The 57,671-nt window shown below is 38.9% G+C and carries 52 protein-coding genes and 2 riboswitches (2 of these 54 running past the window's edge); of the genes, 11 read left to right on the top strand and 41 right to left on the bottom strand.

Features of this window, described 5'->3' with window-relative positions:
* The gene (locus tag JOD28_RS04650; RefSeq protein ID WP_105451717.1) for an IS3-like element IS1163 family transposase occupies positions 1–532 on the top strand (it extends 538 nt beyond the left edge of the window). Within the gene, positions 1–532 belong to an annotated coding region that runs on past the window's edge; the region does not span the whole gene.
* Here the strand turns inward: JOD28_RS04650 and JOD28_RS04645 are convergent.
* The 22 genes from JOD28_RS04645 to JOD28_RS04540 form a co-directional block, all read right to left on the bottom strand.
* Positions 516–1,025, bottom strand: coding sequence for a hypothetical protein (locus JOD28_RS04645; protein WP_204769705.1), 510 nt, complete (start codon positions 1,023–1,025; stop codon positions 516–518). The two genes, JOD28_RS04650 and JOD28_RS04645, sit on opposite strands and share 17 nt — an antisense overlap.
* Positions 1,026–1,202: 177 nt before the next feature.
* On the bottom strand, positions 1,203–1,979 hold the full coding sequence (locus tag JOD28_RS04640) for a DUF4422 domain-containing protein (protein ID WP_204769773.1): 777 nt from the start codon (positions 1,977–1,979) through the stop codon (positions 1,203–1,205).
* A 63-nt stretch (positions 1,980–2,042) separates the two neighbouring features.
* Positions 2,043–2,678, bottom strand: coding sequence for a sugar transferase (locus JOD28_RS04635; RefSeq protein WP_204769704.1), 636 nt, complete (start codon positions 2,676–2,678; stop codon positions 2,043–2,045).
* A 15-nt stretch (positions 2,679–2,693) separates the two neighbouring features.
* Complete coding sequence (gene map / locus JOD28_RS04630) at positions 2,694–3,482, bottom strand: type I methionyl aminopeptidase (protein ID WP_204769703.1); 789 nt, start codon at positions 3,480–3,482, stop codon at positions 2,694–2,696.
* A gap of 153 nt (positions 3,483–3,635) precedes the next feature.
* The gene (locus tag JOD28_RS04625) at positions 3,636–4,595 is read right to left on the bottom strand and encodes an ROK family glucokinase (protein WP_204769702.1); all 960 of its coding nucleotides are present in this window, start codon (positions 4,593–4,595) and stop codon (positions 3,636–3,638) included.
* A gap of 135 nt (positions 4,596–4,730) precedes the next feature.
* Positions 4,731–4,937, bottom strand: a complete 207-nt coding sequence (locus JOD28_RS04620; protein WP_204769701.1) for a YqgQ family protein — start codon at positions 4,935–4,937, stop codon at positions 4,731–4,733.
* Positions 4,934–5,623 (bottom strand): rhomboid family intramembrane serine protease, encoded by a 690-nt coding sequence (locus JOD28_RS04615; protein ID WP_204769700.1) that lies wholly within the window; start codon positions 5,621–5,623, stop codon positions 4,934–4,936. Before JOD28_RS04615 ends, JOD28_RS04620 begins: the two co-directional genes overlap by 4 nt.
* A gap of 66 nt (positions 5,624–5,689) precedes the next feature.
* Entirely contained in the window at positions 5,690–9,412 is a 3,723-nt protein-coding gene (addA, locus tag JOD28_RS04610) for a helicase-exonuclease AddAB subunit AddA (RefSeq protein ID WP_204769699.1), read from the bottom strand.
* A complete protein-coding gene (locus JOD28_RS04605) occupies positions 9,390–12,926 on the bottom strand; it encodes a PD-(D/E)XK nuclease family protein (protein WP_204769698.1) in 3,537 nt (1,178 codons plus the stop codon). The genes addA and JOD28_RS04605 overlap by 23 nt, the downstream gene beginning before the upstream one ends.
* Before the next feature lie 120 nt (positions 12,927–13,046).
* Complete coding sequence (gene ntdP / locus JOD28_RS04600; RefSeq protein ID WP_204769697.1) at positions 13,047–13,616, bottom strand: nucleoside tri-diphosphate phosphatase; 570 nt, start codon at positions 13,614–13,616, stop codon at positions 13,047–13,049.
* 68 nt (positions 13,617–13,684) lie between these two features.
* Positions 13,685–13,957 (bottom strand): hypothetical protein, encoded by a 273-nt coding sequence (locus JOD28_RS04595; protein ID WP_204769696.1) that lies wholly within the window; start codon positions 13,955–13,957, stop codon positions 13,685–13,687.
* Positions 13,958–13,959: 2 nt separating this feature from the next.
* Positions 13,960–14,757, bottom strand: a complete 798-nt coding sequence (recX, locus tag JOD28_RS04590; protein WP_204769695.1) for a recombination regulator RecX — start codon at positions 14,755–14,757, stop codon at positions 13,960–13,962.
* Positions 14,758–14,933: 176 nt separating this feature from the next.
* Entirely contained in the window at positions 14,934–20,618 is a 5,685-nt protein-coding gene (locus JOD28_RS04585; RefSeq protein WP_204769694.1) for a MucBP domain-containing protein, read from the bottom strand.
* Positions 20,619–20,867: 249 nt separating this feature from the next.
* Complete coding sequence (gene dapB, locus JOD28_RS04580; RefSeq protein WP_204769693.1) at positions 20,868–21,593, bottom strand: 4-hydroxy-tetrahydrodipicolinate reductase; 726 nt, start codon at positions 21,591–21,593, stop codon at positions 20,868–20,870.
* 3 nt (positions 21,594–21,596) lie between these two features.
* Positions 21,597–22,469, bottom strand: a complete 873-nt coding sequence (gene dapA, locus JOD28_RS04575) for a 4-hydroxy-tetrahydrodipicolinate synthase (RefSeq protein ID WP_204769772.1) — start codon at positions 22,467–22,469, stop codon at positions 21,597–21,599.
* Between the two features lie 34 nt (positions 22,470–22,503).
* Positions 22,504–23,655, bottom strand: a complete 1,152-nt coding sequence (locus JOD28_RS04570) for an N-acetyldiaminopimelate deacetylase (RefSeq protein ID WP_204769692.1) — start codon at positions 23,653–23,655, stop codon at positions 22,504–22,506.
* Positions 23,655–24,362 carry a 2,3,4,5-tetrahydropyridine-2,6-dicarboxylate N-acetyltransferase gene (dapD, locus tag JOD28_RS04565; RefSeq protein ID WP_204769691.1) on the bottom strand — a complete coding sequence of 236 codons (708 nt, stop codon included), beginning with the start codon at positions 24,360–24,362 and terminating at the stop codon, positions 23,655–23,657. Before dapD ends, JOD28_RS04570 begins: the two co-directional genes overlap by 1 nt.
* Positions 24,363–24,448: 86 nt before the next feature.
* Positions 24,449–25,747, bottom strand: a complete 1,299-nt coding sequence (lysA, locus tag JOD28_RS04560) for a diaminopimelate decarboxylase (protein WP_204769690.1) — start codon at positions 25,745–25,747, stop codon at positions 24,449–24,451.
* An 83-nt stretch (positions 25,748–25,830) separates the two neighbouring features.
* Positions 25,831–26,007, bottom strand: a riboswitch (Lysine riboswitch).
* Between the two features lie 57 nt (positions 26,008–26,064).
* A complete protein-coding gene (locus tag JOD28_RS04555) occupies positions 26,065–26,406 on the bottom strand; it encodes a hypothetical protein (RefSeq protein ID WP_204769689.1) in 342 nt (113 codons plus the stop codon).
* Positions 26,407–26,410: 4 nt separating this feature from the next.
* Positions 26,411–27,787: a nicotinate phosphoribosyltransferase gene (locus tag JOD28_RS04550; protein ID WP_204769688.1), complete on the bottom strand. Its 1,377-nt coding sequence runs from the start codon at positions 27,785–27,787 to the stop codon at positions 26,411–26,413.
* The gene (locus tag JOD28_RS04545) at positions 27,784–28,332 is read right to left on the bottom strand and encodes a helix-turn-helix domain-containing protein (protein WP_204769687.1); all 549 of its coding nucleotides are present in this window, start codon (positions 28,330–28,332) and stop codon (positions 27,784–27,786) included. The genes JOD28_RS04550 and JOD28_RS04545 overlap by 4 nt, the downstream gene beginning before the upstream one ends.
* 43 nt (positions 28,333–28,375) lie before the next feature.
* Positions 28,376–29,047, bottom strand: a complete 672-nt coding sequence (locus tag JOD28_RS04540; RefSeq protein WP_204769686.1) for a VTT domain-containing protein — start codon at positions 29,045–29,047, stop codon at positions 28,376–28,378.
* A gap of 235 nt (positions 29,048–29,282) precedes the next feature.
* Here JOD28_RS04540 and JOD28_RS04535 point away from each other — a divergent pair, with 235 nt between their 5' ends.
* From JOD28_RS04535 to JOD28_RS04515, 5 genes are all read left to right on the top strand, one after another.
* On the top strand, positions 29,283–29,819 hold the full coding sequence (locus JOD28_RS04535) for a nucleoside 2-deoxyribosyltransferase (protein ID WP_204769685.1): 537 nt from the start codon (positions 29,283–29,285) through the stop codon (positions 29,817–29,819).
* A 97-nt stretch (positions 29,820–29,916) separates the two neighbouring features.
* A complete protein-coding gene (pnuC, locus tag JOD28_RS04530) occupies positions 29,917–30,732 on the top strand; it encodes a nicotinamide riboside transporter PnuC (RefSeq protein WP_204769684.1) in 816 nt (271 codons plus the stop codon).
* A gap of 98 nt (positions 30,733–30,830) precedes the next feature.
* Positions 30,831–31,004, top strand: coding sequence for a 50S ribosomal protein L32 (gene rpmF, locus JOD28_RS04525; RefSeq protein WP_013103890.1), 174 nt, complete (start codon positions 30,831–30,833; stop codon positions 31,002–31,004).
* 67 nt (positions 31,005–31,071) lie between these two features.
* On the top strand, positions 31,072–31,707 hold the full coding sequence (locus JOD28_RS04520; protein ID WP_204769683.1) for a copper homeostasis protein CutC: 636 nt from the start codon (positions 31,072–31,074) through the stop codon (positions 31,705–31,707).
* 193 nt (positions 31,708–31,900) lie between these two features.
* A complete protein-coding gene (locus tag JOD28_RS04515; protein WP_204769682.1) occupies positions 31,901–33,598 on the top strand; it encodes an NFACT RNA binding domain-containing protein in 1,698 nt (565 codons plus the stop codon).
* Between the two features lie 70 nt (positions 33,599–33,668).
* Here JOD28_RS04515 and JOD28_RS04510 read toward each other — a convergent pair whose 3' ends face one another.
* The 4 genes from JOD28_RS04510 to JOD28_RS04500 are packed head-to-tail and all read right to left on the bottom strand — an operon-like array spanning position 33,669 to position 35,906.
* On the bottom strand, positions 33,669–34,424 hold the full coding sequence (locus JOD28_RS04510) for a class I SAM-dependent methyltransferase (protein ID WP_204769681.1): 756 nt from the start codon (positions 34,422–34,424) through the stop codon (positions 33,669–33,671).
* Positions 34,417–34,590 carry a hypothetical protein gene (locus JOD28_RS09750; protein WP_239531089.1) on the bottom strand — a complete coding sequence of 58 codons (174 nt, stop codon included), beginning with the start codon at positions 34,588–34,590 and terminating at the stop codon, positions 34,417–34,419. Before JOD28_RS09750 ends, JOD28_RS04510 begins: the two co-directional genes overlap by 8 nt.
* A gap of 18 nt (positions 34,591–34,608) precedes the next feature.
* Complete coding sequence (locus JOD28_RS04505; protein WP_239531088.1) at positions 34,609–35,415, bottom strand: thymidylate synthase; 807 nt, start codon at positions 35,413–35,415, stop codon at positions 34,609–34,611.
* A gap of 44 nt (positions 35,416–35,459) precedes the next feature.
* A complete protein-coding gene (locus tag JOD28_RS04500; protein ID WP_204769680.1) occupies positions 35,460–35,906 on the bottom strand; it encodes a TIR domain-containing protein in 447 nt (148 codons plus the stop codon).
* A 109-nt stretch (positions 35,907–36,015) separates the two neighbouring features.
* Positions 36,016–36,123, bottom strand: a riboswitch (TPP riboswitch).
* Between the two features lie 396 nt (positions 36,124–36,519).
* Here JOD28_RS04500 and JOD28_RS04495 point away from each other — a divergent pair.
* On the top strand, positions 36,520–38,886 hold the full coding sequence (locus JOD28_RS04495) for a phosphoketolase family protein (RefSeq protein ID WP_204769679.1): 2,367 nt from the start codon (positions 36,520–36,522) through the stop codon (positions 38,884–38,886).
* Between the two features lie 173 nt (positions 38,887–39,059).
* Positions 39,060–40,406, top strand: a complete 1,347-nt coding sequence (locus tag JOD28_RS04490) for a DHA2 family efflux MFS transporter permease subunit (protein WP_204769678.1) — start codon at positions 39,060–39,062, stop codon at positions 40,404–40,406.
* A gap of 21 nt (positions 40,407–40,427) precedes the next feature.
* Here JOD28_RS04490 and argF read toward each other — a convergent pair whose 3' ends face one another.
* From argF to JOD28_RS04450, 8 genes are all read right to left on the bottom strand, one after another.
* Positions 40,428–41,441, bottom strand: a complete 1,014-nt coding sequence (gene argF / locus JOD28_RS04485; RefSeq protein ID WP_204769677.1) for an ornithine carbamoyltransferase — start codon at positions 41,439–41,441, stop codon at positions 40,428–40,430.
* Positions 41,438–42,826 (bottom strand): argininosuccinate lyase, encoded by a 1,389-nt coding sequence (gene argH, locus JOD28_RS04480; RefSeq protein ID WP_204769676.1) that lies wholly within the window; start codon positions 42,824–42,826, stop codon positions 41,438–41,440. The genes argF and argH overlap by 4 nt, the downstream gene beginning before the upstream one ends.
* 39 nt (positions 42,827–42,865) lie before the next feature.
* Positions 42,866–44,092 (bottom strand): argininosuccinate synthase, encoded by a 1,227-nt coding sequence (locus JOD28_RS04475; protein WP_204769675.1) that lies wholly within the window; start codon positions 44,090–44,092, stop codon positions 42,866–42,868.
* A 158-nt stretch (positions 44,093–44,250) separates the two neighbouring features.
* The gene (locus tag JOD28_RS04470; RefSeq protein ID WP_204769674.1) at positions 44,251–45,240 is read right to left on the bottom strand and encodes an LCP family protein; all 990 of its coding nucleotides are present in this window, start codon (positions 45,238–45,240) and stop codon (positions 44,251–44,253) included.
* A gap of 69 nt (positions 45,241–45,309) precedes the next feature.
* Positions 45,310–46,674: a magnesium transporter gene (mgtE, locus tag JOD28_RS04465; RefSeq protein ID WP_204769673.1), complete on the bottom strand. Its 1,365-nt coding sequence runs from the start codon at positions 46,672–46,674 to the stop codon at positions 45,310–45,312.
* Between the two features lie 65 nt (positions 46,675–46,739).
* Complete coding sequence (locus tag JOD28_RS04460; protein WP_204769672.1) at positions 46,740–47,642, bottom strand: RluA family pseudouridine synthase; 903 nt, start codon at positions 47,640–47,642, stop codon at positions 46,740–46,742.
* A gap of 79 nt (positions 47,643–47,721) precedes the next feature.
* A complete protein-coding gene (locus JOD28_RS04455) occupies positions 47,722–48,516 on the bottom strand; it encodes an NAD kinase (RefSeq protein WP_204769671.1) in 795 nt (264 codons plus the stop codon).
* Positions 48,513–49,091 (bottom strand): GTP pyrophosphokinase, encoded by a 579-nt coding sequence (locus JOD28_RS04450; protein WP_204769670.1) that lies wholly within the window; start codon positions 49,089–49,091, stop codon positions 48,513–48,515. Before JOD28_RS04450 ends, JOD28_RS04455 begins: the two co-directional genes overlap by 4 nt.
* Positions 49,092–49,347: 256 nt before the next feature.
* Here JOD28_RS04450 and JOD28_RS04445 point away from each other — a divergent pair, with 256 nt between their 5' ends.
* The 3 genes from JOD28_RS04445 to JOD28_RS04435 are packed head-to-tail and all read left to right on the top strand — an operon-like array spanning position 49,348 to position 50,986.
* Positions 49,348–49,944 (top strand): DsbA family protein, encoded by a 597-nt coding sequence (locus JOD28_RS04445; RefSeq protein ID WP_204769669.1) that lies wholly within the window; start codon positions 49,348–49,350, stop codon positions 49,942–49,944.
* Positions 49,945–49,980: 36 nt separating this feature from the next.
* On the top strand, positions 49,981–50,298 hold the full coding sequence (locus JOD28_RS04440; RefSeq protein WP_204769668.1) for a LapA family protein: 318 nt from the start codon (positions 49,981–49,983) through the stop codon (positions 50,296–50,298).
* A complete protein-coding gene (locus tag JOD28_RS04435; RefSeq protein WP_204769667.1) occupies positions 50,285–50,986 on the top strand; it encodes a class I SAM-dependent methyltransferase in 702 nt (233 codons plus the stop codon). The genes JOD28_RS04440 and JOD28_RS04435 overlap by 14 nt, the downstream gene beginning before the upstream one ends.
* A gap of 53 nt (positions 50,987–51,039) precedes the next feature.
* On the opposite strand, the gene JOD28_RS04430 is transcribed toward JOD28_RS04435, so the two are convergent.
* From JOD28_RS04430 to JOD28_RS04400, 7 genes are all read right to left on the bottom strand, one after another.
* Positions 51,040–51,570 carry an adenine phosphoribosyltransferase gene (locus JOD28_RS04430; protein WP_013103871.1) on the bottom strand — a complete coding sequence of 177 codons (531 nt, stop codon included), beginning with the start codon at positions 51,568–51,570 and terminating at the stop codon, positions 51,040–51,042.
* 98 nt (positions 51,571–51,668) lie between these two features.
* Complete coding sequence (recJ, locus tag JOD28_RS04425) at positions 51,669–53,633, bottom strand: single-stranded-DNA-specific exonuclease RecJ (RefSeq protein WP_204769666.1); 1,965 nt, start codon at positions 53,631–53,633, stop codon at positions 51,669–51,671.
* A gap of 32 nt (positions 53,634–53,665) precedes the next feature.
* Positions 53,666–54,610: a ribonuclease Z gene (rnz, locus tag JOD28_RS04420; RefSeq protein ID WP_204769665.1), complete on the bottom strand. Its 945-nt coding sequence runs from the start codon at positions 54,608–54,610 to the stop codon at positions 53,666–53,668.
* A 164-nt stretch (positions 54,611–54,774) separates the two neighbouring features.
* Complete coding sequence (msrA, locus tag JOD28_RS04415; RefSeq protein ID WP_204769664.1) at positions 54,775–55,302, bottom strand: peptide-methionine (S)-S-oxide reductase MsrA; 528 nt, start codon at positions 55,300–55,302, stop codon at positions 54,775–54,777.
* Positions 55,303–55,353: 51 nt separating this feature from the next.
* Positions 55,354–56,307 (bottom strand): ketopantoate reductase family protein, encoded by a 954-nt coding sequence (locus JOD28_RS04410; protein ID WP_204769663.1) that lies wholly within the window; start codon positions 56,305–56,307, stop codon positions 55,354–55,356.
* Between the two features lie 262 nt (positions 56,308–56,569).
* Positions 56,570–57,409 (bottom strand): WxLIP family cell surface protein, encoded by an 840-nt coding sequence (locus JOD28_RS04405; protein ID WP_239531085.1) that lies wholly within the window; start codon positions 57,407–57,409, stop codon positions 56,570–56,572.
* Positions 57,406–57,671 carry the end of a collagen-binding domain-containing protein gene (locus JOD28_RS04400; protein ID WP_204769662.1) on the bottom strand. 1,123 nt of this gene lie beyond the right edge of the window, so the window shows 266 of its 1,389 coding nt (coding positions 1,124–1,389); its start codon lies off the right edge, out of view — the gene reads right to left on this strand; the stop codon is at positions 57,406–57,408. The genes JOD28_RS04405 and JOD28_RS04400 overlap by 4 nt, the downstream gene beginning before the upstream one ends.

Below are 57,671 nucleotides of genomic sequence, written 5' to 3'. Positions count from 1 at the left end.
AATGGAGATTCACTCTTTAATGAATCGGCGATTTAAAAAACCTGGCACTCATGTGGATCATTCGCAACGCCCCAATTTAATCAAGCACCAGCCCAATGCAAGGATATGGCGTGCTGACATTACTTATTTGGAATTACGTCCAGGAACCTGGGTTTATCTCAGTTCTATTTACGAACCAAAGGTTCATCAAGTTCTTGCTTTCAAGATTGGTCGTCAGATGGAGGCGACGTTAGTTGTAGAAACGATTAATCAGGCGCTTGAATGTCATCAAAAGCCACAATATTTTCACTCTGACATGGGTTCACAGTACACCAGCAACGAAGTTGAAACTTTACTTGAACGGCATCAGATTAGCCACTCATACTCAAAACAAGGTTATCCTTATGATAATGGGCCAATCGAAGCTTTTCACTCATTGTTGAAGAGAGAGTTTGCCTTTCAAACAACTTTTTCCAATTTTGAGGACTTGGTAATCCGAACCTCAAATTACATCAGTTGGTTTAATTCCGACAGAATTAGAACGAGTGTTTAGAAAAAGATGTGCCATTTATTGACATAGGAGCAGCCAGCCATTCTGGTGAAGAAACCTTATCTTTAAAATCACTCGCAATCTTAAACGTCAAAATATAAACAATTAAAACATTTATGGCTTGTAAAACAAAAACACCTAAAAAACTCGTTTCTTTAAAAAGGGCCCCTAGTGCAAAAATAGCATATAAAAACGGTCCTCTTTGTTCAATAACGTCTTTATATGGCACTAAACCATGAATAACGGACCTACCCATAGTCATCATAGCGTTACTATCATCCCATGGATTAGTTTGAAACAATGGAGAAGATCCAATTGTTATTAAGCAGGTAATAGCAAGAATAATTAGTGGTAACCAAGGTATTCTCCCAATATGTTTTTTTAATTGCATGTTCATCATCCCCATCAACATATCATGTCGATTATAATTATTCTTTGCTTTTTTGGTCAAAAGTTTTTCAATAAATGTTACGCTGGTTAATTTAATGCCAATCATTGCCTCTGTTATTGTACATCAAAATCCAATTTTAATTACTTTATTATTTATTTAAATAATAATCATTATATTTTACGTCACATTATCAAATAAGTTAAATGTACTAACTTTTATTCAGTAACAACTTCACTGCTTTTTTGGAATATTTAGATTCTTCGCATTTACTTTTTTAAAATCTCAAATCTGGCGACCAAATCCAATTTTCCTTGCTAAAAATTTCCCACCCTTTAGTAGCCAATTTTGCTTCTCCATAAAAACAACAGGTACTTCAGTATAGCTGATGTGGTTCTTTTCTAGCCAGACATCAAGCAATCGTTCACTCAAAAAACCATAAACGCGTTTTTCATAAATATCCCAATTGACAACATCTGACTGTATTTTTTGTTCGACTGCAAACAAAATCTCAAATAACCAGTCAACGTAGGCATCATACTCAGTACGAGGCATAATAAACATATTAAACATATGCGCCCAAGTTCGTGACATATTATGATCATAAGCTGTTAAATAATCTGGCTGCTTGATGGCAATAACCTTACGTAAAACGTCTAGCGCGACACCATGATGCGCATGACGATAGTGTGATTCACTGCTCTCAATCCAATAGCGTCTTTTTTTAGGTACAATCACACTTTTTTTTGATAATAAGGCACGTATTGCTGATTCATCTAAAATTTTATCACTATCTTTTTGCTTTGAGAATGAGAAAAAACGACGATAGTGTACTAAACCAATAATGTCAGCGTCACTATTATAACGCGCCCAATACAACGCTGTTAATTCATTAAAATATGGATTTTTACTAGAAATCTCGCGTCCCGTATTATCTTGAATGAAACCATCAAACCTCTTTGCAGATAGCGCCGCACCAACTTGTATTGGTGTATACATTGCTTGAGATGGCATGGAAACCTTCTTGTGTGCCGCTACTAAAATTTGAATTTTTTTTTCCATCATTACACCAAGTTTTTCCTCTGACTTACAAAAAGCACCTGACTGAGACATGAACTTCTCTCATCAATAGGCGCCTTCTGATTTAAATATCGCAATAACATTTCTAAATACAATACTAATATCGTAAAAAAAACCAGCATTTGCAACATACTCAAGTTCTATTTTTGTACGTTCTGGATATTCAATCAACGAGCGACCGCTTGCTTGCCATAACCCTAATGCACCTGGACGAACTGACAGAAAAAGATCGATATGATCGCCGTATTCCTTAAGCTCTTCAGCAACGATTGGCCGAGGACCAACCAAGCTCATATCACCGACTAACATATTCCAAAATTGTGGTAATTCATCAATTGTTGAGCGACGCAAAAAAGAGCCCAATTTTGTAATACGTGGATCTTCTTTTGTTGGCAGCTTATAACCACTTGCAACATATTTTTGATACAAAACAGTATCGGCCTTCAAAATTTCTTCAGCATTTGGCACCATCGATCGGAATTTATAAATATTAAATGGTTGCCCGTATCGACCAATACGTTTTTGTTCAAACAGTGCTGGCGATTTTGGACTATCTATTTTTAACAATACAAAAACAATCAAAAATATTGGTGACAGTATGATTAATCCAAGTAACGCAAAAACCACATCAATAATACGTTTGGCTATCAAATATGATTTATGTTTTGGCTTGATTTTCAAATTTCTTACTCACTTTTACAAATATTGTGCGTCAAATTCTGGGTCTTGACTTGTTAAAATTTTCGGTCCATCTTTTGTGATTGCTAAGGTATGTTCGTACTGAGCTGACCACGAACCGTCAGCCGTAGTTACTGTCCACCCATCTTCTTCAGTTTGGTCGGTATTGACTTCCCACCCACCAATATTAATCATTGGTTCAATCGTAATAACCATACCCTCACGCAATCGAATACCATGTCCTGGTTTACCATAGTGTGGTACCTGAGGTTCTTCGTGCATTGTTGGCCCGACACCATGACCAATATATTGTCGAACATCGCCATAGTTATTTTCGACTTCAGTATATTGTTGAATCGCATGACCAATATCACCGATACGATTACCAATAACAGCTTGATCAATACCTAAATACATCGACTTTTTTGTAACAGCCATTAACTTCTCAATTTCAGGTGACACTTGACCGACAGCATATGACCAAGCAGAGTCCGACACAGCACCGTTAAGTCCGACTACTGTATCAACTTTAACTAAATCACCTGATTTCAAGTGTAAGCCTTTACGAGGCAAACCATGTGCAACTTCATTATTCACGCTAATGGTAGTCGCGTATTTAAATCCTTCAAAACCGACTTGTAAGGCCACGCCACCATGGTTTTCAATATACTCACGTGACTTTGTTTCAATTTCCCAAGTATCAATACCTGGCTTAATTAAATCACGTAACATATGGTGCATGCCCGCAATAATTGCACCTGATTGACGCATCGCTTCAATTTCTCGTGGTGACTTTAAAGTTATCATGTTGTTTCTTCTTTCTATAAAACATCAATTTCAGTTAAAAATTTAAATAACAATTACCTTACATTATACCTTTTTTTAGAGGCTAACGTGCTATTTATTAAAAAGTGTATAAAAAAAGCAACCGTTTGGTCGCTCATGTCATGTACTTTAAAACTAAACGCGAGCCAGGTAAGCAGCGCCAATAACACCTGCATCATTACCTAATTCAGCCAACTTTACCCGTGTACTAGCGCGTACAGTTGGAAAAGCAAATGTTTGCCAATTTTTTTCAACACGTGCTCGCAAAAATTCACCCGCTGCAGCTACACCACCACCAATGATAACCGCAGAAGGATTAAGAATATTAGACATGGCCGCTGTTGCATAGCCCAAGTAATAAGCCACTTTGTTGACAACTTCATTGGCTAAGAAATCACCATTTTTGGCCAAATCAAACACAATTTTCGACGTTACTTCATCGCCATTAGAAATTAATTCTTTTAATTTAGATGAGCCAACATATTCCTCAGCAAAATCTTGTGCCAAATGAACAACTCCGGTGGCTGACGTATATTGTTCCAAGCAACCTCGGTTACCACAAGTACACAAATAACCGTTTGGTTCAACAACAACATGACCAATTTCACCACCCGCGCCAGCGGTACCATGAATTAATTGACCATTTGAAACTAAGCCACCACCAACGCCGGTTCCTAGAGTGATGAAGGATACCTCACCATCGTTATTACCTGCACCACGCCAAGCTTCTCCCAATGCAGCTGCATTGGCATCATTATCAATTGTAAGCGTAAATCCTGTACCGGCTTCAATATCTGCTTTAACCGCTTGTTCTGTTTTCCAATTTAAATTGAAGGCACCTGTTACCGTACCAGTTTGACGATTCACAGTTCCCGGTGTCCCCATGCCGATACCAATAATACGTTCTGCATCAAGTTGGTACAAATCAAGATGATGATTAATTGAATCAATAATATCTGGTACAATATGTGCCCCTTGATCAAATATATTTGTTTTAATTGACCATTTTTGTTGAATTTCGCCATTTTCAGTTAAAATAGCAAATTTGATTGTCGTGCCACCAAGGTCAACACCAATTAGTTTGTCTTTAGCCATGATATTAAAATGTTTAGTCTAAACCAGACTAAACACATTTCCTCCTCAAAATTGATTACCCACTCATTCTAACAGAAAACGCTTGCAAATTGCAAGCGTTTTCATGGTTTTCAGTAAGCAATCATAGATCTCAAATTAATCACTTGGTTGAGATTCTTCTAAACGATGTTCATGTGCCAAAATAAGTTTCATTGTAGCGTAATTCTTGTCACTAATCACATCAGCACGGTGCAAATTATCCACCTCTAGTGCAGCCATTTCAATATCCCATAAGCGCTTACCAACATGGATGTATACGCCAAATGATTTTAAAAACGTTAATATATCGTAAAAGTTTTTCACGTTACGCCACCTTTCGGAATAGCGGTTAGTATCAAAATAATAATGGTTACAACAATCATTGCTAGTCGCATCATTGGCGGATATTTGCCTGCCCGACCATAAAAACCGACGATAATCGTAAAGATCATGCCACCAATCAAACCACCAATATGACCCCACATATCAATTCCTGTTGTCGCAAAACCTGTCACTAAATTCAAAGCCACAAATAATATCATCACTGTGCCTTGAGAACGGATACGCGGATCATCTTTAAACTGTAGCGCATACAAAATCATACCGCCAAACAAACCAAACAGCGCAGAAGATGCACCCACAGACACCGTTAGGGGTGCAAATAGGTACGACAATATATTGCCAATGATGCCACCAAACAAGTATAGAAAAAGAAATTTACGACTACCAAATGCAGATTCAACAAGTGGTCCAATAAACCATAACGTCAGCATATTAGTGAAGATATGCATAAAACCAGCATGTAAAAATAATGGTGTGACTAATCTCCAATAGTCATGATGCAGCTTAATATAGGGTCCCCATTTAGCGCCTAATACGACGAGTAGTCGCCCGTCATCAGTTTGTCCACCCCCGATAATAAGTTCTACAATGAAAATAAGAACCGTTAATATCAAAATGCTAACCGTTATCGGCGCTTGTTTGAATTGTTGTTTAAAAGATATTATCATGGTTCTATTTTACACTATTCTAGCAGTACATGTTTATTTATCATAACAATGATCGTCTTCTGTGATTCAAATGCGTGTGTCAATGCCAATAACACGTCCAATGCTTAAAACGACTAGTTGTGGTGTGTTGAAAGTATACTCAGGATATTCTTGTCGTAACGCCTGCTCATACAACCGCAACTGCCCTTTATAGCGGGCAATTATTTTCTGTAAATCCTCTTCAATACGATTATGACGAACAAAATCAGTTTTATAATCAAAAATAGTGATCACTTTAGTCAATTCATCAATAAAATAACCATCAATAATACCATGGACAAGTATGGGTTCATCATCGGTCAAATTTCTATAGATTTGATTGGCAGGTATAATCATCGCAAATGTTGCCTCACGCCGCAATGTATCCACATGTCGTATTAATTGTTGTGCAAACGATGTCTCTAAGAAATGGATCAAACTATCAATGTTAATCAAAGCCGCCACTTGCGGTAGAATACGATGACTAGCCACTAATTCATCTCGTAACTTTTCCAATGTTTGCTGTGTTTGCACGGCTTTAAAATCAACCAGTTGCAATATGAGATGTGTGCCAACACCCACAGCAGCACTTGAAGGTTTTTTTGACCCATCTGTCATGAATTCTGGTAACGCAAGTGACTGGTTAACTAGCACATTAGCTGCTTTAAAGTCACCCGTTTCTAACACATCGACTGTTTGTAAATCGGGGCGATCAGGGTCTTCAAATAATCGTTTCATTTCACTAACCGACTGATAAGCTGCCGTATAACTCGCATTTTGATTGCTGTAGTCATAGGTCATAATCTTTTTCGCCTGTGCAAAGTCATTTATGCTGTAAGACGCATTTTCAGGTTGATCTGTTTTGGCACTGTCTGTGTCATACACTACTGACTTAATTTGCGTATCATTAATCAAATTAATCGTTATTTGTCCGTCTAATAATGTTTCTGATCCGACCAATCGTGGTAATTCACCATCACCTAACCAGGATTCTAAGGTCTGGTTTTTTGTACGGGCAAGACTAATAACTAGCCAATCTAAATAAGATTTAGCCGATAAACGTAAGTCTTCTGCTAAGAACTGACCGCTTGTTTTTTTTGCCCGTTGCCATAGTTCGGTGAGTCGCGCACTTTGTCCATCATCATCAACTTTGACAGAGCCAATAATATACAACTGCTGCTCTGCGCGCGTTAAAGCAACGTAGAGTAGTCGCATCTCTTCTGACCAACTTTGCCGTTTCAATGCTTGCTGCACAGTTAATTTTTGTAAAGTAGGCATTGAAACCAAAGCATCTGGTTGCATGTAATCCATGCCAATACCTGCATCTTTTTGGATTAAAACTTTACCAGTCAAATCTTTCGTATTAAAAGCCTTATCAAACTCAGGCAAGAAAACAATTGGGAACTCCAGTCCTTTAGAAGCATGAATTGTCATGATACGCACAGCCTGTACATCAGCTTCTTGTGGTGCTTCTCCAAGTTGTCCGTCGTTATCTTGTAACTGTTCAATGTATCGTACAAATCGAAATAGACCAGCGTTATTATTAGTTTGATATGTTCGTGCATAATCATATAAGGCATGTAAATTGGCCTGCCTTTGCGCTCCGCCAGGCATACCTGCAACATAGTCTAACCATGCTGTATCATCAAATATTGTCCAAATAAGCGTCACTAGGTCATTTTGAGTTGCAAGTAGATGCCATTTTTGAAATGAATCACGTATCACTTTACCACGCGCATCATTTTTTGAAAATTCTTGTAGTGCGGTCCAAAAATCATGTTTTTGGTCTGTCAATCGAATAGCTGCTAAATCATTTTCCGTTAAATTAAACATGGGAGATCGCAGTACAGCGACAAGTGGCACGTCTTGATGCGGGTTATCAACAACACGCAATACATCTAACATTAAATAAATTTCCATCGTTTGAAAATAATTACCAACAGAATCCACTTGAACAGGAATACCTGCTTGCCGCAAGGTAGCGACAAGATCAATGTACCCAGCCTTTGATCTTGTTAAAATAGCAATGTCCGCATATTCAACAGGACGCATGCCTGCTGGATTATTTTTTCGGTCATATATCGTTGTTTGACGTAATTTTAAAATTTTATCAGCAAGTCGTGCATACTGCGCTTGCCGTTTTTCAAACGCCGGGTCGTCATCCGACGTCTCATCCTGATTGCTTTCTGAAGCCGTTGTCGTGATTATATCGACATCAAATACCGCAGGAACATCTACTGGGTAAGCCGCTTTTGGCACTAGTCTTGCTTCCCCTAAGTAAGCAATGTCACCTAGTTTTTCATCCATTAACTGTGTAAATATTAAATTAGTGACCTGCGTGACATTATTTTGAGAACGGAAATTATCAGCTAACTCGATGCGGCTATCGTCATTACTTGCTTGTGCGAAACGCTTATACTTTTGTGTGAATAATGACGGTTCCGCTTGCCGAAAACCATAAATACTCTGCTTGACATCACCCACCATATACATGTTTTGACCATTAGACACTTGAGACAATAACGTCTCTTGTAACTGATTAATATCTTGATACTCGTCAACTAATATTTCAGAAAACTGCCCACTCACTGTCTTTTGTGTCGCATCGTCTGCTAAAATTTGAAGTGCCAAGGCACCTAAATCAGGGAAATCAACTAATTTGGCTGTTCTTTTTGCTTTGGCAAATGCTTCCCGAAATGTTTGTGTTAATAGCATGAGCGTTTGCGTGAGTTGATTAGCATCATACTGTATTGATAGCCAATTTTTTTCATTGAATCGAAAAAAAGTATCTGCCAAGTTTTTAATATCTGATTTAGAACCAATAATTTTATTTTTAACAGTAGTTGCTTGGGATAAAATCGCCAACATTTCCGGCTCTTCTTTTACCCCTTTACTCGCTTTTGTCTCTATGCTGATTTTAGGCGATTGCATGATTTGATCACGGATAACATCCCATTTTCCTTCAACTAAACAACTTTCAATGCTATTTAGATAGGTTATCATGTCCAAGAAACCAGCTTGCGTTTTTTTAAACTCTGGTATGCCATCAGTCAGTATTTGGATGTCTTTGGCAGCGGCCAGTAGCTGATTAATCGTATTTTCAACAATAGGCCGTATCTCATGACGGTACATATGTGATTGCGTCAAATCACTGGCATGAGTCAAATCGTCTTCACGCAAACTTTGCAGCCAAGCTGAACCATCTGGGCGTGCTTCAGCAAAGTCAGCTAACTTTAAAACAATATTTTGTAATTGATCATCATGGGAGGGATCACCAAAATTAGTGACTAAAGCTAGAAAATTGACATGTTGCACATGTGTTTCTTCATAAAATTCTGAAAACACATCATTTAGAACATCTTGACGAAGCATATCGCGCTCCGCGGTATCTGATAGCAAGCGAAACTGTGGGTCCAAACCAATCACATGATAATAATTTTCAATCAGTCTTAGGGCATAGGCGTCAATTGTCGAGATATTAGCTGCCGGCAATAACAGTAATTGTTCTTGTAAAAACCGTTTTAAATGTTCATCAGCAGTTTGTAGGCGTTTTTCAATAGCTATTTCAAGCCTCTCTCGCATTTCATTGGCAGCCGCATGCGTAAACGTAACGATTAGAAAATTTTCAACACTGGTGCCGGCCAATATTTTTTGAATTAAACGTTCAATTAGAACAGTTGTTTTCCCTGATCCTGCAGAGGCAGCAACCAAAATGTTATGTCCTGTCTCCTGAACCGCACGTTGTTGGTTAATCGTAAATTGTGTCGCCATGATCGTCACGCTCCCTCAAATTTTTTAATATATTCGCTTTCCCTTTGGGTGCTTCTGGTCGATAGCTGTCTCCCAAGGAACGATCAAACCGTAAAATATCAGCAAAAGGCGTGTAACGTAAGCTCGCTATTGTCGGTTCTAAGGGGAATAAGCCCGCTAAGATGTGTTCTCCTGCACGATTAATATTATCACGATTACGACTCAGTAATAATTCAAAGTCATCTGGATCTACAAAGTCACTATTGGCATAAAGTGCACCATCATTTTTTCTTTTTAATTGGTAAAATTGTGAGGCATTATTGTCGTCTGAATAATCTAAACTATCAATGTAATCTTCTTCTGAAACAAATAATCCGCGATATTTAAACATATCTGGTTTGACGTTTCCATCTAACAATTCATCTATATCACCCTTGAAATTTGCAATAAGCTGTTTTTCAGGCGCAATTTGCGCAAAAAAAGCCCCGCCAATTGTTTCAACGCCCAGAAGTTGAGCATTCATTTGTGCCGCTTGCCAATAAGTTAGCAGTTGCATCTGCAAACCGTCAAATGCTTGTCCCCAATCAAATTGTTTTCCACTGGATTTATAATCAATAATCGTACCAAAAACATGTGCTTGATCTTGTATATCCAAACGGTCAATTTTACCACGGACCTGAATATTAACCTTACCACGTGAAAACTTTAGCGGTGGTAATGACGATTGACTTGGAAAACCAAACAGTTGTTCAACGTGGCTTGGCTTGGCTGAATTAACACGCGCGGATCGCTGTAAATTCATCAAAAGCGTCGCACTCACGTGCTGTAAATAATCACGCGTTGCACGCATCTTACCATTTTCTTGCAATAAATGATACTCAGGAGATTGCAATTCTTCAACCATTTTTTGTTGCACTAACATCAGCAAGTTTGGCGTTGTGATGTCACGCAAACTCATGTTTTCTTGAATGATTGCTTTCAAAACACCTTCCAAAACTGCATGATATAAGGTCCCCGTTTGTGCCACGTCTAATTCATTGGTGGCACGCTCTTTTAATTTCAAACCATATTGAATAAAATATCCCAATGGATTACGATAATAGCTTTCTAATTGCGAGATGGAAACATTCAACTGGTCACCAAACAAAGCACGCACAAATTCTGGTTTTAGAACTTGTGGCGTGTTTTTATAGTTTGGCGCTGACAAAACACGTGTTAATCGGTCGTTTTGAGTGTCTGAGATGATATTTTGTATGGCTTTAAAAGCTGCTGTTGTCCGTTGCGTTGGTAAAATCTTAACGAGTTCAGAGAGCGTTGCCCGTGAAGTCCCAATATATCTTTTCAATAAATCAGCACTATTTTTTGGCGTGCTTGCCACTTTGTCGACATTAACGTCAAAGGTATCAATTAGTCGTTTAAAAAAAGGTGACATTTCTGAAATTCTACCGTTGGCTTCCAGAATAGGGTATGACAAAGTCAGATTATCTGTTGTTGCTGACAGTGCACCATAAAATAATAAATTTTCTTCCGCCATTTGCTGTTGTGCTGTATTTTGCAAATATTTTGAGACGCCTGCCTCTTTTAAAGCCGGTTGTACAATGAGTCTCTCGGCGTCATTAATTAATGCTGTTGTTTTGGTCTGTGCTGGTAAATTAGATCGTGTGCCACCCATAAAAAAGAGTTGTTTATAGTGATTATTTTGAACAATACCTGCTTCAGAAATTGTTAATTGATCTAAATTATTGGGAATACCTGAAAACTTAGCGCCGGAGAACCCTGCAGATAAAACATCTTTAAATACATTTAAGTCAAACGGTTCATCCCCATTAATTTCAACAATCTCATCTAGAGTTTGTGTCAATAACTGCCACACTTCTTCGCCTTGTCGTGATCGGGTTAATTCACCGGTCAGAATCAAAGTATCACGTTGTTCTATAATTGCATCAACAACATGAAAATTTTGTAACCAAATAACCAAATTTGTAGCCGCTTCTCGCATCGTTTTTGCCTGATCTAACGCAACTTGTAACGCATCAAACGCAGTCAACACGAACCGGCGTAATGTTTCAATTCGACGATTAATCACAACGTCATCAGAAGCAATCGTTGCATCATCATCATCAATTTGACCAACAACTGTGAATAGTTCAAAGGGCTTTTCTAAATTACGCCAAGTTTGTTCATAAGGTCGATTTGCATACAAATAATTATCAAAATAACTCACCACATCAAAAAACTCATCTTCGGGCACTAAATTTGTTTCATTATAGGGCCGCAATAAACTTGTTTTCAAAATCGTCATCACATTTTGATATTGAAATCTGTCTTTTGCTGGTGAAAGTAAATTTAAAATTAATTCAACCAAAGGATGATTTGCCATTTTCTGATCTGTATCTAAAAAATAAGGTAAGTCAAATTGTGACATCACTTCGGGAATATGTGCTGTATAGGGCGTTAAATCACGAGCTAAAATTAAAATATCGCGCAATCGTAGTGTGGGTTGTTCAACCAAAAGGCGCCTGACACGCCGTGCAATTTCTTGCATTTCAACAACGGTATTTTCTGCTACAAATGCCTGTAATTCAACATCGTCTACCTCCCCATTAAAAGCACGATATTCTCCCAGATTTTCCCAAGCCGACAATACTTGATTCACAGTATGACTAAGCAATCTTGTTTTTTTTGCGGCTGTAATTTCTACTGGTTGTTCAAATTGTTTTGTTAAGTAAACAAGCTGTTGTGCCGTTTGCATTGGTTTGTTAAATACATCTCCTGCCTGCTGATGTCCTAATTTTTTAGCATCACCCAATAAAGCGATTGTCACTGGATAACGCGCCAAAAGTTGACGCACAACTTGCATTTCAGCACTCGTAAAGCCATTAAAGTTATCTAAGTAAAAGGCCACATTTTCTAACTTAACAGATGCCAATTGCGTTGCAAAAAAAGACAACACCTCTTGTTGTGTGATACGTTCCGTACCAATTTTACGCGCTAAAGCATCGGACACAATTGCCAAATCACGTAACTTACTAGCAAGTGTTTGACGTAAAAAAGTATCATCGTGACTCTCATCATTTAAAATTTGTAATAAATCTTGTGGTGAAATATGACTGGCGCGTAATTCAACGAGTTGCTTAACTAATGCTGAAATGAAACCACTTTTAGACTGCATACGTGCAAAAACTGGCAACTGTGCTGCATAATCACGTAAAATATCAGAAACTATAATAAACAAACCTGTATTTTGAATGATATTTGGTTGCGCATCAGGCATATCTTTTAATAACGCCCACGCTAATCGTGTTAACGAATATACTTGTAACCGGCTTTGCGCATAAAATTGCTTGTTCGGCGTCTGTCCATTCAAAATAGCAAATTGTTTTAAAACGTCAACTTCACTATCAAATTTAACATGATTGGGAACAATGTAATAAACTGTTAAATTAGGATTTTGTTGTAGATTTTTTTGCACATCTTCTAGTAAACTGACACGTAGGTCAGCGCGTGCATGATTCATATAAATTTTAAGTGCCATAATATGCCTCTTTCATCAACGACCTTTGAATGCTTATCCTTGTATTTTATTCTTAGGCTATTCATTATTCTATTTTATCACACAAAAAAACACGCAAATCACTGCGCGCTTCTTTTTTCATTAACGACGATCTTTGAGGCGTTGTTGCATCAAATGCTGATATCTCGCATACCAAATATCAATATAACCTTGTGAAAAAGGGCCTGTTTCGTCATTAATCCAATCAACTAAAATTTTAACATGTGCTTTTAAGATTTTGTCGATTTCTGGTGGATAATGCCATTTTTTGCTATGAACAGCATATTCATCTGCATCAAGTAAATGTTTTTCTCCATCTGGAAAGACTTTGACATCTAGATCGTAATCTATATATTTTAACGCCTCTTTGTCTAGGACATAGGGTGACGCCAAATTACAGTAGTACGAAACGCCATTATCACGTATCATTGCAATAATATTAAACCAATACTTTTTGTGAAAGTAAACAATAGCAGGCTCTCTGGTTACCCAGCGACGACCATCATCTTCAGTTACTAAAGTATGATCATTTAATCCAATAATCGCGTTTTCACTAGTTTTTAAAACCATGGTATCGCGCCAAGTTCGATGCAACGAGCCATCATGTTTGTAACTTTTGATCGTAATGAAATCTCCTTCGCGGGGACCGCGATTCGACTTATCAAAACCCATGACAATACCTACTCTTCTAACACCGAATTTCTATTTAATTGTATCAAATTTCACGATTAAATGATAGACTACAAGTCATTGCGATGATTATTACCACGGAAAAAATGTTGCGTATTTGTTTTTTGGTTAGCTTTTTTAGCAGATATAAGCTGCTTTTGTAACTGTACAATAATTAATTTTACATTAGGTAATTGACTTTCTAATGTTTTGATTTGTTGACGCACATAGTTATCAGTAACGTCTACCGTTTGTAAGCGTCGTAATTCTTGTGTCATCTTATCCGCTTGTTGCTCTGCGACTGATAATTTTGTTTGTATCACTTTTGGATCATAAAACTGCATGATTAAGACTCACTTTCAAGCGCTAACATGATGATATCAATGGTTTCACGATGATACCCCTTAGTATAAAGATGACTTTTTGTCTTATACTGCCGCTGACTCAGTGGCTCATTCCGATAGCGATGCCAGAGCTTTTCGGCTTGCCTTTTAATATTGTCAAACTCAGTCACATCATCATTTCCAAAATCAAGTTCTGAGATAACAGATTGCCCAACATCAAAGGAAAAGCCTTTGTTCGCCAATGCTTGAATAATTTTTTGCTGCTTAGCACGCGTAGATTCTCGTTTGTAGGTATTAGCAAATTTCGTCGCCATTTTTTGCGCAATTTCAATTTGCTCTTCGTAAGTATAGGTTTCGAGCGCCACCACAATGTCATCTTCCAATATGCCTGCCTGCTTCAAATCCATTTTTATAGCATTTGGCCCTTTAGGACTGATTAATTTTTTGGTTGCGACATAATGCCTTGCATAATTAGCATCATCAAGATATCCTAGATTTTTTAACTGTGTAATCGCCTGATCCTGTATCGTTTCCGAAACCGCCTTTTCAGTTAATTTTTGTTTCACTTGTTTAATTGTTCGTAAGGCATGGCCTAAGTAATTGATTGCGATATTAAATGCCTTGGCAACTTCATCATCGTGTTTGATTTGTTCAATTAATACATCGTCAAGTTCACGTCCCTTTGCCAAACCATATTTAATTAACACACTTTCAGACACACCAAACGCAAACTGCTTGTCCAAATCAATGCTATAACGCCCTGCTTTTTTTTGTGTGGCAATTTTTGTGATTGTTTTCATACTTCTATTGTACGAAAAAAAGCACCGAAGTGCTTATCTTTTTTGCAATTAGCATGTCAATAGTGATATCAAAATGACTGTTTACTTGATTAGTCCAGCCCAAGTTTCAAGATTTACAGGATTAGTCATATCAATCACAAATTTGCCATCGGCAAGAGCTTCTTCATGACTGAACGTTATTTATTTTTACGTTTTTTGTCAAACAGCGTTAATCCTATTGTTGACAATGCCAATCCAAGAATCATCGTGATTTTATTATGAGGCTGTGTCTCTTCACCAGTTTTAGGTAACTGTTTTACAGACTTTTCAAGAACTTCTTTTTTGATTAAGTTGCCACTTTGTGCCTTATCTTGCATTACCTGGTTATTATTCAAAACAAACTCATGATCATCCTGTTTTTGATTTGAATTTTTTTCAACAACCTTCTCTTCAGGTTTTGTACCTTGATCCTTAGCATAAACATACGTTGTATCCGTTGTCTTGCCTGTATCATACTTACCTGTTTCGTCACCCGTTGTCTTTGTTGGTACTAAGTGATAGCCCGGAATTTCGGCTGGTGTGGTTGTATAATCGGTATCTTTTTGTCCTTGAGTTTGTTCTGCTGGCACTAAGACATTACCATCTTCATCAACGTAATTAGTTGTGTGTTGACCTTGTTTACCGTAGACATAAGTCACTTCTTTGGTTTCGCCGTTTTCTGGATATTGACCTGCAACGTCACCCGTTGTTTTTGTTGGAACAAGGTCGTAACCGTCAATTGACTTTGGTGTCGCTGTGTAATCTGCACCACTGTCCTTGGTTGATGAATCGGATGGTGATAACATATTGCCGTTTTCATCGACATAATTGACAACTAAGCTACCTTGATCCTTGGCGTAGACATACGTTGTATCCGTTGTCTTGCCAGTATCATATTTACCAACTTCGTCGCCGGTTGTCTTGTCGGGTACTAAGTGATAGCCAGGGACTTCGGCTGGTGTTGTCTGATAATCTGTATCTTTCGGTCCTTGAGTCTGCTCTGTTGGTACAAGCGTCTTACCATCTTCATCCACATAATTTGTTGTATGTTGACCTTGTTTACCGTAGACGTAGGTTACTTCAGCTGTTTGCCCATCTGCTGGATATTGACCATTTATGTTGCCGGTTGTTTTTGATGGAACAAGATCGTAACCGTCAATGTTCTTTGGTGTCGTTGTGTAATCTTGGTTTGTATCAGCTGTTGTCTTGTCTGCTGGTGATAACACTGCACCACTTTCATCGACATAGTTGACAATCAAGTTACCCCGATCTTTGGCATAAACATATGTGGTATCTGTTGTCTTACCTGTATCGTACTTGCCTGTTTCATCGCCCGTTGCCTTTTCAGGTACTAAGTGATAGCCTGGAATTTCGGCTGGTGTCGTTGTATAATCTGTGTCTTTCGGTCCTTGAGTCTGCTCTGTAGGCACCAACACATTTCCATCTTCATCAACGTAATGAGTAGTATGTTGGCCTTGTTTGCCATAAACATAGGTTACTTCTTTGGTTTTACCGTTTTCTGGATATTGACCTGCAACGTCACCGGCTGTCTCGCTTGGTACAAGATCATAACCGTCGATTGACTTTGGTGCTGTTGTGTAAGCTTGGTTGGTATCAGCTGTTGACTTGTCTGATATTGCCAACGCATTTCCGTCTTCATCCACATAATTCACAATCAAGTTACCTTGATCTTTGGCATAGACATACGTCGTATCTGTCGTCTTACCTGTATCGTACTTTCCTGTTTCATCACCTGTTGTCTTGCTTGGTACTAAGTGATAACCTGGCACTTCGGCTGGCTTTGTCTTGTAATCGGTATCTTTTGGACCTTGAGTCTGTTCAGCCGGCACTAAGTCATTACCATTTTCATCGACGTAATTAGTTGTGTGTTGACCTTGTTTACCGTAGACATAGGTTACTTCTTTGGTTGCGCCGTCATTTGGATATTGACCTGTAACGTCACCAGTTGTCTTGTTTGGTATGAGATCATAACCAACAATATCTTTTGCTACGGTTGTATAATTTTCACCACTGCCTTTCGTTGATGATTCGGCTGGTGATAACACCACGCCGTTTTCATCGACATAGTTGACAACCAAGTTACCTTGATCTTTGGCGTAGACATACGTGGTATCCGTTGTCTTGCCAGTATCATACTTGCCAGTTTCGTCGCCTGTTGTCTTACCAGGTACTAAGTGGTAACCAGGAATTTCAGCTGGTGTGGTTGTATAATCGGTATCCTTTGGCCCATTCGTTTGTTCAGCTGGAATTAATTCTTTTCCATCTTCGTTCACATAATTAGTAGTATGTTGACCTTGTTGACCGTAAACATACGTTACTTCTTTAGTCTCACCATCGTTTGGATATTGACCTGCAACGTCACCGATTGTCTTGCTTGGCACAAGATCATAACCGTCAATTGATTTTGGTGTGACTGTATAATTTTCACCACTGTCCTTGGTTGATGAATCGGCTGGTGATAACACTGCACCACTTTCATCGACATAGTTGGCAATCAAGTTACCCCGATCTTTGGCATAAACATATGTGGTATCTGTTGTCTTACCCGTATCATACTTACCGGTTTCGTCACCGGTTGTCTTTTCTGGTACGACATGATAACCAGGAATTTCAGTTGGGGTCGCTGTATAATCGGTATCCTTTGGTCCATTCGTTTGTTTAGCCGGAACTAGAACATTCCCATCTTCGTCAACGTAATTTGTGGTATGTTGGCCTTGTTGACCATAGACATACGTTACTTCAGCTGTTTGACCATCAGCTGGATACTGGCCATTTGTGTTGCCAATTGTTTTCGCTGGAATTAAATCGTAACCGTCAATTAACTTTGGGATCGTTGTGTAATCTTGATTAGTATCAGCTGTTGACTTGTCTATTGTTGCTAACGCATTGCCGGATTCATCCACATAGTTGACTATTAGATTTCCTTGATCCTTGGCATAGACATACGTTGTTTCTGTTGTCTTACCTGTATCATACTTACCCGTTTCGTCGCCAGTTGTTTTTTCTGGTACTAAATGATAACCAGGCACTTCGGCTGGCGTTGTCTTGTAACCGGTATCCTTTGGTCCCTTAGTCGTGTCTGTTGGTACAAGAGTGTTACCATCTTCGTCAACGTAATTTGTCGTATGTTGACCTTGTTGACCATAAACATACGTTACTTCTTTGGTCTCACCATCTGCTGGATATTGACCATTTTTATCCCCGGTTGTCTTTGTTGGTATCAGATCGTAACCGTCAATTAACTTTGGTGCTGTTGTATAAGCTTCACCACTGTCCTTAGTTGATGAATCGGCTAGTGATAACACCACGCCATTTTCGTCAACGTAATTGACAACAAGATTTCCTTGATTTTTGGCATAAACATACGTTGTATCTGTTGTCTTATCCGTATCATACTTACCCGTTTCGTCGCCAGTTGTCTTTTCCGGTACTAAGTGGTATCCAGGAATTTCGACTGGTGTCGTTTTATAATCTGAATCTTTTGGTCCTTGAGTTTGTTCAGAGGGCACTAGTCCGTTACCAGATTCATCCACATAATTAGTCGTATGTTGACCTTGCTTGCCATAGACATAGGTTACTTCTTTGGTTTCGCCGTCCTTTGGATATTGACCTGTGACGTCGCCGGTTGTCTTGGTTGGTACAAGATCGTAACCGTCAATTGACTTTGGTGCTGTTGTGTAATCTGCACCACTGTCCTTAGTGGACGAATCTTTCACAGCAATTACTTGACCACTTTCGTCAACGTAGTTGACAATCAAGTTACCTTGATCTTTAGCATAGACATACGTTGTATCTGTTGTCTTACCCGTATCATACTTACCTGTTTCAGCACCAGTTGTCTTGGTTGGTACTAAGTGATAGCCTGGCACTTCGGCTGGTGTTGTTTGGTATTCGGTATCTTTTTTTCCTTGAGTCGTGTCTGTTGGTACAAGTGTCTTACCATCTTCATCCACATAATTAGTCGTATGTTGACCTTGTTTGCCATAGACATAGGTTACTTCTTTGGTTTCACCATCTGCTGGATATTGGCCAGCAACGTCACCGGCTGTCTTGGTTGGTACAAGATCATAACCGTCAATGGACTTTGGTGTTGTTGTGTAATCTTGGTTAGTATCAGCTGTTGACTTGTCTGCTGTTGTCAAAGCATTACCATCTTCATCGACATAGTTGACAACCAAGTTACTCTGATCCTTGGCATAAACATGAGTGATTTCGTTATTGCCGTCAACATAGACGCCATCTGCCTTTCCTAACGTTGTTACCAAATGATATCTTGGAATTTGAACAGCTTGTGTTATACCAGTGTTATAGTTATCTCCTATTATCCCAATATCTGCCTTTGAAGGAATTAATTGATTACCTTCTTGATCTTGAAAGTTAACACTTAATGGTTCTTCATACTTCATTGTTGACAATAGTGAAGGGTCTACTTTACTACCTTGACCTAATTGTACTTCACCATCATTATTTTTTTTAGTGCCAATCGTGGCGATAGAATAATCAAACCCTTCTTTAGGGATATCCATTTCAAACAACACAGTGACTCTTTTTTCATTAACTGGTAATGTTGCTGCCTTAGCATCCGATACATCAGATGGATCATTGTATTTTCTGGTCACAGCTAAATAACCATCATCAGTTTTTTGATAGGCCAACTGTGACTCATTGTCCACGTATACTTTCTTAATCACAGAATCTGTGATTTCAATCGCTTCGCTTGCATCAATATCTGATACGCCAAAATGAATTGACACAGCAGTCGCTTCAACTATGCCCTTTGAAATTGCTTCGTCAGGTGTCAATTGTTCATTTTGATCAGCGTAGTTAATATCTTTAAAAAATTGAATGTGCGTGTTGAAAAAGTTTCCCAATTGCGCCATCTGCCAGCCAGATCCTACATTCAATAAGGTTGTCCCACCACCGTCAATGGAACCTTTAATACCTAAAGCAATCATGGATTGCTCGTTCCCATAATTAACTGATTGCAGCGTCCATTTCATATCATATGATTCATATTTGTTCGTATCTTGATTTTTAATACGCATCACATCTTTTGCATAAAAGTAGGTATTTCGGCCTAAATCAGATGTCTTCAGTAACCGTGAATGTCCTGAAGAGCTATGTCCCGGATACTCTGAATTAGGCGCTTTTGCTGTCCCTAAACTATCATCATCTTGTAACGTACCAATATCAACTTTTTGCCCATTCACATACAAAGATAAATCACTAGATTGTTTTAATACCGGTGTTGGATTGTAACCGTCAGTAAAAGTTGTTGTCTGTAAAAGGTCCTTAGTTTCTGTTTTATCATACTTTTTAATAGATTGACCGTTTGTATCCGGCCAATACTCACCTGCTTCATTACTAACAGGGTTGTTATCGGAATTATTAGTTTGCGCAGATTTATCTCGTTCCCAAATTGTTTGCGTATCACTAGTTGTTTGATCTAATGTCTGACTACTTTTCAATGTTTTAACAACTAGATCCTTGCTAGGTTCTACAACATCCGCTGATGATTTTGTTGTTGACTCGGCTGTAGCTACCGTTTGATTATCTACTGACGACTTTGCTGCCTCATCAGTCGATTGTGTTTGTTCATTTACTGGCGTCTTTGATGTCTCATCAATCGATTGTGTTTGTTCATTTATTGACGATTTTTGCTCGGTTTCATTCTGATTAGTTGACAGACTGGCATTAGCCGCTTCACCGTTAGTATCTGCGGAAACTGTTGTACTAACAATCATACCACCAGCTACAATTGCTGCTGTTAGCCACAACTTACCAGATTTATACAGTTTAATAATCTTCTTTTGATTCTCCATTAAATTTATGCTCCTAATACTTCAATTTTAATTGATTATCGTTAATCAATCTTCCAAAATATTGTATCACATAAGTCAAACAAAATCCGCCGTTATTGTTATTTTTGTATCATAAAAAGTATATAGGTTGCTCTAAATTTTTAGGTATTTTAACTTGAATACAAACCATAGATTATAATTTCATGCACAAAAAAAGCGGATTTCTCCGCTATATATTATGGTCAAAATCACCATGTTATTATTCATATATTATAAAACACTATCCAGACCAATTTTTAAGCCAGTTATTTTCTCAACGCCTGCTAACGCAAGTAAGACACCTGGTACAAACGCTGAGCGGCTAGTTGTACTTTGTGTTAAAGTCAACTGCTCATCAATACCACCAAAATAAACACTTTGCTGCGCAATGTATCCTGGTAAACGCATTGCGTGCACTGGTACATCTGCTACACGTTGACCACGTGCTTGGCCGTCACTGGTCTTCATAGGTGTGTTTACACGTGCATCTGCAATCAACTTAGCAGTTTGCACTGCTGTACCTGAAGGTGCATCAACTTTTTTGGGATTGTGCACCTCAGTAATTTCAACATCAGGAAAATACTGAGCAGCTAATTGTGAAAACTGCATTAAAAGCACGGCCGAAAGGCTAAAGTTTGGCACAATTAATATACCGCGTTGTGTTTTCGAACGTAGGTCAGTTATTTGATTATCTGTCAAACCAGTTGCCCCAATAACAATTGCCATATCATGTTCTATAGCCCATATGGCATTATCAAAAACGGTTTCAGGCGTACTAACATCTAAAAATATATCGGCAGATACATTAATCTTATCTAATAATGTCCACACTGGATACTGACTGTCATGCACATGCCCACTTAAAATACCAACAATTTCATAGTTTGTTCCGACTAGGCCTGTTTGAATGGCTAATCCTAATTTACCAAAACCACCCGCCAAAATTATTTTTGTCATCGATTATTCTCCCAATAATTTGTTAAGCTGTTCCTGCTCATCAGAGGTCAAAGGTAGTATAGGCAAACGTGCAAGGTTTTTCACAATGCCAATTTCACTTAATTTTGCTTTGACTGGTGCTGGTGACGGAAATGCAAACAAAGCGTTCATTCGTGGTGTTAGGTATCGCTGCAAACGACCCGCTTCACGCCAATCATTAGTCTTCATCGCTGTAAATAGCGCAGTCATTTCATCCCCGTAAAGATGTGATGCAACTGAAATTGTTCCAGCACCGCCTTGTGCGAACGCCGCCAATGTTTGGGCATCCTCACCCGTGTAAACAGCGAAATCAACAGACTGTGTTTGTTCAATTTCAGCACCAATAAATTCTGCCGAAGTCGTTTCTTTGATCGCATTGATATTAGGATTTTGCGCTAATTCAACGACACTAGCAACAGTTAATCCTACTGCCGAACGACCTGGAATATTATATAGCATCACAGGTTTTGTAGCAGCCTGCGCTATCGCAGTAAAATGTGCAATCATGCCAGACTGGCTGGGTTTATTGTAGTATGGCGTCACCGCTAAAATAGCGTCAACATGAGCTATTTCACTCAGTTCGCGTGCATTAAGAACAGACTCTGCTGTATTATTTGTCCCAGCATTAGCAATTAGCAATGCTTTGTCCCCGACGTAATCAGCGATATATTGGGTCAGCGTTAGCTTTTCTTGATGCGTCAATGTTGGCGACTCACCTGTTGTTCCAGCTATAACCAATCCTTGTGTCCCATGGTCTAATAAATGATCAATCACACTTTTTAAAGCAGGATAGTCGATTTCATTTTCTGAATTAAACGGCGTAATAATTGCCGTAATTAAATTGATATTTTCATACATTGCTTTGCCCTCTGCTGTACTTGTCGTTACTTTTTTAATGCGCCATGCGCCATTCAATCAAATCTTTTAATGCTATAAAACCGGGGAATAGTGCTGCTTCATCAATCGTTAACTTGGGACTGTGTAACGAGTGCGTATCATTTACACCTACCCACAACATCACTCCTGGAATTTGTTGTAATAAATAACCAAAATCTTCTCCAGTCATTGCTGGTTTTGCCACTTCAAAAGCAATATCATCACGAGATTGCATGAAATCAATGACCTGCTGAGCTAACTCTGAATTATTTTCAACAGGTAAATAACTCCCACTCTCTAGCGATACATCAATGGTGATATCATTTGCCAAAGCCACACCAGCTGCAATTTGACGAATTCTTTTCATCATTAAATCTAATCCAACACGCGTCATACTACGTACTGTGCCTTCAAAATAAACATCATCTGGAATAACATTGTTTGCTTGACCACCGTTAATGACACCAATGCTCACAACCCCACCTTTTATTGGATCTACTGATCGTGATACCACTGTTTGTAGTTGCACAATAAGTTCTGATGCAGCAACAATTGGATCTTTGACCAAATGTGGATAAGCTGCATGTCCGCCTTGCCCGTGAACAGCGACTTTAAGTTCAGCAGTCCCAGCAAATAAAGTGCCATCTAATGTACTCAACGTTCCGGCAGGCAAATCTGGTTGATCATGAATACCATAAAACTCATCTGGACGCCATTCACCAGTAAACAATCCTAGATCATAGGCTAATTTACCACCACTTTTAGCTTCTTCTGCTGGTTGAAAAAAGACAACGAGATTATCTTTTGGCTGATGTTGACTAAAGTAATGCACTAATCCTAAAGCTAAACTCATGTGAACATCGTGTCCGCAGGCATGCATCACACCAGGATGAGTTGATTCGAAAGACAAACCAGTTTGTTCAGTTATTGGTAACGCATCAATGTCTGTGCGATAACCTATCGTCCGTTTAGGATCAGTTCCTTGAAAATGCACTAATATAGCCGTTGGTAGCTCGGTTACAGTACGAATATGCATCGTATCATTTTGCCAGCTTTGTATTTTTTCCAATAAATAAGCATGTGTTTGATACTCTGCTAGTGCCAACTCTGGGATGAGATGCAAATCGCGACGGTATTGTTGCAATTCAGAGAAATTTATATCAGTCATTATAAGCCTCTTAAGGCGTCGATTAGGGCAGTCTTTTGTTGTGTTTGTGAATCAATTTTTTTAATCACTTTAGCGGGTACACCGGCAACAACTGTGTTGGCAGGGACATCTTTTGTCACAATAGCACCAGCAGCAACAACAGCGCCATCACCGACCTGAACACCTTCTATGACAACAGCATTAGCACCAACTAACACATGATTACCGATGCGCACAGGCTGTGCCGATGCTGGTTCAATCACACCGGCTAACACGGCACCTGCACCAATGTGAGAGTTTTCGCCAACGATCGCACGGCCACCTAATATAGCGCCCATATCAATCATTGTCCCGGCACCAATTTCTGCGCCAATATTAATCACAGCACCAAGCATAATAACAGCATTATCGCCTATTTGCACTTGTTCACGAATAACAGCGCCTGGTTCGATACGCGCGTTAATTGCCTTTTTGTCAATCAATGGTACTGCTGAATGACGCGCATCATTTTCAATGTAAATACTTTCCTTAGGTAAACTAGCAATTAATGGTTGGATTTCTGACCAATCACCGATCAATTGGCCAAAAGATACACCACCAAACTGTTGGACAGTATCTGGAATTTCACCAGATAACGTCCCCTTATATGTGACTTTCACTGGTGTCACTTTTTTCGCGTTAGCAATAAAATTAATTAATCGTTGTGCATCATTTTGTGTTTCTGTCATGAGAATTTAGTTTCCTTTAACTATCTATTTGAGTTCTACTGTATGCATTGGCTGAGAAGATCATTAACTATGATCTTCTTGACTGACTATACGTCAGCCTCGCCCAAAGTATACTTTTTATCTAATGCTGTTAAATTAGCATAGGTTTCTCGCGCAACAACTAATTGGTGTTCACCATTTTCAACAAATACAACACCTGGTCTTGGGTTACGATTATAATTTGAAGCCATCGCATAACCATAAGCACCTGTTGCCAATACAGATAAAATATCACCTGGCTGTGTTCTTGGTAATGCCTGCTGCCATACTAAGACATCCCCTGATTCACAATATTTGCCAGCAACACGCACAACTTCTTCGGTCGGCGCATTTGGCTGATTTGCTAACACGGCATCATAATTTGCTTGATAAAGTGCTGGACGAATATTGTCCCCCATTCCCCCATCAACCGCCAAATACTTTCGCAAATCAGGAATGTCTTTTCGAGAACCAACCGTATACAATGTTTGACCTGCAGGACCAACGATAGAACGACCTGGTTCTATCCAAATTTCTGGCATTTTCCAGTCATATTGCGCAGCTTTACCCTTCAAAGTGCGAATGATAGCATCAGCATAATCACTTTCTGGTAAGGGTGTATCTTCATCTGTATAGCGAATACCAAAGCCGCCACCAACATTAATAATGGCTGGTTGCCAGCCCCAACTTTGCGCTGTATCAGCTAACAAAGCAGCATTTTTTTCAAAACCTGTCACATCAAAAATTTGTGAACCAATGTGCGCATGTAGCCCGAGCAAATTTAAATTTTGATCATCTTTTGCAATATCATAAGCCTTTTTGCCTTGCCCAGTTAGCAAATCAAAGCCAAATTTAGAATCTTGTTGTCCTGTACTAATAAACTCATGCGTATGGGCAGAAATACCCGGTGAAATGCGTAATAGTATATCTTGTTTCATGTTGTTTTTTGCAGCAATTTCTGATAATAATTGTAGTTCTAAGAAATTATCAACAATAATGGTGCCCACACCTGCTTCAATGGCCATCGACAGTTCGTCAAAGCTTTTATTGTTACCATTAAAGCTTAAGTGTTTAGGGTCAAAACCGGCTTTTAAAGCCGTATAAAGCTCACCACCGGATACAATATCAGCATGAATGCCTTCTTGTTGAGCGACTTGATATATTGCCTGAGTTGCAAATGCTTTTGAAGCATAACTGACAACGTATGGCACGCTTTCTTTTTCAAAAATAGCTTTAAAAGCACGCATTGTTTGACGAATTTTAGTGACATCGTAGACATATAAAGGTGTCCCGTATGTCTTGGCTAACGTGACAGCATCAACACCATCAATCGTCAAATGCTGTACCTCATTTGTTGGATAACTCATACAATTCTCCCAATTTTTCACATAAAAAAGCCTTTGTTCGAGACCAGGTCACGGACAAAAGGCTTTTAGCTAGCAGTTTTGACTGTTTCCATAGCTCACCGTTATTCATTAACGACAGTCTAATAGTTATTAACTATTAGCCCAACGAAGCAATCCTGCACTGATTGTTCATTTCGGCAACTTCCCCTTTAACCTATCTTCATTACTGTTACAACAGTTCAGATAAGCGACTCATGTCAATCGCAACCTCTATGTGAAATTAAATTTTATATTGATATAATCATAACTTACCAATGACCTAATGTCAACTTTTCAACTTAGTATTCTGTATCAATAAATGTTAACCCAAGTTCTTTACCGTATTGTCTAATTGTTGACTCTGCCAAATTCATTTCAAAGGCTAGATCAATATAGCTTGTCATGCCCCTTTTAAATAGCGCAGCAACTTGCATCTTACGTTCATCTTTACCGATAGCTGATTCTGTTCCAAGTGCTTGTACGCCATGCCCAACAATGCGATTATCTGGTTCACTTTCTGGTTTTTTATTTCGTTTTTGACGATCACGATAAGCTTGTGCGGCTAGTTTGACATCTAGTTTAGAAATTTCAACATCATTATTGATGTCTTTTTTTGTATTAAAATGATAGTTCACTGTCATTACCTCAAATAAGTGCGCGGTTAATAATGGCCTCACCGTTAATTGGTGGTATTGTCCCATTGTCGTAAACCGTTTCTAATAAATCTTGACCTGGTTCATCATTGGAAACGGTCATGATTTTACTATCACGTACAATGACTTTCAATAAACCAGCTTTGGACGCCTTACTAGCGTCAGTTTTAGGGTTTTTTTGAATATTAATTTTTTGCCCGTTAGCATTTTCCGCATATGCTGCTTTAATCGCAAATCTTTCTGTATCGCGTGTAAAACCTTCTTGCAACAAGCCCCCGCCAGAACCAACGACTAAATTATCAGCTGACCAGCCATTGGACATCAGTGCCTCGTATAAGGCAATAATCGTATCAGCTTTCATACCGTCACCTTGAATAATGCCAACGTTATTTTTCAACACCTTATAACCTTGGTCGTTAGTCGTTGTGCCAAATATGTCGGCTAGTAACACTAACACTTCTAAATCAATTGCCTGCGGATCACCAGAGTCTGGTCGCAAAACGACCCGACCCACGCGATTAATAATACGTGCTTTAATGTCCGGTGAACCAATCACTGTTTTGACAAAATTTAACGCATCATAAGAATCAATGACAATAGACAAAATCGCGTCATCCGGTGCACGATCAAACTGTGCATTAACATAGTCGAATTCACCCTGACCTGCGCCATATGATGTTGCGACTGAATGTTCAGTCGCCCACACAGACAACGCACGTCCTGCCACGCCATAAACTGATTCAAAGTAATGCGACGCTGCCATGTTGTCTGATCCTTGAAAATGCAATAAATGTGCTGCACCACCACGTTTACCCGATTCAAGTGACGTTGCACCACGCAAACCAAAATCGTTTACCGCCAGAAATAATCCTGCCAACGAACCAGATTTTTCTAGCAAAGGCGCCAAACGCTTCTTGATATACATGGAATTTGTGGCGATTGTTGTTGGATACCAAACGTGCATCAACAAGACTTCCAACGCATTTAAGCTCGTGGCAAACCAGGGTGCTGTCGATTCAATGGTAAACACAGCATTGCCAGTTGGCACCTCAAGGCCCTCAGGTAATGCTTTAATTTTAACTGGAAAATAGCCCAGATCACGAACTTTTTCCCAGACTGAACGATTAAAATAGGCTTTTGTACCAAAAGTCAACTCAGAAACTTTTTCGGCCTCATCAATCATGTCATTGGTGATAGGTTGATGAAAATAGTCATGTAAAATCATGCCCATACCAAACCAGCTGACTGTATTAAACTGCCCACCAACTCGCGCTTCGCCATATGAGTACAGCTTTGTAATGTTACTTGGGTATTGTAAATGATGCGTTAATTTGTAGGCGTCCGTTGCCAAAATCAAATTTTCGGTCATAAGTTAATCTCCGGTAAATCACCCGCTATCAATTTTTGCGTAACGTCTTGAAATTTGTCGCCCTGAATGCGCAACAAACGCCAATCGTAGGTTTTATCATCATCAAATTCGTCAATATACGGTTCAAATTCACCTTCGCTTTGTAAAATCAAATAACCTGCAAAAGTAGCAACGAAATCCGCATTTGATTCGACAACCCGAACCAGTTTATTGCCATTAAAGAAACCAACCGCTAGTTTATCTCCTGCCCAGGAACCTTCAAATGCCCACTTTAACGTAATCCAATCTGACATTGTGATGCCAAGATTCATTAAATAGTCTAAAGATAAGCGAATATGAATAGGATGACCTTGTGATTGCTCAGTGATACCTTTTGCATCAAGTTGACTTGAAAATATGCCAACTAGCGCCTCTAGTTCAGCCACAGTGGGCATACTTTCTTCTTGTTGCCAAGACGTGACAGTTGCCACATCAACATCTAATGCATCAGCAATTTCTTCAGTCGAAATGCCTGTCAATTGTTGTAATTTATTTAAATTATTCATAATGCTATTATACTAAAAAAGCCACCCAAAGGCAGCTTTAATTTTATTTTTTCGCAATTTTTTTGGCACGTTGGCTAACCATGATAGACCGCACAACACCAATAATAGTTGGCATCAGTGTCACTAATGCAATACCCAAAATAATAATCGAAAAATGCATTTTAACAAATGGTATATTACCAAACATATAGCCTGCACCTGTGGCAATCAAACTCCAAGAAAAAGCAGCAATCACATTATTTCTTAAAAAATGACCATATGGAAATTGACTAATACCTGCAACAAATGGCACAAATGTCCGTACAATCGGCATATAGCGACCAATGATAATTGCCATTGCCCCACGCTTTTCAAAAAAACCTTCTGCTTCACGAATATGGTTTTCTTTGATAAAGCGCCCAATTAAAGGATGCTTTATCAATTTATAACCACCTGTACGTCCAATCCAAAAATTCAAAGAATCACCTGCAATAGCAGCTAAAAAGAACAATATCATAAATACCCAATGATTTAATCCGGCATTGATACCAGCCGGTGTAGCGGCAACTGCACCAGCAGCAAAAAGTAGCGAATCGCCGGGTAAAAACGGCATGATGACAATGCCTGTTTCAATGAAAATAACAGCAAATAAAATAACATATGTCCATGGTCCAAATTGTGTCACTAACGTGGCAATATGCGCATCAATATGGAGGATGAAGTCGATTAAAAACATGTGATTATTGTATTCAACTCAATTAACATATGACAATCGAGCAAAACACGGTTCCCCTTAGTATATATTTTTTTCAGATATCCTTATTTTACCATAAATACAATATCAAACATAATATTTTAAGGGTCACCTGTTACCAATAAAATAAATTTTGGACAAATTTTGTCCCTTTGCCAGACAAACCAAATATTCTGTTGTAAAGTTATACTAGTGTCAAAATAAAAGGAGAAAAAACATGAATGAAACAAAATTGATTGCCGATCTTGAAGCGATTAATCGTCGTGTCGACAATTCACAAAAACGACCTGGTGCTAAAAATATTTATTTAGCTGCTGGTTGGTTTTCTGATAATCAAGAAGCATTATTAAAGGATGCCTTTACGCAATTGAGTGCTAATCCAACAATCGCCCATATTCATGTCCCATTATTACATCAATATGGCGGCGTTGCTTTGGGTGAATCAAACAACGAGCCTGATTTTGAATGGGGTGCAATGACTTATAAAGCCGATATTAAAGCGATTGATAATTCAGACCTCACTGTCGCTATTTTTGAAGCAGAAGATGCAGATACTGGTACAGCGATGGAATTAGGCTATTCAGTTGCTTCAAATACACCAGTTGTCTCGGTTTTTGCTGGTAATATTGATGAACACCCAATTAACTTAATGCTATCTTTTGGTACAGATGCACATGTCACGTCAACTACTGAATTGGCTGATTATGATTTCTTTGATATTACACCGAACAAATATACTGGTAAACTCATTTAACCCATTAAAAACAGAAAGGTGCCGAGCCGCTCTCTCAAAGCACTGCCTTTGCGACAGAAACCACCCAGAGTGCCTTAATCTCGGTAAAATTTAAATCATGCAAGAAACGTCAACACCACATATTTCACATTGGCAAGTTTTCAACCCACTTTGGTATGCTGAACAATTTAGAGGCTGGACACGGTTGTCTTATGCCCTATTAGCAGTTGGTCTCCTCATCATCGCCTATACAAGTTTTGGTATGGGAGCCACTATTAACGGCATGACATTTGCGACATTCTTTGCAGCAGCATTTGGTTGGACCACTGTTCTTGGTTTAAAAGAAGCTAAACCAATGAATGGCTTGTTTGGCTTATTATCAGCAGCCATATATATTTATGTCGCTTGGTTGCACAGAAACCCTGCTGATGCCGTTTTACAACTAACTTATGTTATTTTACTAGACATCCCCGTGTTGGTTATGCCTTCATGGGTTAAAGATACTGACAAACATGTCCGCTTTATTCATGAAACGGACACACGTGGTGAAAATCACGGTAAAGTATTTTGGTATACAGTAGTTGCTTTCGTGGCAATTGTTGCTTTCGTGGCTGCCTACTTATTTGAAACACAAATTTTACACACACCACGACCAATTTCTGATTCTTTGGTACTGGGTACAGGGCTAGTTGGCGCTGTTTTGACCACTTTTCGCTTCTCTGAAAGTTGGTTTGCTTGGTTATTACAAGGTATCATGCAAATTGCTTTGTGGGGATTTACTGTTGCTGCCGGTGGCGCACTTGGTGCTTCGGCCTTAGTTATTTTAGTGACTTACCTCATGTACTTTGCTAATGACGTGTTAGCGATTGTGCAATCTTCATGGTTCCATCACAAAGAAATCACCGCTCAGCTTGCGCGAAACAATGTCAAGTAAAAGACCTTGACATTGTTTTTCAAAAAACTATTGACAAAAGTGTTAAATTTCGGTAAACTTGACTAGTTGATAAATTGAAACGAAAGGAGGTGCCATTTATGGCTACCCCATCAAACAAAAACTCAAAGTCTCACAAGCGTAACCGCCGCGGACATATCGGTTTGAATGTTCCTAATATCGTGTTGGATCAAACAACTGGTGAATACCGCGTAGCTCACCGTGTCTCACCTTCTGGTGTTTACAACGGTAAGCAAGTTACAGAAAAGAAGTAATTTCACATTATAACCTGTACCATTTGGCACAGGTTTTTTGTTTGCAATTTTATGGTAAAATGATGACATGACAATTACAATTAAAGAAGCAGCCGTTGATTCTGTTGAAGCTGCCAGACAAATGCGCGACAAAGGCGCTAATCGTATTGAATTAAATAGCCAGTTAGAATTAGGTGGTCTCACACCTGATACACGTACAATCATTGATACACTAATAGAAATTGATGATGTTCCTGTGGTCGTTATGGTTCGCCCTCGTGGCGGTGATTTTGCATACGACGACATCGAATTGCAACAAATGCATGATACCCTACAGCAAATTGCTGACCTGGGTGGTCAGTTAGTCACTTTTGGTGTGGTACGTAATCATTTGTTAGATAAAGATGCGATGTCAAAACTGATTGCACATGCCACTGAATTAAACCTGAAAGTGATCATGCATATGGCTTTTGATGATATTGCCATTGATCAGCAGCAAAGCGCGATGTATTGGTTATCAGAACACGGTGTTAATCGCATTTTAACACATGGTGGGCCACTTAAAACACCAATATTTGATCTATTGCCCAGTATACAGGTACTTGTTAATACAGCCCCTGCTGACGTAACCATCCTTCCGGGTGGTGGCATTAATGCTGAAAATGCCCAATGCATTGCAGATACATTGGGTGTTAGCGAAGTTCATGGTTCAAAAATTGTCTAGTACTTTACAAGATGTTTAGTGGGTAATTACCAGTTTTAAACTGATGATTAGTCACTAATTTTTTATTTGATCTCCACAAAAGGATCAAACAATGCTGTACAATGTGTAAAGTAAACAATGATTAACTCATTGTTTACTTTTACACCATTAATATCCTAATCAGCTTGTCAAAATAGCAAAGGAAACTATTAAAATGCCTTTAGATGGTCTTTTCACACATGCGTTAGTGCATGAATTTAACGAATTAATTGTTGGTGGACGCATTACCAAAGTGCATCAACCCTACCCAAATGAAATTGTTTTAGTTGTGCGCAACAATAGTGTGAACTACCCACTTCTCCTCAGTGCGCACCCTACATACGCACGTGCCCAAATTACTCATATTCCGTACGAAAACCCTCAAACCGCACCTAATTTTGTGATGTTTCTACGTCGGTACTTAGAGGGCGCTAAGTTACAAAAAATTGTGCAAATTGAAAATGACCGTATTATCAATTTTTACGTCAACGCGCGTAATGAACTAGGTGATGTGCAACAAATTCGATTGACCCTGGAAATGATGGGGCGTCATTCCAATTTGTTCTTAGTAAGAGAAGAAGATTCACGTATTTTAGAGCTCATCAAACATGTACCTGCAGACCAAAATCGTGTGCGTTCGCTCATGCCAGGCGCAACGTATGTGTTACCACCTGCGCAAAACCTATCTAACCCCTTTACCAAAGGCCTAGATGCCTTGGCCCCCATGATTTTAGATACACCGTTTGATGACTGGGCAAAAACGATCCAATCGACTTATCAAGGATTTGGCCGTGATTCTGCCGTCAGTTTAGCCCGTACCATTAATCAGCCTGGTGATCATCTTGCTCATGCCAAAAATTGGCTCGCACGATTTAACGACCTCAAACCTACTTTGTTTACTTCTGATAAAGGTGCCCTAAGCTATTCGGCTTTCGACTGGTCACAGGATTATACTCACGAACAACATTTTCAAACACTTGGAGATATGTTGGATGCCTACTACATTGGCAAAGCCGAACGCGAGCGTGTCAATCAACAAGCAGGTTCGTTGGTACGTATTGTTAAAAACGAGCTTAAGAAAAATACCTCAAAACGGAAAAAATTATTAGCAACATTAAACGATGCCGAAAATGCTGATGATTTAAAAGTCATGGGTGATTTATTAATCACCTACCCGCATCTTGTCCAAAAGGGCATGACATCAGTTGAAATTGAAAATTACTACGACAATAATGCACTGCTTAAAATCACATTAGATCCTAAACTTAACGGCTTAAAAAATGCCGAGCGCTATTTTACAAAATATCGCAAATTACGTACTGCCGTTGCCTATGTGAATGAACAAATGACGCTAACCGATGCCGAAATTGCATATTTTAATAATATTGTTGCACAACTTGATGTCGCTTCCCCTAAAGATGTTGAAGACATTCGCTTGGAATTAACAAATGGTGGCTATATTCGTGCCAACAAGAAAAATAAGCAAAAACCAAAAGTGTCAAAACCGGATCAGTTTCAAAGTACAGATGGTACACACATAGAAGTCGGTAAAAATAATTTACAAAATGAACGCCTGTCGTTGAAGCAAGCAGACCGTCGTGACATTTGGCTGCACGTTCAAAACATACCCGGTTCACATGTCATTATTCACTCGCCAAATCCATCAGATGAGACGTTAATCGAAGCTGCAAAGCTCGCTGCTTATTACAGCAAGGCGCGCGATTCGGCTAACGTACCTGTTGACTACCTACCTGCCGGAAAGCTCCGGAAACCCAATGGTTCAAAGCCTGGTTTTGTTATTTTTGAAGGACAGCAAACACTGTTTGTTACACCAGATAGTCAACTAGTTTCTAATTTAAAAATCAAAAAATAGTCAAAAAAATATCCGATAAACACTTTAAAAGTGTTTATCGGATATTTTCATTTATGCATCATTGTGCAAACTATGATTTAGTCGCTTCATATAAAATAAAGGGAGATTGTGTCCGCTCGTTTCCCCAGTTAATGTTGCCATACTGTGCTTCAATTGTCGCAATTTGTTCAGCATTAAAATCATTAATAGTGGGATACTTGACCGTAATATGTTTAAATCCTGCGTTTTTCAAATTGTCCTCATACATTTGATTTGGCCAATTAAAATCATGTAAAATCAAATCTTCTTGCTGACTCACATGCAATTTTTCAACGCGCTGTTCACCATAACCATATACTTTGCCTTTAGCACCATTTTGAAATGTTGAAAATGGTACGCCAGTGGTATTTGGATTTGTATCCAACACAATAAATTGACTGTTGGGACGCAAAACGCGATAAATTTCTGCCATAATACGACGTATACGAGCTTCTGACCCATTATTGATAAATACATAGCAAGCAATTGCACCATCTAGTGAGTCATTGGGCAGAAAACTTAAACTATCGTTTTTTACCACTTGGTAATCAATACGATCATGGGGCCGTTGTTGGTTTGCAATATCAATCATACGATCAGATTCATCAACAGCGATGATTTTTGAGTCGGTCTGTTGAGCCAACCTTAAAGCAACTTTACCCGGTCCACAACCATAATCTAATATCGTGGCTGCATGGTTTTTGGAAAAAAAAGATAATATATGACTATACCCCAGCACTTGTTCTAATACATCATTGTATGCATTGAACTGATTGGCTATTTTGTTACCTTCAAAAAGATTATTCATTGCCACCTACCTCTAAATTTGCTACATGATTGGGCCATTTATTAAGCACAAAATATTGATAAATTGGCAACAAATGTCCAAACAATGTCCGATCAATTTTTTTATTATAGTGAATCATTTGGTATATACTAAATAACGCTAATATTTGCTGCCAATACGGTGCCATATGAGTCGCTAAAATTGACTACCAATCCATCGTGAGTTCGTTTTTTCTCAGTTTTTCTTCATACATCATCAATTCATGGATCATTTCCCAATTATTTTCGAGTGGCATTTCTGGGAATTTAAACTGTGCCTCGCTTGGCGTTTCTAACACATGCGTTACCCATACATTATCAGGCTCATAGATGTGCATGGTACCAACACTGTGATAGTAATTTCCCACTGGTACATGAAGCTCACGAGCCATCAGTTCTTGAATAAAGGTAAATGAGAAAACATCACTCACGATACCACGAAATGCATCATTAGCCCGCATATAAGCAATCATATCCAGATGATTATTCCGAATAAAAAATTGTAGACCCAAAGTACACGACACATCTAAGTTGTTTGGAATAGCCAACTCACTATCATCAAAAATTTGTAATACTGCACGTTTAGAATCTGGATCTTTGATTAATAAATCTTTTACATTCTGCCATTGGCTTAATTGCTGATCTTTAACATTAAACATTTTCGAGCCATAGGCAGTACCAGTTAAAACACGACCATCCATTGAATAATCTGGCATTTTTTTATTATAGTAACTGATATAGTCTAAACGATTATTACCTGTTAAATACCATAATGCTTCGGCAAAATTAAATACAATATTACATTTTCTTTTTTGATTATAAACACCTCTTTGTACTGGCTGACTAATACTAAAATTATAGGCAATTTTTTCGCGACTTTGAAATCCCCGAGGTTGATTAAAAAAGTCAGCATGGTTATATATGTCATCAAGCACAGACATATAGGCATTATCAAAAGTTTCATACGTTGACATCTTTCATTTCCTCTCCCTAATGATGACAGATGTTAGACATGCAATCATTGTTTTTCATTCAAAAATTGTTTGATCTTTAATAAACAATCTGCGGCATCTTTGTAATACAAATACTTGACACGACCGACAGTCCCTAAGCCTCTTACTAGGTACGCATATGTTGTATTTTCTTTTAAGAGCAAGACGATCGGTTTATCAAACGCCGATGCCCACCCGATTTCAATATGCGTTCCAGGTGATGCTGGATAACCCGGAAATGCCATAAACATATGGCAGATTTTGATAGCCTCAAAATCTGCCGTAGTGCATTCATCTGGGGTCATCATGTGTTGACCCCACCCCTCACGTTGGTGCGCGTTATCGACCACAAAATCAGCGTCTTCGAGCAATTGCATCACATCTTTAATCAGACTCATACTTTGTGAATCAACGACTTTGTCTTGGTTTAATAATTGTTTAAATGGTGCCGCCAAAAATACGTGGTTACTCAAGAAAGATACCTCCTAAATTTAGAACATAGAAAAAGAGCGTTTGCAGGATTAAAAATGATTGCAAACGCTCTAGATATAGTATGTCTATCTATAATGGCACCCTATTGGCCCTTTATATTTCACACTTTCCTACGCTGTTTGCAACAGATCAGGTTCAAAGGGTTCAAAGACTATCACTTCTCTCTCAGCTTCTTGTAAAGCACCCCTAGTATGTTAATTAATCGATTAATAACAAGATTGATTCTACCACATAACAATAAAAGTATGCAACTCATTAGTCAACACAAAATGGGTTCTATCATCAGTAAATCCCTGCCACTGTGCTATTATTCACGATATAAACAAAACCCAATATGTTAATTGGTACGAACCAATTAACATATTGGTGTTGATTTTTTAACAAATAACCTATACGATAGGGATGTAAAAATGATGACGCAACAATAGCATGTTAACAGTTTGTGTTAACAGTTTGATTAAGATCTTAATCACCTGTTAAATTTTTCAAAATACTTTGCAAAGTAACTTTTTTCTATGTATCTTGCTATACTTTTTACGACGATTGCCCTGTGCATTTGACTATAATCATAATAACTTGGAGGACTTAACTAACATGAGTATTGACTCAAAGAATTATCTTGATCATCTAGACGCTTACTGGCGAGCTACTAACTATCTATCAGTTGGTCAACTTTATTTATTAGATAACCCATTACTTAACGAAGAACTGACGGCGGATCAAGTTAAAATTCATCCGATCGGACACTGGGGAACAATCCCAAGCCAAAACTTTATTTATGCACACCTTAATCGTGCCATTAATAAATTTAACTTGAACATGTTCTACGTTGAAGGACCTGGTCACGGTGGCCAAGTCATGATTTCAAATGCTTATTTAGATGGTAGCTACACTGAAGCCTTTCCAGAAATCACACAAGATGCTGCGGGTATGCAAAAAATGTTCAAACGTTTTTCATTCCCTGGTGGTGTTGCGTCACACGCTGATCCAAAAGTACCTGGGTCAATTCATGAAGGGGGTGCTTTAGGTTATTCAATCCTTCACGGTGCTGGTGCTGTTCTTGATAATCCAGATTTAGTTGCTGCTGTTGTCGTAGGTGATGGTGAAGCTGAAACTGCACCATTAGCTACCTCATGGCACGTTAATAAGTTTTTGAATCCTAAAAACGATGGCACTGTGTTACCAATTTTAAATCTTAACGGATTCAAAATTGCTAACCCAACTGTTTTATCACGTGAAACTAATGAAACATTGACGCAATACTTTACCAGCCTTGGTTGGCATCCATACTTTGTTAGTTCATTTGACAAGCCTATTATGCAAGTCCATGAAGAAATGGCGAAAACAATGGATACAGTTTTTGAGGAAATCAAAGCTATTCGTGCTAATGCTGCAAATCAAAGTAGCGACGAAGTAACGCGTCCAACATGGCCTATGATTGTATTGCGTTCACCAAAGGGCTGGACTGGTCCTAAGAGTTGGGATGGTCAACCGATTGAAAATTCATTCCGTGCTCACCAAATTCCAATCCCTGCAGATCAAAACCATCCTGAATATATCCCTGATTTGGTTAATTGGCTAAAGTCGTACCAACCTGAGGAATTATTTGATGAAGCTGGTCATTTAGCACTAGAAATCCAAGAAGTATTACCTAAAAAGTCATTACGCATGGCCAATAACAGCGTGACAAACGCTGGTGTCGTTAAGCCACTTAATCTCCCAGATATTAATGATTATCTCGTTGATCGTCAAGTACCTGGTAATGATTTAGCGCAAGATGCTATTTTGTTAGGTGGTTATATTAGAGACCTCATCAAGCTAAACCCAACGAATTTCCGTGGCTTTGGTCCAGATGAAACAGCTTCTAATCGTTTCCAAGATGTCTTTGAAACGACTAATCGTCAATGGTTACTGCCAATTAAAGAACCAAATGATCAATTCATGGCACCTGAAGGTCGTATTATCGACTCAATGTTGTCAGAACATTATGACGAAGGCATGTTAGAAGCCTACACATTAACAGGCCGTCATGGTTTCTTTGCAAGTTATGAGGTCTTCATACGTGAAGTGGATGACATGATCGTTCAACACTTTAAGTGGTTGAATCACTCACATGATGTTTCATGGCGTAAGGATGTCCCTGCCTTGAATATTATTGCTAACTCAACTGTCTTCCAGCAAGATCATAACGGTTACTCACACCAAGATCCTGGTGTTACAACCATGCTTTATGAAAAGCAACCTGATTTCATCCGCGAATTTTTCCCTGCTGATGCTAACAGTTTAGTCGCAACATTTGAACATACTGTACAAACAAAGCAACAAATTAATTATATTGTTGCAAGCAAGCATCCCCGCTTACAATGGTTCACACCACTTGAAGCTAAGCAACTTGTTACTCAAGGTTTGCGTGTTGTTGATTGGGCAAGTACAGACCACGGTGAGAAGCCTGATATCATTATTGCTTCTGCTGGTTCTGAACCAACAACTGAAAGCTTGGCCGCAATCCAAATTTTGCACGAACAAATACCAACATTAAAGATTCGTTATATCAACGTCTTAGATTTGTTTAAACTATGTGCAGATGCGAGTTACGGGTTGAGTCAAGACGAGTTTGATGCTTACTTTACAACTGATGTGCCTGTTTTGTTCGCATTCCACGGTTATGCACCAATGGTTGAATCTATCTTCTTCAAGCGCCATAATCATAATTTAGCTGTTCATGGTTATCGTGAGGCTGGTGATATCACCACACCATTTGATATGCGTGTCTTGAACAAAATTGATCGTTTCAACTTAGTTAAGGCTGCAGTTGAATTATTACCAACTGAAACGTCAGTTAAGCATGCTGATCTTGTACAAGCCATGAACGACAAGTTAGATAAACATGTGTCATTCACACGTTCAAAGGGAACAGACTTGCCAGAAGTTGAAAATTGGCAGTGGCAACCCTTAAACTAATTCAAATAATACCAACACACCTATTGACAAAGCAGGTCACAATCTGTTAAATTGGGTTATGTTGTTTCGTACAGATAGCGCGATTTATATTCGTGCCGAAAAAAGAGGCGTGACATTATCATTTTTTTGATAATGCCATACCTCTTTTTATTTTTTGTGTTTAGGAGAAAATTATGCATACCAATCATTGGAAGGTCATTCCTGCCGTCATCGCTTCTGGTATTTTGAGTTTTAGTGGTGTTCTAATCGAAACCGCTATGAATGTCACATTTCCCACCTTGATGACTGAATTTAATACCAACACGAACGGTGTCCAATGGGTGACTACTGGATATTTATTGGCCATAGCCATTATTGTGCCTATCTCGGCATTTTTAATTCGTAATTTTTCGACGAGACAATTGTTTATCGCCTCAAATATTCTATTTCTTGTTGGTATTATTCTAAATAGCCTCTCGCCGACACTTACCATACTTCTCACGGGTCGTGTATTACAAGGTGTTGGTACAGGTATTGCGCTACCATTGATGTTTCATATTATCTTAACGCAATCTCCTATCAAAAGCCGCGGTATGATGATGGGCATTGGTAGCATGATCACATCACTGGCACCAGCAATCGGACCAACGTATGGCGGTATACTACTGAATACACTAGGTTGGCGGACAATCTTTTGGTTTTTAATCATTTTAGTTTTAATATCACTAGTGATCGGCTTAATGAGTATTCCAAATGAATCGATTTCCCACAGTGAAAAATTCCCAATCAACACATTTATCTTTTTAGCTGTCGGCTTGAGTCTATCGTTACTTGCGGTTGAAAAATTATCACTTATCATGTTCCTTCTGGGTATTGTATCATTGGTTGCTTTCTATGTCGCCAACAAAAAGCAGCCTTTACTACACCTCACCTTGTTTAAAAATCTTAACTTTAATCTGTATATGTACAGCTTCTTAGTTTACCAAGCTATTTTACTTGGTCTATCTTTTATCTTACCCAATTATTTACAAATACAATTACACGTGAGCGCCTCCGCAGCAGGTATCTTCATGTTCCCTGGTGCTTTGATTGGTGCCATCTTAGCTCCTATTTCTGGTTCTCTGTTGGATCATTTCGGTCAATTCCGACCAGTGGTTATTGGTTTAATCATTTCTACAATTGCCCTAATACTCATGGTAAGTTTTTTCCAGCAACTTAATTTTTGGACACTCATGTTAACACATATGCTATTAATGGTCGGTATTGGTTTTTCTTATGCCAATTTGATGACTGTCACTTTAGCAACATTGCCAACATCTCAAACAGCAGATGGTAATGGTATCTTAAATACAACACAACAATTTGTGGGTGCCTCAGCAACAGCTATTGTTGCACAGCTTATCACAACGGCTGTACACGCATCACCAGAAAATGGTATGATAGTCGGTGCTCAAAAAGGTATTGGCGGATTGACATTACTGATTATACTATCGCTCATATTATTTGTAGGTGCTCATTTTCACAATAAAAAAGTTGGCTAACGCCAACTTTTTTAATTTTAATTAAACTTCTGGTATGAACATATTTCCCAAGGTCGCAGCCATAATAGCTTTAATCGTATGTAACCGATTTTCGGCTTGTTCAAATTGATGTGCGTAGGTCGCATGGAAAACATCATCCGTAATTTCCATTTCTGTAATGCCAAACTTTTCATAAATTTCTTGCGACATAGTCGTTTTTAAATCATGAAATGCTGGTAAGTCATGTAAAACAATGGTTTGATCGTTATGCGTTAGCGCAACCAGTTCTGCATTAATTTGGTAAGGCGTCAATAATTTAATGCGCTCTTCAAATGTTTCTTCTTCACCCATTGATGCCCAAACATCTGTGTACAGAACATCCGCCCCATCAACACCAGTTGCAATGTCATCAGTAATCAACAATTTTGCACCCGATAGATTTGCCTGTTTTTGAGCCAATGCCTGAATTTCTAATGTTGGTTGTAAACTTTTAGGTGCAACAATATGCACATTGACACCTAAAATGGCACCAGTAACTAACAACGAATTTGCCACATTGTTACGGCCATCACCCATATAGGCTAACGTCACACCCTCAATATGATGGAGCTGCTCTTTAATTGTTAAAAAATCAGCCAACATTTGCGTTGGATGCCATTCATCTGTCAGGCCATTCCATACCGGAACGCCAGAGTATTGTGCCAATTTTTCAACAACATCTTGTGAAAAACCACGATATTCGATGGCATCATACATACTGCCAAAAACTTTGGCTGTGTCTTCTAATGACTCTTTCTTGCCAAATTGAATATCATGCTGACCTAAAAATTCAGCGTGCGCGCCAAGATCGTTAGCGGCTACAGTAAAGCTCGACCTTGTCCGTGTTGATGTTTTTTCAAATAACAAGGCAATGTTTTTACCTTGTAAATAGGCATGTGGTAGGTTATTTTTTTTCAAATATTTAAAATGTGCTGCTAAATCAATGAGTGTTTCTAATTCTTTTTTTGAAAAATCGATTTCTTTTAAAAATGATTTACCTTGAAAATGTGAGTTCATTGACGTGCCTCCAGCTTTTTCTGATTCCTAATAATTTCTTTTTTAACATTGCTAACTGCTGTGCCACCCAGTGATGTCCGACGGTCAACCGCTGTTTGTGATTCCAATACATGATAAATGTCAGCTTGGATCTGTGGTGCCGCTGCTTGTAACACCTCTAATGTCATTTTTTGTAATGGTGTATGCGTTTGTAACCCTTGTAAGACAAGTTGACCAACAATGGCATGTGCCTCACGGAATGGCACACCTTTTGTTGCTAAATAGTCAGCCAGCTCTGTTGCATTTGAAAAATCATCTTGTGTGCTGGCAAGCATACGCTTTTCATGCACTTTAAGACCACTGAGCATGCCAGTGAATATTTTAATCGAAGCAATGACGGTATCCATCACATCAAATACCTGTTCTTTGTCTTCTTGCATATCTTTGTTATATGCTAAAGGCAATGACTTCATCGTCGTTAACAGTGCCATCAATGCGCCGTATGTTCGCCCTGTTTTACCACGTACAAGTTCCGCAAAATCAGCATTCTTTTTTTGTGGCATGATTGACGATCCTGTTGAAAAATCATCAGACAATTCAATATAGTTAAACTCGTAAGTTGACCATAAAATTAATTCTTCTGCCATACGTGATAAATGCATCATCAATATTGCAGCATTTGATAAAAATTCTAAAGCAAAATCACGATCAGACACAGCATCTAACGAATTATGATAGATGTCCTTAAAATCTAGTTGTTCCGCGACAAATTCACGGTCAATGGGAAATGTTGTGCCTGCTAATGCTGCGGCACCCAATGGCAAAATATCTGTATGCAATTTATTAAATTCAAAACGTTCATAATCCCGTTGGAACATTTCAAAGTAAGCAAGTAAATAGTGTCCATAAGTAATTGGCTGGGCATGTTGTAAATGCGTATACCCAGACATAATCGTTCCAGCATGAGTAGTTGCCAATGTCAAAAGTGTTTCTTGTAATTCAGTTAATGATTCAGAAACGTGAGGTAAACGGTGTTTCACCCACAAATGGAAATCTGTCGCTACTTGGTCATTACGCGAACGCGCCGTATGCAATTTGCCAGCGACAGCCCCAATTTTTTCAGTCAGTAACGCTTCCATGTTCATATGGATGTCTTCATTCTTAACGTCAAATGTTAACGATCCCTGCACTAATTCTTGTTGTAAAGATTCTAATCCAGCGACAATTTGTGCCGATTCCTCAGGTGTGATAATCGCTTGTTGACCCAACATTGTTGCGTGTGCAATTGAACCTTCTAAATCTTCTGCTGCCATTTGTTGATCAAAATGAATGGATGCCCCAAATTCATCAACCCATTCTGCTGCTTTTGCAGTAAACCGACCGCCCCACAATTTCGTTGTTGCCATAATTATTCTCCCTTATGTACGGCGAAAAACGCCATGAACTTACTTAATTTTATTTTTTTTATCTGTTGAATGCACATGGTTCACTTGTTCGTAAACTGTGTTACTCAATGTCCATAACTTGATAAAGCCAACAGCTGCTTCTTGGTCAAATGATGAGGCACTTGTGTAAGTTGCCAAATCTTCATCATATAATGAATTATGTTCAGATTGACGTGCAACCGCAATCGCGTTTCCCTTGAACATTTTCATTTTAACAACACCGTTAACATTCTTTTGCGTCTCATCAATAAATGCCATCAATCCATCAAACAATGGTGATACCCACTTAGCTTCGTACACTAAATTAGCTAATTGTTGCTCGATCATTGGCTTAAAGTGTGCCACATCACGTTCTAATGTCAAATCTTCTAGATCCTTGTGCGCTGTCATCAAAACAGCGGCAGCAGGGGCTTCATAAATTTCACGTGACTTAATACCAACCAAACGGTTTTCAATATGATCAATCCGACCGATACCATGTGCGCCTGCAAGCTCGTTTAATTTGATAATCAAATCGGCCAATGGCATCTCAACACCATCAAGTGCAACTGGCACACCAGCAGCAAATGTCACATCGATAAATTCTGGCGTGTCTGGTGTCTTTTCAATTGGTGCTGTCAAAGCATAGGCACCTTCTGGTGCTTGGTTCCAAGGATTTTCCAAGATACCTGCTTCATTGGCACGACCCCAAAGATTTTCATCAATTGAATAAGGTGATTCCAAGCCAACTGGTACGGGGACGTTATGTTCAGCAGCATAGGCGATTTCTTCTTCACGCGACCACTGGAATTCACGAATCGGTGCTTCAATCTTCATATCAGGATCTAACGCATGAATAGCTGCTTCAAAACGAACTTGATCGTTACCATGACCAGTTGAACCGTGCGCAATGGCAACAGCATCATTTTCATGTGCAATATCAACTAACTTTTTAATAATCAAAGGTCGTGATAAGGCAGAAACCATTGGATATTCACCTTCATACAACATATTAGCTTTGATTACTGGTGCGACATACTTATCAGCAAATTCTGCTTGGGCATCAATCACAATCGATTGACTTGCACCAACTTGAAGTGCCTTTGCTTGAATCATATCCATATCTTTACCATGTTGTCCAACGTTTAAAACAACGGCAATAATGTCATACCCTTTGCTCTTTAACCATGGAATTGCAACTGATGTGTCTAAACCACCTGAATAGGCCAATACTAATTTTTCTGTCATTTTGATGTCCTCCGTATTTATGCTATGTATTAATATTAACGCCTTTTGTTTATTTATTCAACAATTTTATGACTATATGCAACAAAACACTGTATATTATGATTTTTAATGAATATTTTTGCAGAAAAAAACAAGTATCGCTACTTGTTTTTGGTTTATTACTCTGACATTTGTTCCGTAATCGCTGTGTGTACACGATCAATTTCTGTCTGACTCATGACTTCTACTGATCCTAAAGCACCCATACTTTGTGTTGTCCCACGCATCTGGTCTTGCTTAATATTTCCTAGTGCTGAGCGATAGCTCATGGCCAAGTTCTTCATAGACGTGGTTGATACATCTGTTTGAACATTATTCGAAAGTGTTGTTAATAACGAATCATTGAACAAACTACCTACACTAGCTGAATTTTTCAAAACAGCACGAATAATCAATTGTTGACGCATTTGACGACCATAGTCACCATTGGGATCAGAATGTCTCATACGTGAAAACGCTAAAGCTTCATTACCATCCATATGATAGCTTTGTCCAGCAGTGAATGAGTATTGACTCTTAGAATCTGCTTGAGTGTCATCCCCTTCTGTTGTGAACGTTAATGGTGATGTGACATCAACGCCACCAACAGCATCAACCATCTTAACTAGACCGCCCATGTTGATTAAGATATAACCACCGTTGATTTTGATATTTAACAAGTTCTCAACTGCTTCTAAAGCTGAATCTGCTGTGCCATATGCAAAGGCAGCGTTAATCTTCATTTGTTGACCATTGACATCTACCAATGTATCACGAGCGATAGAGGTCATAGTTGTCACATTTGTTTTCGGATTAACAGTCATCACAATCATGGTATCCGTACGGCCTTTATAATCACGCCCTAATTCACCAGTATCGGTTCCCAAGAGTAGATAAGATACAGGCTTTTTAGCAGATGTAATTTTATCTGCCTTCTTTGTTGTCTTGGACGGATTTTGAATCTTAGTGATTGTACGGTTCATTTTGTAATAGGCATAACCACCCGTACCAACACCGGCTAACACAATTAAACCAATAATGATTAAAATCGTATTACGGATTCGGTGCCTTTTTTTAGGTGATTTTGGCTGACCTTTTTGACCTAATCTAATTTCTTCACGCGTTGGCATATTTCTTTACTCCTACAGTATTTTCATCATACATTGTAACACGACAAGCATTAAATTCTCATTAAGAACTTAACCCCCTACAAAATGAGAGATAAACAATTGTGCAACACTAAAATAAATCAGCACGGATGTTAAATCTGATAATGTGGTAATAAATGGCCCGCTGGCCACAGCTGGATCGAATCCAATCTTATCAATGACAACCGGAATCAAATATCCCGCTAAATTGGCAACAATGATTGCCATTGTCATTGCCAAACCAACGGCAACCCCGAGCATACTATTTTGTTTCCATACCGCAACAATGGCAAAAACTGATATACCTGTTGCTATACCAACGATGATACCAGCCAAAATTTCACTAGCAAAATCTTTCCAACCATTATGCTCACTGCCGACTGCAATACGACGAACCGCCAAGGCTAAAGCCTGTGTACCCGCATTTCCAGCTGTTCCTGTGATAAGTGAGATGAACGCGGCAAGTATTGATGCGCGCCGTACTAAGTCATCATATGAGCTAATCAGTGTTGCGGTTGTCATACCAAGCAACAAAAGCGCAATTAACCATGGAATACGTTTAACGGCAGAATGCCAAGGTGTATCATTAATTTGGCTAACGTTAACGGCGGCCAAACCAGAGTAATCTTCAACAGCTTCTTCATCAATGACATCGACGATATCATCGACCGTGATAACGCCTAACAATCGGTTATCATCATCAGTGACTGGAATAGATAGAAAGTTATAGTCGGCCACAATCTGAGCAACATCTTCCTGATCATCACCAGCTTTAACACTCACAATCCGATCTTTTGTTATTTCCGAGACAGCTAAATCATCTGAATGCGTTAATAAATCACGTAACGAAATCACACCTGTCAACTGATCTTGAGTGTCTAAAACATAGACGTAACTAATAGATTCTGCCTCTAGTGCCTGCTTTTTGACCAAACGCATGACTTCATCGACATGCAAATCTTCTTCTACTGCCAAATATTCCGTTGACATCAAGGATCCGGCAGTTTGGTCATCGTAGTTAATTAATTTACGAATGGCGTTTGCTTCATCTTTTGGTATCAAACTCAGATAGGTTGCAACTAGCCTCGCGGGCATCTCTTGTAATAAATCTGCAGCGTTATCCGCATACATTTCTTGTAATATGCGTGCGCCACGTTGCGGTGGCATTTCTTGTAATAGCGTTACAATATCAACTTCGTCAACATCTAAATTATCAAAAACACGAGCTAACACATCATCTGAGAGCAACCGCCAAGCCACCGAACGAAATTGTTCTGGTAACTCCGCATAAACCTGAGCCATTTCAAAGTCATGTAGTGACTCAAAGCTTTCTATAAATTCAGTATCCTGTCCGGAATGCAGGAGGTCAGACAAAAGTTCAATGGTTTGGTTCAATTGTTCAAGTTGATCAGCCATGCTTACCTCGTACCTTTCTCGCAGCAATGATATTTATCACTGCTCGTCTATCATGAATTCATAATTTATTTCAAATCTCTGAGTCCTTTTAAATCTTCTGGCAATTTAGTATTAAATTCGCGATATGACTCAATAAAAGGATCATAAAAACGCATATGGTAAGCATGTAAGGCTTGCCTTTTCAAACCATACCAAAGTGGTCCACCATATAAATCATCCCCAACTAACGGGTGACCAATATTTTGGAAATGAACACGAATTTGATGCGTTCGTCCAGTATGTAACTGTACCTTAACACGTGTCATTGGTTGTTGCCCATTTTCATCATAACGACGTTCAACCCAATATTCAGTACGCGAGGGTTTCCCATCATCACGTACCTCACGTTTAATGAAGTCCCCATCTACACGACCAATTGGTGCTTGAATATCACCATGATCATCAGGAAGAAGACCACTCGTATAGGCCAGGTAAAATTTTTCAACCGTATGCTCTTGCAATTGTTGATCCATTACTGCATGTGCAAAACGGTGTTTAGCCAACAACACAATGCCTGACGTGTCACGATCTAAACGCGTCACAACATGAGGTACTAAGTCCTCAGCATTCATTTCTTCCAAATGACCTTTAACTTGATTAACCAATGTATGTAACCGATCGGCATGTCCTGGTACCGTGGTAATACCGTAGGGTTTATCAACGACGAGCCAATGTTCATTTTCAAAAATAATATTCAATGGCTTATAATCGGGTACAACTAAATCATTACTTGCTTCTGTAGGCATAATAATGGTAACCTGATCGCCATCATCTAAATAATCTGATGTATAAACTTGTTTATCGTTTTTTAAAATAGCCCCGCCGTTGTGTTTCATTTGGCTAAACATACGATGTGAGACACCATGTGCCTGTAAAAATGTTCTCACTTTTCGTTGTTCTGTGCCAGAATATGTCCATGTAAATTGCATTGCTATGTCATGCGTTCAACCAACAACTGCTCGTCAAACGCTTCCCTTCATTAATTTAAATTACCTGCGTAAACACCTATTACTCAATGTCACTAATGAAAGCACGGTGCACACGTTGCCAAAAATCGACATGACGATAAGCCGCAAAATGTACCTTTTTATCAGCAACACGGAAACGTAATTCAGTAATATTTTTAACTTTAATATCTGATTGATCATACATAACCAAAAAATGGTCACTTTTTGGTCTCATAATAATCTCTTGTCCTTCAGGAACAACTAAAGGTGATCCCAAAGTTCGAAAGACGCGATTATTAATCGAGGCAATTTCAGACATTTGAATGGCTGGAATGTTTGGATGCAAAACCGCGCCCCCGTTGGCCTTGTTATAAGCTGTTGAGCCAGTTGGTGTCGCCACGGCAATGCCATCACCACGAAAACGTTCAAATAACTGATCCCCTAAATAAATATCAGCCACTAATGTACCAGTGGGTTGCTTGATTGCTGCTTCATTTAACGCCAAAAACTTGTAATGCTCACCACTATCGTACACAACAGTCATTTCAAGGAGTGGATAAGTCACTTTTTGACCATTATCGTTAGCTAAACTATCAATTAATTCATCAAGTCCACTACTCAACCAATCTGTATAAAATCCTAAGTGCCCAGTGTGCAGTCCGACAAAGCGTATGTGGTCAATTTGATCAACATAATGCTGAAAAGCGCCCAAAAGTGTCCCATCACCCCCAACTGAAACAACAATATCAGGGTCTTCGTTACCAATTTCGACATCACGTTTTCGCAAACCTAAAATAAGTGCTTGTGTGATTTTTTGTGAGCTTATGACATTGTTATTAAAAATTGCTATCTTCATTCTGTCGCCCGAATCTCACTGACCCTTTGATCCCATTCGAAATTTTTGTCCGCTAAAATTGTGAGCTGTTCTGCCACTTCAGTGGGCAACTCATCGCCATGTTTATAACGTAAATCATGTTCAATTGTTGCCCATACGTTCATGGCAATCGTTCGTACTTGAATTTCAGCAAGCACTTTGCGTTCGCCACTGTACATTTGTACGGGATATTCAATCACAATATGATATGAACGATAGCCAGAAGGTTTGGCGTTCATGACGTAATCACGTTCTTCTAAAATTTGAAAATCCGTTCGGTCACGCAATAACTCAACAACGGTGTAGACATCTTCTATATATTTTGTCATGATGCGTACGCCGGCAATATCTTGTAAATCAAGGGACAACCGTTTTTCATCCAAATGCCGTCTCAGTATTTTTTCTTCAATTGATGCTTGTGTTTTGACCCGTCCTGTTACAAATTCAATGGGCGAATTTTTACCATCTTTTTCATATTGATCGCGTAAACCGCGTAATTTAATTTTTAACTCTGTTACCGTCTGCTTGTACGGAACGAAAAAACGATCCCAATCCATGCCGACACCTCTTTCTAAACATCCTAGTAGTTCGGAAAACCCGACACTACAGCATTAAAGAAGTGCGTACCACCCACAAACACCTATCAATTCGACAGCCTTATTTGGGAAAATGCGCACAATCTTTTAATCTGTTACTCTTCATTTTAACACATTTTAATACTCATTTTGAGCATAACAGTCGACAAGTCACTATTTTGCGGGTAAAATAAATTTTTGGATATTAAATAAAATTCATTTCACGGAGATCAAACCAATGATTGATATTTATCAATTTTTAAACCCCCTTGCAGAGCCCTGCTTTCGCACCGAAAAATACCTGCTAGCCGTAACAGAAAGCTTAGCACAAAAGGCAACAGTTCGCTTTATTCCAATTATGGCCACAGACGCCACACAAGAATTAAAATCACTTACGCCTGATGTTTCCCTACCAGATACACTATCAGCCGTTTGCCATGTTGCACTTGATTTTAAGGCGGCGCAACTTGAAGGCAATAAAAAAGCGCGTTCTTTTTTGATGGCGTTGCAACAAGCAATCGTTACCAATCATCAACCCTATAGTCGTGATTTGGTGGTTTCAGTCGCAAAAGCAGCACAGCTCAATGTGGCTGATTTTATTAGTAATCGTGAAACCAAAGAAACAATTCGTGCTGTTATTGAAGAACAACATTTAGCACAACAGCTCATGCCAAAAATTCAAACTGGTATTACAATTGATTTTTCTACGGCATCTCAAACAACAGTCTTAACTGATTGCTCTGCCGGCCACTTAGTTGCTGCTTTTACGCCACACTTAACACAACGTGTCACACCGGACATATTACTACAAAACCTTAATGCTTATGCGCATTAAATAAGATGCAAGACCTATTTTGGAGGTGTACTAATTATGAAAAAAATGGTTCAATTTATTGGTGCACTGGTCACGACGCTCATTGGCTTATTCATCTTTATTCCCATACTCTTAACAATTATCGGCGTGGCTGTGCCGCTTATATTTTCAATTATTGCTATCCTATGCTTGGTGATACTGGTTTGCTTAGCTGTTGGTGGTATCATCACGTTAGTTACCATTTGGCGATTGAAACGGCATATTAAAAAAGGTAACGGTTCTGAATTTGTTCATCAAGGCAAACACTATAATATTTATATGTCACATGCCGGTGAACAACAACATCGACGTGATGTAACAGATGATGATCAATAAACTAAACAACTATGCTGCACAATTTGTTGACCAAACCTGGATTCAACAAAAACTGATTATCGCCAGCAAGACATTACAGACTCTCGAAAGATATGAACTGCCAACTCAGCCCTTACCACGTTTAAGCTTTAGCAAATCACAAATAATACATGATCCACGTTTAATGCCTGTTGATGACCTTTTATCTGGTTTTAGACAAGAGTTGATTACTACTTTTGGTATTTGGCATTTACCTAATCAACTTTGGCTCAACGATCTCCATCAATTTATTGCGGGTCGACGCGTATTAGAAGTCATGGCTGGTAATGGCATATTAACCTCTGGTCTACGTGCCTTAGGCGATGACGTGGTGGCAACTGACAATTTTTCTTGGGAAAATCAGGACATTCAAACACCTGATCTTTGGACACAGGTCAATCAAATGACTGGCTTACAGGCTATTAAGACGATCCCCTTTGACGTTGTAATAATGAGTTGGGCGCCCGATACTGATACCAGTGATGTCGACATACTCATGACTCTACGCCAGCAAAACTTCACCGGTGATTTTATTGTCATTGGTGAAAAAAATTGTGCGACTAATTCAGCACAATTTTGGAAAATAGCAGATCTTTCTGCCCCGTTATCTCTGAACGAACATCATCAACCATTTGATTTTATTGATGATCAAGTATTTATTGTAAAATGAGACGAGAACTAAAGTTCTCGTCTCATTTTTTGTTCATATTGATATTACCTGTTTTAGTAAGTCATTAAGGCCATGGCTGGTACATCCCCAGCTTCCATAATCTTTTCACGGCCATGTAATGCTTTTAATTCAATAATGAAAGCAACACCAGCAACCACACCACCAAGCTTTTCAATTATTTCACGTGTGGCGTTAATCGTACCACCAGTAGCTAGTAAGTCATCTACGATTAAGACACGTTGTCCAGGCTTAATGGCATCTTTATGGATTTCAAGCACGTTTTCGCCACCATATTCCAGTGTATATGAGGCACTGACTGCTTCACGTGGTAGTTTTCCGCCCTTACGCGCAGGAACGAAGCCAACATTGAGCGCATAGGCCAAGGGGGACCCAACAATGAATCCACGAGACTCAGGTCCGGCAATGAGGTCAATTGCCAAGTCTTTGGCAAAATCAGCAATCTCATCAACGGCTTGCTTATACGCTACGCCGTCACCCATTAAAGGTGATAAATCTCTAAAATCAACGCCTGGTTCTGGAAAATTTTCAACTGTGGCAACGTAATTGTGTAAATCTACTGTCATTTTTCTCTCAGAGTACACAATAATGCCTGCACGACTGAATCCTATTCAGTCTCAGTAACACCTTCTATATGAAGTACTCATACTTTCTATTTAATCATTTAACGGTCTGCCAGGAACTTATGGTAAGTTACTGACGATGATAATGCTTTTTGTGGCGCATTAGGAATAACTTTTACGAAACCACCATCAATGATTCGGACAAAGCCTAACTCAATAAAGACTTGTACCATAATATTAAGGTCATTTTTCGTGATGTGTAGCTGCTGAGCTATTTTATCCAAGTTTTGCGCAAAGTTTAAATCCTGATGGCTATAAATAAATTTATAAACCTGCGCAAAGAATTTTTTGTGTGCATCCTTTTCAACAGTCTTTGGTATGACAACATCTGTTAAAAGTAACTGTAATCGCTTCATACCACGGAAATAATTGATTCCTAATGTTGCTACAAACGACATGTTTTTTGGTTTAACAACAAGACTTGTCCAGTCTGGATGATTAAATCCAACTGCTTCGATTTGGTTAGATAAGGTTAACTTAACGTGCTGATTTGTTGACCCCATAGTCATGGCTTTTTCAATATTTGGGTTTTGAATCTCAAATATTGGTTGCCTATTGCCTGTGCCAAAAGGTTCCAGCAGTGTTAACGCATCATAAACTGTTGTCGTTAGTTCTTGCGTTGTTAACATCATATTCACATCAACAACTTGTTGTGTTATGTCGAGAGCAGGTAAATCAGCTAGCTGGTCACGTAAACGCGCTAAGTTGTTCTCAGAGATAGCCAACCCCAAAGCGCTGGCATGACCTCCAAAAGTATCATATAACTCGCGATATTGTCCCATCAAAGTGTACAAATCGAAATCGCTATAAGTACGTCCTGACCCTTTATAACTACCAGAAACCAGACTCAACACAATGACTGGTTTGTGTAATAGTTCAACAAGTCGGCTAGCCACAATACCTAAGATACCTTGATGCCATTCTTTCCCAGCAACAACTAACACTTGGTCATTACTGTGTGCATCAGATAGCGCAATTTGCTTAGCAGCCCCAAAAACTTCTTCGACAATTTCTTGACGTTGCGCATTAATTGCTTCAATTTGTGAAGCTAGTTCGGTCGCTGTATCGAGGTCTTGGCTGAGTAATAGGTCAAGTGCTAGACTGGCATCACCTAAGCGCCCCACCGCATTTAAACGTGGTGCAATTTTAAAAGATACCGTTTCTGAAATAATAGGTTGGTGACTTGCTTGCCCAGCATTTTTCAAAAGCGCTGCCAAACCTGGACGCGGACTATCATTGATTTGTTTCAGACCCCAAGACACCAATGTTCGATTTTCATCAGTTAATGAGACCATATCAGCGATTTCACCAAGCGCCACTAAATCAAGCATTTCAGTTGGTAACTCGCTTTTATCGGCTATCGGCTGACCATCGGTTAGTAACGCTTGTGCAACTTTAAATGCAACACCGACACCTGAAAGATCATTAAAGGGATAATGCCCATCAGGGTGCCGAGGATGTACGATGGCAAAGGCTTCAGGTAATGTCGGTCCCATTTCATGGTGGTCAGTAATAATAACATCAACACCTTGATTCATTGCGTAAGCAACAGCTTCATGACCGCTAACGCCATTATCAACTGTAACAATCACTTGAGCCCCGTCATCAATCAAACGCTTGTAGGCATCAATATTTGGACCATAACCATCTGAAAAACGATTGGGGATATAGGCCGTCACATCTGCCCCTAACACTTCAAGTGCTTCTACCATGATTGCTGTACTAGTGACACCATCTAAATCATAATCACCATACACGACAATTTTTTCACCACCAAAAGCGGCTTCTGTTAACCGTTCAAATACTTTGTCCATATCGTGCAATAGCATCGGATCATGTAATTGCTCAATGCTTGGTTGTAAATACTGAAAAGCAGTTTCAGGCGTTGTATAGCCTTTTTGCGCAACAATTGTCGCTGCAATTTGGTCAATATTTAATTGTGTTTGGAGTTGTCGAACAACTTTTTCAGGCGGCTTTGACAATATCTGCCAGTTCTTTTGACTCATTGTAACCTTCTTTAACGCGTGAGTAATTGACCTCACACCTCTTTTTTAAACGGAATGTTGATGATATCGAGATCTCTAGCAACAATTGTATTTGGAAAAATACGACGGACATCTGTAATCAACGTCTTAACCATTGGTCCAATATAGCGCGCAGATAAATGGGTCAAAACGAGTTTGTCGACCTGTGCCCTCTGGGCTATGTTAGCAGCTGTAACACTAGTCGAATGTGCGTGTGCCCGTGCCATTTTTGCTTCTTCTTCACCGGCACCATAGGTACTTTCGTGAACGAGAACATCTGCATGATCAGCTAATAATTCAATATTATCATTAGGCCGTGTATCTAAAATAAAAGTCACGACACGCCCTTGTTGTCTGGCACCGATATAGTCTTTGCCATCCAAAATACGACCATCTGGTAAAGTAACAACTTTGCCTGCTTTCAGCTGACCAAATATTGGACCTGATGGTATGTTTTCTTGACGCAACTTATCTACTAAAAGTTCACCCGGATGGTCTTTTTCTTCGACACGATAACCCCAAGTTTCAATGCGATGACGCATCTTAGCAGCAACCACACGAAAGGTTTTGTCATCAAAAATCACGCCTTCCTTAAGTTCAGCATACACGATTGGATAAGATAGGCGTGTTTCTGAAATGCGGAGCGCTGTCTGCACGAATTCTTTGACACCTTTTGGACCATAAATTGTTAACGGTTCATTTTTATCAGCGCCTTGAAATGAACGTGAACTCAAAAAGCCAGGTAACCCAAAAATATGGTCCCCATGTAAATGTGATATAAATATTTTTTCAACTTTACGCGGACGTATCGTTGTTTTTAAAATTTGATGTTGTGTTGCTTCACCGACATCAAAGAGCCATACAGCGTTGCGTTCATCTAGTAAACGTAACGCAATACTGGTCACATTTCTAAACTTTGATGGTTGACCAGAGCCAGTTCCTAAGAATTCAAGTTGCATTTTATTTTGGTCGTTCAAATCGCACCGATGACCGGCATCCGATTTAACGTATTCTCCTAATTAATTAGATGTTTTTGTAGCCACCTATAACCTATTTATTTTACCATATAACAGGTAATTTTGGCGTCACAATCCGAATACAAAATAAAAACAGCTGACGCTGTTTATTTTGTATGCCAATTCTTCTGTTTAAATGCCAAGCGTTGTTCCATTTCTAGCGCTTCGCGTGTCGGCTCTTTTTTGTAAAAGTCTTGATGATATTCTTCCGCATCATAGAATGGCTTAGCATCCTCAATAGTTGTCACAATTGGTTGCTCAAAACGACCAGAAGCCTCAAGGCTGGCTTTTGACTGTTCAGCAATTTGACGCTGTGCCTGATTAGCAACAAAAATAACTGGACGATAATTATCGCCACGGTCTTGGAACTGACCCATAGCATCTGTTGGGTCTGTTTGCTCCCAATAAATGGTTACAAGTTCAGCATAAGTCAATTTTTCAGGGTCAAACCAAATCTTGACTGCTTCAGTGTGACCCGTTGTATGTGAACTCACTTCTTCATATGTTGGGTTGACTGTATGTCCACCCGTATAACCGGAGCGCACTTTTTCAATACCTGGTAATGAATCAAATGGTTCAACCATGCACCAAAAGCATCCACCTGCAAAAATAGCTGTTTCAATTGTCTTTGTCATATTTATCCTCCAATAATACCAATTAAAAGTGACATACTTAACTCATTCATACTAAATTTCAAAAGTCTCCTGCTGCTTAGCAATTTTGACACGTTCAATGTCTTCTTTAGCATGAATCAGATGTGTAATCATCGTGTTGAGTGGGGTTGGCACATCCTCTTGATGCCCAATTTTTGAAAAATACCCATTTAAAAAATCAATCTCTGTTCGTTTACCATTTTGAATATCTTGATACATTGACGGATAATGATTTCCTGCATTTTCTGGTTTTAACAAATTTGTTAAATCAGACATAATTGCAGCAATGTCTACTTTAATACCCTGTAAAGCGCCAACTTTTTGGATCTCATCCAATATAGTCAAAGCCAAATCCATCCCATTACCAGCAGTGCCAAATTCAGCAATATTTGCATCTAGTAATACCGACAAAGGATTCAAAACTGAATTGATACCTGCTTTATGCCAAATAGCAGTCAATACATCATCAGTTAACTCAACATTTAGACCAGCCTGATTCATTGCCTCAACAACTGGTTCAGCATTCGCATGGCCAATGGCTTGTAATTTAATCGAACCGCTACCCGTTGTGTGAATTTCACCTGGCTTAGCTAACGTTGATGTCCAGAGCGTCACACCCGCTAAGATTTGATCACGCGCCACATGTTTTTCGATGACTTCAATATTGCCTAAGCCATTAGATAGCACAAGAAGTTGTGTATTTTTGGTAACAACTGGGGCAATATCTGTTAACATGCGATCAAGTTGGGGTGTTTTTGTTAATAGAATAATTAAATCAAATTCTCCGGTAACTTCTTGAGGGGTGACAACAGGTACAAAGTACTTTTTAGGGGCTTGATTATCATGAATGACAATTAAACCATTCGTATTAATCGCTGCAATATGTGCTGGCCATCCATCAATGCCTGTGACCTCATGACCAGCAGCTTGTAACTTAACACCTAATCGTGCACCAAGTGCGCCAAATCCTGCAATTGCTATTTTCATACGTTGCCATATGCGTACAATATATCGTACGCTTCCTCCGTTTTAATTATGCCAAACTCACTTTAAGTGATTAGCTTATGTGGTGACAATTGTCATTAATATTATACTTATAGCTTATCATATTTTATGATTGCGCGTTCAGCTGAGGCTTATGCATAATCAGGCATTCGTTCGAGCTAATTTCAGTGTAGGATACTACAGATAAAAGCGCCATAATCACTAAAATTAGTGATTATGGCGCTTTTATCTTTTCAAATTAATATCAGTCTCTTTTTCTTTGTTTAATCACAACGAAAATTAAGATACCAATAATGAGTACCAGAATTATTCCAATTGAAGGATATAACCAACTACGGTTGTTACTGTTTGCCTTAATATCAACATCTGATTGGTTTAAATCATTTGCTTTTGAGGTAGCTATTTTAAACTTTTTGGTAAATTGCCAACTCTGTGTCTTTTTATTAGCAGTTCCAGTCACTTTCATACGTAGTGTATATTCGCCTGCGGCCATTTCAGTCCCATTCAATGAGATAGGGTAATCGAAATGACTATTTGGCGCAACCTGCATGCCATTTTTAATCGCAGTATATACTGGCTTCTTACTATGCTTGGCATAAACTTTGGCGTCAATCTTAACATCTGAAAGTAAAATTGATTGATCATTTTGAACATTAGCATTGATAACATTCCGATGATTATTTTGTCCCGGTTCAACTTTCAATAAATTAAGATTAGGCGTTACCAACTTATCTGTCTCTTTTAACATGATAGCAACTGCATACGCATATTCATTTTGAATTGTCGTACCTGATTTCGCTGTCGCTTGGTTTACTTCACTTGATTTTTGTTGAAAGGTTAAACCACCAAGTAATATACCATCAAACGTTTCCTTAGGCATTGCAATATGAAAAACCACATCTTTAGATGAATTAGCCGGTATGACAACACTTGATGGACCTTTAACAATGTCGCTCATATCATGTTTCAATGAACGATCATTTTTGGTGATCATTTTTCCATATTCAACTATACCATTGACATTCGTTTTTGCTGTGTTCACCCCAATATTAACAGTAACATCTTTTTTCGTATCATTTTTCAAGGTAGCTGTAATATCTTGCTGCTGGTTAGGTGACCTTCCAGGGCAAAATTACCCCGCCATTCACCCACAACACTATTTTGACTACCAATTTTATGATCACCAAAATCAATATCCGGTACTGAAAGTAGCTTAGGTTTAGAAGATGGTGTATCAGTTGTTGGCACTGCTATATCCGAATAGTTACCTGACTGTTCACCCATATAGTTATTAATAAAGTTTTTGGCAACGATATTTCCTTTAAATGCTGTAGTCGCTAATGTCA

This window comes from Leuconostoc rapi (genome assembly GCF_016908715.1).
In the GTDB taxonomy this organism is placed as follows: domain Bacteria; phylum Bacillota; class Bacilli; order Lactobacillales; family Lactobacillaceae; genus Leuconostoc; species Leuconostoc rapi.
This window is presented reverse-complemented; position numbering and strand designations above follow the sequence as displayed.

Bases quoted from the DNA above. Each gene is read 5' to 3' on its own strand.
- JOD28_RS04455 (WP_204769671.1), bottom strand. From the start codon at position 48,516: ATGAAGATAGCAATTTTTAATAACAATGTCATAAGCTCACAAAAAATC.
- JOD28_RS04410 (WP_204769663.1), bottom strand. From the start codon at position 56,307: ATGAAAATAGCAATTGCAGGATTTGGCGCACTTGGTGCACGATTAGGT.
- JOD28_RS09750 (WP_239531089.1), bottom strand. From the start codon at position 34,590: ATGGCACCGTATTGGCAGCAAATATTAGCGTTATTTAGTATATACCAA.
- map (WP_204769703.1), bottom strand. From the start codon at position 3,482: ATGATAACTTTAAAGTCACCACGAGAAATTGAAGCGATGCGTCAATCA.
- ntdP (WP_204769697.1), bottom strand. From the start codon at position 13,616: ATGGGTTTTGATAAGTCGAATCGCGGTCCCCGCGAAGGAGATTTCATT.
- rnz (WP_204769665.1), bottom strand. From the start codon at position 54,610: ATGCAACTTGAATTCTTAGGAACTGGCTCTGGTCAACCATCAAAGTTT.
- argF (WP_204769677.1), bottom strand. From the start codon at position 41,441: ATGAACTCACATTTTCAAGGTAAATCATTTTTAAAAGAAATCGATTTT.
- recX (WP_204769695.1), bottom strand. From the start codon at position 14,757: ATGAAAACAATCACAAAAATTGCCACACAAAAAAAAGCAGGGCGTTAT.
- JOD28_RS04585 (WP_204769694.1), bottom strand. From the start codon at position 20,618: ATGGAGAATCAAAAGAAGATTATTAAACTGTATAAATCTGGTAAGTTG.
- JOD28_RS04540 (WP_204769686.1), bottom strand. From the start codon at position 29,047: ATGTTTTTAATCGACTTCATCCTCCATATTGATGCGCATATTGCCACG.
- JOD28_RS04570 (WP_204769692.1), bottom strand. From the start codon at position 23,655: ATGACTGATATAAATTTCTCTGAATTGCAACAATACCGTCGCGATTTG.
- msrA (WP_204769664.1), bottom strand. From the start codon at position 55,302: ATGACAAAGACAATTGAAACAGCTATTTTTGCAGGTGGATGCTTTTGG.
- rpmF (WP_013103890.1), top strand. From the start codon at position 30,831: ATGGCTACCCCATCAAACAAAAACTCAAAGTCTCACAAGCGTAACCGC.
- JOD28_RS04520 (WP_204769683.1), top strand. From the start codon at position 31,072: ATGACAATTACAATTAAAGAAGCAGCCGTTGATTCTGTTGAAGCTGCC.
- argH (WP_204769676.1), bottom strand. From the start codon at position 42,826: ATGGCAACAACGAAATTGTGGGGCGGTCGGTTTACTGCAAAAGCAGCA.
- JOD28_RS04475 (WP_204769675.1), bottom strand. From the start codon at position 44,092: ATGACAGAAAAATTAGTATTGGCCTATTCAGGTGGTTTAGACACATCA.
- dapB (WP_204769693.1), bottom strand. From the start codon at position 21,593: ATGACAAAAATAATTTTGGCGGGTGGTTTTGGTAAATTAGGATTAGCC.
- JOD28_RS04640 (WP_204769773.1), bottom strand. From the start codon at position 1,979: ATGGAAAAAAAAATTCAAATTTTAGTAGCGGCACACAAGAAGGTTTCC.
- JOD28_RS04435 (WP_204769667.1), top strand. From the start codon at position 50,285: ATGATGATCAATAAACTAAACAACTATGCTGCACAATTTGTTGACCAA.
- JOD28_RS04450 (WP_204769670.1), bottom strand. From the start codon at position 49,091: ATGGATTGGGATCGTTTTTTCGTTCCGTACAAGCAGACGGTAACAGAG.
- JOD28_RS04430 (WP_013103871.1), bottom strand. From the start codon at position 51,570: ATGACAGTAGATTTACACAATTACGTTGCCACAGTTGAAAATTTTCCA.
- recJ (WP_204769666.1), bottom strand. From the start codon at position 53,633: ATGAGTCAAAAGAACTGGCAGATATTGTCAAAGCCGCCTGAAAAAGTT.
- JOD28_RS04505 (WP_239531088.1), bottom strand. From the start codon at position 35,415: ATGTCAACGTATGAAACTTTTGATAATGCCTATATGTCTGTGCTTGAT.
- JOD28_RS04555 (WP_204769689.1), bottom strand. From the start codon at position 26,406: ATGACAGTGAACTATCATTTTAATACAAAAAAAGACATCAATAATGAT.
- JOD28_RS04550 (WP_204769688.1), bottom strand. From the start codon at position 27,787: ATGACCGAAAATTTGATTTTGGCAACGGACGCCTACAAATTAACGCAT.
- lysA (WP_204769690.1), bottom strand. From the start codon at position 25,747: ATGAGTTATCCAACAAATGAGGTACAGCATTTGACGATTGATGGTGTT.
- JOD28_RS04445 (WP_204769669.1), top strand. From the start codon at position 49,348: ATGATTGATATTTATCAATTTTTAAACCCCCTTGCAGAGCCCTGCTTT.
- mgtE (WP_204769673.1), bottom strand. From the start codon at position 46,674: ATGGCTGATCAACTTGAACAATTGAACCAAACCATTGAACTTTTGTCT.
- JOD28_RS04440 (WP_204769668.1), top strand. From the start codon at position 49,981: ATGAAAAAAATGGTTCAATTTATTGGTGCACTGGTCACGACGCTCATT.
- addA (WP_204769699.1), bottom strand. From the start codon at position 9,412: ATGGCGACACAATTTACGATTAACCAACAACGTGCGGTTCAGGAGACA.
- JOD28_RS04645 (WP_204769705.1), bottom strand. From the start codon at position 1,025: ATGATTGGCATTAAATTAACCAGCGTAACATTTATTGAAAAACTTTTG.
- JOD28_RS04460 (WP_204769672.1), bottom strand. From the start codon at position 47,642: ATGCAATTTACATGGACATATTCTGGCACAGAACAACGAAAAGTGAGA.
- JOD28_RS04490 (WP_204769678.1), top strand. From the start codon at position 39,060: ATGCATACCAATCATTGGAAGGTCATTCCTGCCGTCATCGCTTCTGGT.
- JOD28_RS04625 (WP_204769702.1), bottom strand. From the start codon at position 4,595: ATGGCTAAAGACAAACTAATTGGTGTTGACCTTGGTGGCACGACAATC.
- JOD28_RS04510 (WP_204769681.1), bottom strand. From the start codon at position 34,424: ATGAATAATCTTTTTGAAGGTAACAAAATAGCCAATCAGTTCAATGCA.
- JOD28_RS04495 (WP_204769679.1), top strand. From the start codon at position 36,520: ATGAGTATTGACTCAAAGAATTATCTTGATCATCTAGACGCTTACTGG.
- JOD28_RS04605 (WP_204769698.1), bottom strand. From the start codon at position 12,926: ATGGCACTTAAAATTTATATGAATCATGCACGCGCTGACCTACGTGTC.
- dapA (WP_204769772.1), bottom strand. From the start codon at position 22,469: ATGTATGAAAATATCAATTTAATTACGGCAATTATTACGCCGTTTAAT.
- JOD28_RS04595 (WP_204769696.1), bottom strand. From the start codon at position 13,957: ATGCAGTTTTATGATCCAAAAGTGATACAAACAAAATTATCAGTCGCA.
- pnuC (WP_204769684.1), top strand. From the start codon at position 29,917: ATGCAAGAAACGTCAACACCACATATTTCACATTGGCAAGTTTTCAAC.
- dapD (WP_204769691.1), bottom strand. From the start codon at position 24,362: ATGACAGAAACACAAAATGATGCACAACGATTAATTAATTTTATTGCT.
- JOD28_RS04470 (WP_204769674.1), bottom strand. From the start codon at position 45,240: ATGCCAACGCGTGAAGAAATTAGATTAGGTCAAAAAGGTCAGCCAAAA.
- JOD28_RS04515 (WP_204769682.1), top strand. From the start codon at position 31,901: ATGCCTTTAGATGGTCTTTTCACACATGCGTTAGTGCATGAATTTAAC.
- JOD28_RS04535 (WP_204769685.1), top strand. From the start codon at position 29,283: ATGAATGAAACAAAATTGATTGCCGATCTTGAAGCGATTAATCGTCGT.
- JOD28_RS04615 (WP_204769700.1), bottom strand. From the start codon at position 5,623: ATGATAATATCTTTTAAACAACAATTCAAACAAGCGCCGATAACGGTT.
- JOD28_RS04545 (WP_204769687.1), bottom strand. From the start codon at position 28,332: ATGAATAATTTAAATAAATTACAACAATTGACAGGCATTTCGACTGAA.